Source organism: Enterobacter cloacae complex sp. P15RS (assembly GCF_014895905.1).
Lineage (GTDB): Bacteria > Pseudomonadota > Gammaproteobacteria > Enterobacterales > Enterobacteriaceae > Enterobacter > Enterobacter quasihormaechei.
On sequence record NZ_JADBQL010000029.1, the window covers coordinates 1 to 56768 of the forward strand.

General features: G+C 55.1%; 53 protein-coding genes and 2 pseudogenes (1 of these 55 running past the window's edge). 31 read left to right on the plus strand and 24 right to left on the minus strand.

Annotation, left to right across the window (positions count from 1 at the left end):
• Positions 1 to 253: 253 nt before the first annotated feature.
• The gene (gene nifJ, locus IM267_RS17515) at positions 254 to 3778 is read right to left on the minus strand and encodes a pyruvate:ferredoxin (flavodoxin) oxidoreductase (protein WP_193033918.1); all 3525 of its coding nucleotides are present in this window, start codon (positions 3776 to 3778) and stop codon (positions 254 to 256) included.
• Positions 3779 to 4048: 270 nt separating this feature from the next.
• Between nifJ and IM267_RS17520 the strand changes: the two genes are divergently transcribed.
• Positions 4049 to 4315, plus strand: coding sequence for a DUF333 domain-containing protein (locus IM267_RS17520; RefSeq protein ID WP_003856935.1), 267 nt, complete (start codon positions 4049 to 4051; stop codon positions 4313 to 4315).
• Between the two features lies 1 nt (position 4316).
• Here the strand turns inward: IM267_RS17520 and hslJ are convergent, their stop codons facing one another.
• The 4 genes from hslJ to IM267_RS17540 all read right to left on the minus strand — a co-directional run bounded on the left by hslJ (position 4317) and on the right by IM267_RS17540 (position 7416).
• A complete protein-coding gene (hslJ, locus tag IM267_RS17525; RefSeq protein ID WP_193033919.1) occupies positions 4317 to 4754 on the minus strand; it encodes a heat shock protein HslJ in 438 nt (145 codons plus the stop codon).
• Positions 4755 to 4877: 123 nt separating this feature from the next.
• A complete protein-coding gene (locus IM267_RS17530; protein WP_017693358.1) occupies positions 4878 to 5006 on the minus strand; it encodes a DUF2474 domain-containing protein in 129 nt (42 codons plus the stop codon).
• Entirely contained in the window at positions 5006 to 6016 is a 1011-nt protein-coding gene (gene cydB / locus IM267_RS17535) for a cytochrome d ubiquinol oxidase subunit II (protein WP_193033920.1), read from the minus strand. Before cydB ends, IM267_RS17530 begins: the two co-directional genes overlap by 1 nt.
• Before the next feature lie 5 nt (positions 6017 to 6021).
• Positions 6022 to 7416 carry a cytochrome ubiquinol oxidase subunit I gene (locus tag IM267_RS17540; protein WP_193033921.1) on the minus strand — a complete coding sequence of 465 codons (1395 nt, stop codon included), beginning with the start codon at positions 7414 to 7416 and terminating at the stop codon, positions 6022 to 6024.
• A 392-nt stretch (positions 7417 to 7808) separates the two neighbouring features.
• On the opposite strand from IM267_RS17540, the gene IM267_RS17545 reads away from it, so the two are divergent.
• From IM267_RS17545 to patD, 3 genes are all read left to right on the plus strand, one after another.
• Positions 7809 to 7997 carry a hypothetical protein gene (locus IM267_RS17545; RefSeq protein WP_063866623.1) on the plus strand — a complete coding sequence of 63 codons (189 nt, stop codon included), beginning with the start codon at positions 7809 to 7811 and terminating at the stop codon, positions 7995 to 7997.
• An 82-nt stretch (positions 7998 to 8079) separates the two neighbouring features.
• On the plus strand, positions 8080 to 9504 hold the full coding sequence (locus IM267_RS17550) for a PLP-dependent aminotransferase family protein (RefSeq protein WP_107535438.1): 1425 nt from the start codon (positions 8080 to 8082) through the stop codon (positions 9502 to 9504).
• Positions 9505 to 9643: 139 nt separating this feature from the next.
• A complete protein-coding gene (gene patD, locus IM267_RS17555; protein WP_193033922.1) occupies positions 9644 to 11068 on the plus strand; it encodes an aminobutyraldehyde dehydrogenase in 1425 nt (474 codons plus the stop codon).
• 35 nt (positions 11069 to 11103) lie between these two features.
• On the opposite strand, the gene IM267_RS17560 is transcribed toward patD, so the two are convergent.
• From IM267_RS17560 to IM267_RS17570, 3 genes are read right to left on the minus strand one after another with little or no spacing between them, the layout of a single operon-like run.
• Positions 11104 to 11286: a DUF1869 domain-containing protein gene (locus tag IM267_RS17560; protein ID WP_063449914.1), complete on the minus strand. Its 183-nt coding sequence runs from the start codon at positions 11284 to 11286 to the stop codon at positions 11104 to 11106.
• 3 nt (positions 11287 to 11289) lie between these two features.
• Positions 11290 to 11643, minus strand: coding sequence for a DUF1971 domain-containing protein (locus IM267_RS17565; RefSeq protein WP_193033923.1), 354 nt, complete (start codon positions 11641 to 11643; stop codon positions 11290 to 11292).
• 27 nt (positions 11644 to 11670) lie between these two features.
• A complete protein-coding gene (locus IM267_RS17570; protein WP_193033924.1) occupies positions 11671 to 11997 on the minus strand; it encodes a DUF1971 domain-containing protein in 327 nt (108 codons plus the stop codon).
• A gap of 243 nt (positions 11998 to 12240) precedes the next feature.
• Here IM267_RS17570 and IM267_RS17575 point away from each other — a divergent pair, with 243 nt between their 5' ends.
• Both IM267_RS17575 and IM267_RS17580 read left to right on the plus strand, forming a co-directional pair.
• Positions 12241 to 12414, plus strand: a complete 174-nt coding sequence (locus IM267_RS17575) for a GhoT/OrtT family toxin (RefSeq protein ID WP_032670341.1) — start codon at positions 12241 to 12243, stop codon at positions 12412 to 12414.
• Positions 12415 to 12499: 85 nt separating this feature from the next.
• On the plus strand, positions 12500 to 13258 hold the full coding sequence (locus IM267_RS17580; RefSeq protein ID WP_102751085.1) for an alpha/beta fold hydrolase: 759 nt from the start codon (positions 12500 to 12502) through the stop codon (positions 13256 to 13258).
• A gap of 33 nt (positions 13259 to 13291) precedes the next feature.
• On the opposite strand, the gene IM267_RS17585 is transcribed toward IM267_RS17580, so the two are convergent.
• The 3 genes from IM267_RS17585 to IM267_RS17595 are packed head-to-tail and all read right to left on the minus strand — an operon-like array spanning position 13292 to position 19780.
• Positions 13292 to 15466 (minus strand): virulence factor SrfC family protein, encoded by a 2175-nt coding sequence (locus IM267_RS17585; protein ID WP_193033925.1) that lies wholly within the window; start codon positions 15464 to 15466, stop codon positions 13292 to 13294.
• Positions 15463 to 18444 carry a virulence factor SrfB gene (locus IM267_RS17590; RefSeq protein WP_193033926.1) on the minus strand — a complete coding sequence of 994 codons (2982 nt, stop codon included), beginning with the start codon at positions 18442 to 18444 and terminating at the stop codon, positions 15463 to 15465. The genes IM267_RS17585 and IM267_RS17590 overlap by 4 nt, the downstream gene beginning before the upstream one ends.
• A 4-nt stretch (positions 18445 to 18448) precedes the next feature.
• A complete protein-coding gene (locus IM267_RS17595; RefSeq protein ID WP_193033927.1) occupies positions 18449 to 19780 on the minus strand; it encodes an SrfA family protein in 1332 nt (443 codons plus the stop codon).
• 282 nt (positions 19781 to 20062) lie between these two features.
• On the opposite strand from IM267_RS17595, the gene IM267_RS17600 reads away from it, so the two are divergent.
• Positions 20063 to 21661, plus strand: a complete 1599-nt coding sequence (locus tag IM267_RS17600; RefSeq protein ID WP_193033928.1) for an ABC transporter substrate-binding protein — start codon at positions 20063 to 20065, stop codon at positions 21659 to 21661.
• 99 nt (positions 21662 to 21760) lie between these two features.
• Positions 21761 to 21994 carry a YdcY family protein gene (locus IM267_RS17605; protein WP_193033929.1) on the plus strand — a complete coding sequence of 78 codons (234 nt, stop codon included), beginning with the start codon at positions 21761 to 21763 and terminating at the stop codon, positions 21992 to 21994.
• Between the two features lie 2 nt (positions 21995 to 21996).
• On the opposite strand, the gene IM267_RS17610 is transcribed toward IM267_RS17605, so the two are convergent.
• Positions 21997 to 22446, minus strand: coding sequence for a DMT family transporter (locus tag IM267_RS17610; RefSeq protein WP_131636921.1), 450 nt, complete (start codon positions 22444 to 22446; stop codon positions 21997 to 21999).
• Entirely contained in the window at positions 22443 to 22961 is a 519-nt protein-coding gene (locus tag IM267_RS17615) for a GNAT family N-acetyltransferase (protein WP_193033930.1), read from the minus strand. The genes IM267_RS17610 and IM267_RS17615 overlap by 4 nt, the downstream gene beginning before the upstream one ends.
• A 148-nt stretch (positions 22962 to 23109) precedes the next feature.
• Here IM267_RS17615 and IM267_RS17620 point away from each other — a divergent pair, with 148 nt between their 5' ends.
• The 3 genes from IM267_RS17620 (at position 23110) to IM267_RS17630 (ending at position 25716) form a co-directional block, all read left to right on the plus strand.
• On the plus strand, positions 23110 to 23685 hold the full coding sequence (locus IM267_RS17620) for a helix-turn-helix domain-containing protein (RefSeq protein WP_193033931.1): 576 nt from the start codon (positions 23110 to 23112) through the stop codon (positions 23683 to 23685).
• Positions 23686 to 23751: 66 nt separating this feature from the next.
• A complete protein-coding gene (locus tag IM267_RS17625; protein WP_193033932.1) occupies positions 23752 to 24786 on the plus strand; it encodes an NADP-dependent oxidoreductase in 1035 nt (344 codons plus the stop codon).
• 261 nt (positions 24787 to 25047) lie between these two features.
• Positions 25048 to 25716 carry a GntR family transcriptional regulator gene (locus IM267_RS17630; protein WP_063449925.1) on the plus strand — a complete coding sequence of 223 codons (669 nt, stop codon included), beginning with the start codon at positions 25048 to 25050 and terminating at the stop codon, positions 25714 to 25716.
• Positions 25717 to 25847: 131 nt separating this feature from the next.
• Here the strand turns inward: IM267_RS17630 and pqqU are convergent, their stop codons facing one another.
• Positions 25848 to 27965, minus strand: coding sequence for a TonB-dependent receptor PqqU (pqqU, locus tag IM267_RS17635; protein WP_193033933.1), 2118 nt, complete (start codon positions 27963 to 27965; stop codon positions 25848 to 25850).
• 246 nt (positions 27966 to 28211) lie between these two features.
• On the opposite strand from pqqU, the gene IM267_RS17640 reads away from it, so the two are divergent.
• Entirely contained in the window at positions 28212 to 29273 is a 1062-nt protein-coding gene (locus tag IM267_RS17640) for a YncE family protein (protein ID WP_193033934.1), read from the plus strand.
• 92 nt (positions 29274 to 29365) lie between these two features.
• Here the strand turns inward: IM267_RS17640 and ansP are convergent, their stop codons facing one another.
• Together ansP and IM267_RS17650 are read right to left on the minus strand one after the other, a co-directional pair.
• On the minus strand, positions 29366 to 30862 hold the full coding sequence (gene ansP, locus IM267_RS17645; protein ID WP_063866638.1) for an L-asparagine permease: 1497 nt from the start codon (positions 30860 to 30862) through the stop codon (positions 29366 to 29368).
• Positions 30863 to 31189: 327 nt separating this feature from the next.
• On the minus strand, positions 31190 to 32080 hold the full coding sequence (locus IM267_RS17650) for a LysR family transcriptional regulator (protein WP_193033935.1): 891 nt from the start codon (positions 32078 to 32080) through the stop codon (positions 31190 to 31192).
• Between the two features lie 110 nt (positions 32081 to 32190).
• On the opposite strand from IM267_RS17650, the gene IM267_RS17655 reads away from it, so the two are divergent.
• The 11 genes and pseudogenes from IM267_RS17655 (at position 32191) to IM267_RS17710 (ending at position 42177) form a co-directional block, all read left to right on the plus strand.
• The gene (locus IM267_RS17655) at positions 32191 to 32589 is read left to right on the plus strand and encodes a cupin domain-containing protein (RefSeq protein WP_063449931.1); all 399 of its coding nucleotides are present in this window, start codon (positions 32191 to 32193) and stop codon (positions 32587 to 32589) included.
• A gap of 108 nt (positions 32590 to 32697) precedes the next feature.
• Positions 32698 to 33699, plus strand: a complete 1002-nt coding sequence (locus IM267_RS17660; RefSeq protein WP_193033936.1) for an LLM class flavin-dependent oxidoreductase — start codon at positions 32698 to 32700, stop codon at positions 33697 to 33699.
• The gene (locus IM267_RS17665) at positions 33696 to 34817 is read left to right on the plus strand and encodes an amidohydrolase (RefSeq protein WP_112791826.1); all 1122 of its coding nucleotides are present in this window, start codon (positions 33696 to 33698) and stop codon (positions 34815 to 34817) included. Before IM267_RS17660 ends, IM267_RS17665 begins: the two co-directional genes overlap by 4 nt.
• Before the next feature lie 16 nt (positions 34818 to 34833).
• Positions 34834 to 37097 (plus strand): annotated as a pseudogene (locus tag IM267_RS21355) (NtaA/DmoA family FMN-dependent monooxygenase).
• 9 nt (positions 37098 to 37106) lie between these two features.
• Positions 37107 to 37616, plus strand: a complete 510-nt coding sequence (locus tag IM267_RS17680) for a GNAT family N-acetyltransferase (RefSeq protein ID WP_193033939.1) — start codon at positions 37107 to 37109, stop codon at positions 37614 to 37616.
• Between the two features lie 9 nt (positions 37617 to 37625).
• The gene (locus tag IM267_RS17685) at positions 37626 to 38552 is read left to right on the plus strand and encodes an amino acid ABC transporter permease (RefSeq protein WP_193033959.1); all 927 of its coding nucleotides are present in this window, start codon (positions 37626 to 37628) and stop codon (positions 38550 to 38552) included.
• Positions 38536 to 39309 (plus strand): amino acid ABC transporter ATP-binding protein, encoded by a 774-nt coding sequence (locus IM267_RS17690; protein WP_193033940.1) that lies wholly within the window; start codon positions 38536 to 38538, stop codon positions 39307 to 39309. Before IM267_RS17685 ends, IM267_RS17690 begins: the two co-directional genes overlap by 17 nt.
• 67 nt (positions 39310 to 39376) lie before the next feature.
• Positions 39377 to 39994, plus strand: coding sequence for a glutathione S-transferase family protein (locus IM267_RS17695; protein WP_063866647.1), 618 nt, complete (start codon positions 39377 to 39379; stop codon positions 39992 to 39994).
• 37 nt (positions 39995 to 40031) lie between these two features.
• Positions 40032 to 40262 (plus strand): tautomerase PptA, encoded by a 231-nt coding sequence (gene pptA / locus IM267_RS17700; RefSeq protein ID WP_063866648.1) that lies wholly within the window; start codon positions 40032 to 40034, stop codon positions 40260 to 40262.
• A 186-nt stretch (positions 40263 to 40448) separates the two neighbouring features.
• The gene (locus tag IM267_RS17705) at positions 40449 to 41450 is read left to right on the plus strand and encodes a Kdo(2)-lipid IV(A) acyltransferase (protein ID WP_193033941.1); all 1002 of its coding nucleotides are present in this window, start codon (positions 40449 to 40451) and stop codon (positions 41448 to 41450) included.
• 91 nt (positions 41451 to 41541) lie between these two features.
• Positions 41542 to 42177: a helix-turn-helix domain-containing protein gene (locus tag IM267_RS17710; RefSeq protein ID WP_193033942.1), complete on the plus strand. Its 636-nt coding sequence runs from the start codon at positions 41542 to 41544 to the stop codon at positions 42175 to 42177.
• A 141-nt stretch (positions 42178 to 42318) separates the two neighbouring features.
• Here the strand turns inward: IM267_RS17710 and IM267_RS17715 are convergent, their stop codons facing one another.
• Entirely contained in the window at positions 42319 to 42795 is a 477-nt protein-coding gene (locus IM267_RS17715) for a GNAT family N-acetyltransferase (protein ID WP_193033943.1), read from the minus strand.
• 85 nt (positions 42796 to 42880) lie between these two features.
• Between IM267_RS17715 and IM267_RS17720 the strand changes: the two are divergent.
• Positions 42881 to 43812 (plus strand): annotated as a pseudogene (locus IM267_RS17720) (LysR family transcriptional regulator).
• On the opposite strand, the gene IM267_RS17725 reads toward IM267_RS17720, so the two are convergent.
• Positions 43801 to 44112, minus strand: coding sequence for a helix-turn-helix transcriptional regulator (locus tag IM267_RS17725; RefSeq protein ID WP_131637153.1), 312 nt, complete (start codon positions 44110 to 44112; stop codon positions 43801 to 43803). The pseudogene IM267_RS17720 and the gene IM267_RS17725 sit on opposite strands and share 12 nt — an antisense overlap.
• 161 nt (positions 44113 to 44273) lie before the next feature.
• On the opposite strand from IM267_RS17725, the gene fusA reads away from it, so the two are divergent.
• Positions 44274 to 46376: an elongation factor G gene (gene fusA, locus IM267_RS17730; protein ID WP_193033944.1), complete on the plus strand. Its 2103-nt coding sequence runs from the start codon at positions 44274 to 44276 to the stop codon at positions 46374 to 46376.
• A 296-nt stretch (positions 46377 to 46672) separates the two neighbouring features.
• On the opposite strand, the gene IM267_RS17735 is transcribed toward fusA, so the two are convergent.
• From IM267_RS17735 to IM267_RS17755, 5 genes are read right to left on the minus strand one after another with little or no spacing between them, the layout of a single operon-like run.
• The gene (locus IM267_RS17735) at positions 46673 to 47626 is read right to left on the minus strand and encodes an HpcH/HpaI aldolase/citrate lyase family protein (RefSeq protein WP_193033945.1); all 954 of its coding nucleotides are present in this window, start codon (positions 47624 to 47626) and stop codon (positions 46673 to 46675) included.
• Positions 47626 to 48705, minus strand: coding sequence for a cysteine protease StiP family protein (locus IM267_RS17740; RefSeq protein ID WP_193033960.1), 1080 nt, complete (start codon positions 48703 to 48705; stop codon positions 47626 to 47628). The genes IM267_RS17735 and IM267_RS17740 overlap by 1 nt, the downstream gene beginning before the upstream one ends.
• A 1-nt stretch (position 48706) precedes the next feature.
• A complete protein-coding gene (locus IM267_RS17745; protein ID WP_193033946.1) occupies positions 48707 to 49480 on the minus strand; it encodes a hypothetical protein in 774 nt (257 codons plus the stop codon).
• Positions 49473 to 50615, minus strand: coding sequence for a phosphoribosyltransferase domain-containing protein (locus IM267_RS17750; RefSeq protein ID WP_193033947.1), 1143 nt, complete (start codon positions 50613 to 50615; stop codon positions 49473 to 49475). Before IM267_RS17750 ends, IM267_RS17745 begins: the two co-directional genes overlap by 8 nt.
• Positions 50616 to 50624: 9 nt before the next feature.
• Complete coding sequence (locus IM267_RS17755) at positions 50625 to 51683, minus strand: ATP-grasp domain-containing protein (protein WP_193033948.1); 1059 nt, start codon at positions 51681 to 51683, stop codon at positions 50625 to 50627.
• A 317-nt stretch (positions 51684 to 52000) separates the two neighbouring features.
• Between IM267_RS17755 and IM267_RS17760 the strand changes: the two genes are divergently transcribed.
• From IM267_RS17760 to IM267_RS17785, 6 genes are all read left to right on the plus strand, one after another.
• The gene (locus IM267_RS17760) at positions 52001 to 52582 is read left to right on the plus strand and encodes a TerD family protein (RefSeq protein WP_193033949.1); all 582 of its coding nucleotides are present in this window, start codon (positions 52001 to 52003) and stop codon (positions 52580 to 52582) included.
• The gene (locus IM267_RS17765; protein ID WP_193033950.1) at positions 52582 to 53739 is read left to right on the plus strand and encodes a TerD family protein; all 1158 of its coding nucleotides are present in this window, start codon (positions 52582 to 52584) and stop codon (positions 53737 to 53739) included. Before IM267_RS17760 ends, IM267_RS17765 begins: the two co-directional genes overlap by 1 nt.
• Before the next feature lie 22 nt (positions 53740 to 53761).
• Complete coding sequence (locus IM267_RS17770) at positions 53762 to 54217, plus strand: tellurite resistance TerB family protein (RefSeq protein WP_193033951.1); 456 nt, start codon at positions 53762 to 53764, stop codon at positions 54215 to 54217.
• 22 nt (positions 54218 to 54239) lie between these two features.
• Entirely contained in the window at positions 54240 to 55280 is a 1041-nt protein-coding gene (terC, locus tag IM267_RS17775; protein WP_193033952.1) for a tellurium resistance membrane protein TerC, read from the plus strand.
• 48 nt (positions 55281 to 55328) lie between these two features.
• A complete protein-coding gene (terD, locus tag IM267_RS17780; RefSeq protein ID WP_193033953.1) occupies positions 55329 to 55907 on the plus strand; it encodes a tellurium resistance membrane protein TerD in 579 nt (192 codons plus the stop codon).
• Positions 55908 to 55974: 67 nt separating this feature from the next.
• The gene (locus IM267_RS17785) at positions 55975 to 56550 is read left to right on the plus strand and encodes a TerD family protein (RefSeq protein ID WP_193033954.1); all 576 of its coding nucleotides are present in this window, start codon (positions 55975 to 55977) and stop codon (positions 56548 to 56550) included.
• 150 nt (positions 56551 to 56700) lie between these two features.
• Here IM267_RS17785 and IM267_RS17790 read toward each other — a convergent pair whose 3' ends face one another.
• Positions 56701 to 56768, minus strand: the 3' end of a protein-coding gene (locus IM267_RS17790; protein WP_112793119.1) for a flavin reductase family protein. Its footprint extends 505 nt past the window's final position; only the last 68 of its 573 coding nucleotides appear in the window; the start codon falls outside the window, past its right edge — the gene reads right to left on this strand; its stop codon occupies positions 56701 to 56703.

Below are 56768 nucleotides of genomic sequence, written 5' to 3' on the forward strand. Positions count from 1 at the left end.
ATATTGCGGCTGAAATGATGATTGATGCCGTGAATAAATTACAGTGACAGATACAAAATAAAAATTATTATTTGCGGAGTAAACAAGGTAATCTTCCCGGCGTTATATGCCTTTAAGATTTTTTCATCCATAATTACCGTGAATATTGTTCAGAAGATTGAGGCAATTTTCACCGATCTTTGGATTCGCCTGGTGCGCATGCATCGGGCTTTTTTTATGGCAAAAAAATGCCCGGACAAGCCGGGCATAAAGGTTATTCGCTGGTGGATTTTTCCGCTTTCCCCGCCAGTTGTGCCAGGAAGTCATACCGCTTCTGAAGATCCGCTGCCGCATCCTTCCAGAGCTGCTCTGCTACTTCTGGCTGCTGAGCGTTCAGCCTGCGGAAACGTTGCTCCTGAAGCAGGGTTTCGGCAAGGGCGTCTGACGGTGGACGCGAATCCAGCGCCAGCGGCAATTTCCCTTCATCGGCACGGCGCGGATCGAAGCGGTACAGCGGCCAGAATCCGGTTGCGGTAAGCTGACGCATCTGGTCGTGGCTAAGCGCCAGATCGTAGCCATGTTCCTCGCACGGGCTGTAGGCGATGATCAGCGACGGGCCAGGATAAGCTTCCGCTTCCTGAATGGCTTTCACCGTCTGGTTGAGCTGTGCACCCAGCGAAATCTGCGCGACGTAGACATGGCCATACATCATCATGCTGACGCCGAGATCCTTACGCGCCTTGCGTTTGCCATGCTCACCAAATTTCGTGACCGCCCCTAACGGCGTCGCTTTCGAGGCCTGTCCACCGGTGTTGGAATAGCACTGGGTATCAAGAACCAGAATGTTGACGTTTTCGGTCAGGCTCAGCACGTGATCGAGTCCACCGAATCCAATATCGTAGGCCCATCCGTCACCGCCGATGAGCCAGATCGATTTTTCTACCAGCGCGTCGGCATCGGTCAGCAGTTGTTCAGCCCCTTTAATACCCCGAAGCGCATTGCGCAGTTCAGCAACCTGCGCGCGACGAACGTCAGGCGTGGCCTCCGCATGCAGCGCGTCATTCAGCTCTGCCGGGATTTTATCGGCAAACTCTTCCAGCAGACGCATTACGCGGGCACGGTGCTGGTCGACCGTCAGACGGAAGCCCAGTCCAAATTCTGCGTTATCCTCGAAAAGCGAGTTTGCCCACGCCGGACCGCGGCCGTTCGCGTCGGTGGTATACGGCGTGGACGGCAGGTTACCGCCATAGATTGACGAGCAGCCAGTCGCGTTGGCAATCAGCATTCGGTCACCGTAAAGCTGGGTAAGCAGTTTAATGTATGGCGTTTCACCGCAGCCAGAACACGCCCCGGAGTACTCGAAAAGCGGCGTAATGAGCTGTGAGGTACGAATGTCAATGCGTTCCAGCTTGTTGCGGTCGATTTCAGGCAGGTCGAGGAAGAAATCATAATTCACTTTCTCTTCTTCAACATGGTCCAGACGCGACATCATATTGATGGCTTTGATTGTCGGATCCTGACGATCTTTCGCCGGGCACACCTCAACGCACAGGTTACAGCCGGTGCAGTCTTCTGGCGCCACCTGAAGAACATATTTCTGGCCACGCATATCGCGGGATTTTACATCCAGCGAGTGCAGGCTCTCCGGCGCGTCAGCCATCGCTTCCGGCGATACCACCTTGGCGCGAATGGCCGAGTGCGGACAGGCCGCCACGCAGTGGTTGCACTGGGTGCACAGCTCTTCTTTCCAGATGGGGATCGCTTCGGCAATATTGCGTTTTTCCCAGCGGGTCGTGCCCATCGGCCAGGTGCCGTCAGGCGGAAGCGCAGAGACGGGCAGGGTGTCGCCCAGTCCGGCAAGCATCGCCGCCGTTACGGTTTTGACGAAATCCGGTGCGGCGTCAGACACCACTGGCGGTCGGTTCGGGCTGCCGGCATTGACCGGCTGCAACGGCACTTCGAACAGCGACTCGCGGGCCAGCGCCAGCGCCTGCCAGTTGCGTTCAACCAGCTCCTGACCTTTGCTGCTGTAGCTTTTGGCAATCGCCCCCTGAAGTTCCATCAGTGCGCTGTCGCCCGGCAGAATGTTGGTCAGGTGGAAGAACGCCATCTGCATGACCGTATTGATACGCGCTGCCAGGCCGCACTCGCGGGCAATCTTCGCGGCGTTAATGACATACAGGCGCGCCTGTTTCTGGTTCAGCACCGCCTGGACTTCCTGGGGCAGGCGCGCCCAGACCTCATCGGCGCTGTACGGGGTGTTGATCAGGAAAATACCGCCGGGCTTCAGGCGCTCGGCCATCTGGTATTTATCAATGAACTGGAGCTGGTGACAGCCAACAAAATCTGCCTGCGAAATAAGGTACGCCGAGCGGATTGGGTGTTCGCTAACGCGCAGGTGGGAGACGGTCAATCCGCCCGCTTTTTTGGAGTCATAGACGAAATACCCTTGCGCATACCACGGCGTGGAGTTACCGATAATTTTGATGTTGTTTTTGGTCGCCGAGACGCTGCCGTCGCTGCCCAGGCCGTAGAACAGCGCTTCCAGTTTCGCATTCGAGGGCAGGGTGTTTTCCGGCAGCGGGAGAGAAAGGTTAGTCACGTCATCATAAATGCCGACCGTAAAGCGCGGTTTCGGTTTTGCCTCCCGCAATTCAGTGAATACGGCCAGGACGCATTCTGGCCCGAACTCTTTGGAGGATAAACCATAACGCCCGCCAATGACGCGCGGCAGCGTTTCGCGTTCGCCAGCATTGAACGCCTCAGCCAGCGCCGTCATCACATCAAGATAGAGCGGTTCAGCCTGTGCGCCAGGCTCTTTGGTGCGGTCAAGTACCGCCACGGCACGCGCGCTTTCCGGCAGGGCTGCGAGCAGGTGTTTCGCGGAGAATGGACGATAGAGGCGCACTTTGAGGACGCCCACTTTTTCCCCACGCGTCAGCAATTCATCGACCACTTCTTCACAGGTGCCGATGGCTGAACCCATCAGGACGATCACGCGCTCGGCCTGCGGATGGCCGTAATATTCAAACGGCTTATACGCGCGACCCGTCGCAGCGGCAAAATCGTCCATCGCCTGTTCGACATGATCGTATACCGCGTTGTACCACGGGTTTGTCGCCTCGCGGGACTGGAAATAGGTGTCCGGGTTTGCCGACGTTCCCCTAATCACCGGGTGTTCCGGATTGAGGGCACGCGCGCGATGAGCATCAATGTCAGCCTGCGGCAGCAGGTTCAGAATAGTATCGTCCGGCAGCGGAACGATTTTATTGATCTCGTGTGACGTGCGGAAACCATCGAAGAAATGAATAAACGGCACGCGGCTTTTCAGCGTGGCAATATGCGATATCAGCGCGAAGTCCTGTGCCTCCTGCACGCTACCGGCGCAGAGCATGGCGCAGCCGGTCTGACGCACGGCCATCACGTCCGAGTGATCGCCAAAAATAGAGAGCGCGTGAGTGGCCACGGTGCGCGCGGCAACGTGCAGGACAAACGGCGTTAACTGTCCTGCCAGCTTGTAAAGCGTGGGGATCATCAGCAGAAGACCCTGTGACGACGTAAACGAAGTCGACAGGGCACCGGTCTGCAACGCACCGTGCACGGTGGCAATGGCGCCGGCTTCGGACTGCATCTCAACGACGCGCGGGACGTCGCCCCAGACGTTTTTTAGGCCATTCCCGGCCCAGGCGTCTGCCTGTTCAGCCATTGTTGAGCTTGGAGTAATTGGGTAGATGGCGATAACTTCGCTGGTACGAAACGCAACCGACGCGACTGCACCATTGCCGTCAATAGTTTGCATAGGACAACACCCTTACATTGCGCAAAAAGAGGGGCCTGTAAAACGACGACAGACCCTGAATATTATCTGTGTATTTTAGCAAAGCTCAGGGTTTGCGATTTTCGCTTTTGTGTCCTCGGTATGCGCTGTATCAATGACTCGATGGCTAGTTGCGTTAAAAAATTGCGAGAAATTGTTACCAGGGCGCATAAATACGCACATCCGCTCTCGACGATGCGGCGCGTGATGCCTATTATGCTTAGGTTTCGCTTTAATTATGGGGAGAAAGGTATGCGTTCAGCATTTTGGGTAGGATGTGCCGCGTTACTGTTATCGGCATGCAGCAATGAACCTGTACAGCAGGCGACAGCAGCACACGTTACGCCAGGTATGAGAGCGGCTATGTCCAGCTCTGGACAAGCTAACTGCGCAATGATCGGAGGGTCACTTTCCGTTGCCCGCCAGCTCGACGGCTCCGCCATCGGCATGTGCGCATTGCCTAACGGCAAACGCTGTAGTGAGCAGTCGCTTGCCGTAGGGTCGTGCGGAAGCTACTGAGTTATTCTACTCGCTTAAACATCAATGACTTATCGGCTGTCGCCAGCGTTAACTGGTCTTCGGTCAGGTCCACCTGTGCGCCTTTGCTTAGCATATCGGCGATGGTCTGATCAAGTGCATTAAGCTGCGGCTCGGTGCAGAGTTTCCGCGTCAAAGCCAGCGTTTTGACGGTCAATTCTCCTTCGGACAACTTCCCCTGTCCGTTGAAGCCGTTGCACATCGTGCCGGAGACGACAATGTTGTTAATCAGGCTGATATTAGGCTGCGCACTGAAGCGAATTTCAGGCTGGGTTTTACCGACTTTCACCGCTTTGCCATCAACGTTTTCCAGCACGAAGCGGTGATTCTCTAGCTGTTCGGTCTGAACGGAGGCTTTGCCAGGGTTAACGCATCCAGCCAGTGCGAGGCTGATTAAACTTACTGCCGCGAGCTTTTTCATTTTTCTTCTCAAACTATCAATGCTGTAAATATTTTTTCAGTGTAACGATACCCTCCTGGGTGTTAATGGGGTTTATCTGAAAGTGCGAGAAAGGACCGGGCGGCGGCGCACCCGGTGAGATACTTAATGAGATTTAAATCCAGCCGCTGCCATCAGCATTTTGAAGAGCATACTGACGCAGGCCAGCGCCAGTACGCTGCCGCCCCAGATGATGGCAAGCCACATCAAACGTTTCCATACAGGTTGTTGCATCAGTGATAACCCTCCCCATGCTGTACTTTTCCGCGAAAAACGTAATAACTCCAGAAGGTGTAGACCAGAATGACGGGAATGATCAACAGTGCACCCACCAACATAAAGCCCTGGCTTTGGGGTGGGGCGGCGGCCTCCCAGAGGGTAATGTCCGGTGGGATGATGTGTGGCCAGATGCTGATCCCAAGCCCGCTAAAACCAAGGAATACCAGTCCTAAGGTCATGATAAACGGCAGGGTATGGCTCGCCGGATTATTCAGGCAGCGCCACTGACACAGGCTCAGGATCACAACCAGCGCAGGGACGGGCAGCAGGTAAAACAGGTTCGGCAGCGTAAACCAGCGTGCGGCAATGGCCGGTTGCGCCAGAGGCGTCCAGATACTGATTGCTGCAATGCACCCCAGAAGGAGGAGCAGGAGCATCTTCGATATCTGACGCATCCGCCGTTGCAGGGCATTTTCGCTTTTCATGACCAGCCACGTTGATCCTAACAGCGCGTAAGCCACCACCAGGGCCGCACCGCAAAAAAGAGTAAATGCGGTAAACCAGTCAAATAGAGCGCCGCTGTAAGCGCGACCGGTGACGCTGAATCCATGGATCACCGCGCCGACGGTAATGCCCTGGCTGAACGTCGCCACAATCGACCCGCCAATAAAGGCCTTATCCCAGAACGGGCGGTGCGTCGGAGTCGCCTTGAAGCGAAATTCAAAGGCAACTCCGCGAAATATAAGCCCGATCAGCATTATGGTTAGGGGGATGGTGAGCGCGTCGATGATGACCGCATAGGCAAGAGGAAAGGCACCAAACAGAGCCGCACCGCCAAGCACCAGCCAGGTTTCGTTTCCGTCCCAGACCGGGGCAACGCTGTTGACCATCACATCGCGATCGTCTGCATCCGGCGTTGCCGGAAACAGGATACCTATCCCCAGGTCAAAACCATCCATTACGATATACATCAGGGTGGCGAAAACGATAATAACGAACCAGATAATGGAAAGATCGATACCCATTACGGTTACTCCTTACATTCAGTGGTGACGGCAGAAAGCGGACGAGCAGGGCGGCCGTTGGATTCGGTCGCGAAGGATCCATGGGGCTGCGGCCCTTTTTTAATCAGACGCACCATATAGCTGTAGCCCACGCCAAACACCGCGGTATAAACCACGAAGAAAGCCAGCAAGCTGATGCTCATGTGCAGATCGCCATGCGCGGAAACCGCATCTTTTGTGCGCTGTAGCCCATAGACGACCCAGGGCTGGCGGCCAACCTCCGTAGTTACCCATCCGGCGAGGATGGCGATCAGCCCGGACGGCCCCATCAGCAGGGCAAACCACAGGAAGGGACGCGAGGTATAGAGGCGGTGTTTGTAACGCAGCCACAGTGCCGCCACGCCCAAAAGTAGCATCAACATTCCTAAACCGGCCATAATGCGGAAAGACCAGAAAACAATCGTGGCGTTCGGACGATCTTCTTTCGGGAACGCCTTCAATGCCGGAACCTGTTTATCAAGGCTGTGGGTCAAGATCAGGCTGCCCAACGCGGGTATCGCCAGTCCAAAACGGGTCCGTTCCTGCTCCATATCCGGCCAGCCAAACAGCAGCAGCGGCGTAGGCTCACCCGGCGGGTTCTCCCAGTGGCCTTCTATAGCGGCTATTTTCGCGGGCTGGTGTTTTAAGGTGTTCAGCCCGTGCATATCGCCCACCAGCGCCTGGACAGGGGCGACGATCAACGTCATCCACAACGCCATGGAGAACATGGTGCGAATGGCGGGCGTGTTGTTGCCGCGCAGCAAATGCCACGCCGCAGAGGCACCGACAAACAGCGCGCTGCTGAGGAAAGCCGCTATCGACATGTGCAGAAGGCGATAAGGAAAGGAGGGGTTAAACACCACGGCAAACCAGTCCACAGGAACCACCTGACCGTTTACGATTTCATACCCTTGCGGTGTCTGCATCCAGCTGTTTGACGAGAGGATCCAGAACGTAGAAATGATGGTTCCCAACGCGACCATGCAGGTTGAAAAGAAGTGCAGCCCCGGCCCGACCTTATTCCAGCCAAATAACATCACCCCGAGGAAACCTGCCTCCAGGAAGAACGCGGTGAGCACTTCATAGGTCAGCAGGGGGCCGGTAATACTGCCCGCGAACTGCGAAAACCCGCTCCAGTTGGTGCCAAACTGATAAGCCATCACCAGGCCGGAGACCACGCCCATACCAAAGTTGACGGCGAAGATCTTCGACCAGAAATGGTACAGCGAACGCCAGACGGGATTTTTGGTTTTTAGCCACAGCCCTTCCAGCACGGCGAGATAGCTCGCCAGGCCGATGGTGATTGCTGGAAATATAATATGAAAGGATACGGTAAAGGCGAACTGTATTCGCGCAAGATGAAACGCATCTAGACCAAACATGCATTGCCTCAATGTTAAACGGTGTGCTGTTATGATAAAGAGCGGCCAGATGTGATATCAGAAGCAGAAAGCTATATTTTATCTATAACAGTTGAGGAAAATGGCTAACTTTATCTGGCTGATATACTTAACCAGGAAGAATAAAAAAATTCTTTTTATGATTTTTACGCATTAAACAGCTTGCTTTGTCACCAGCAACATGCGTTAATGGATTTCTGGTTTTGAATCCAAATAAATATCTGACGTAGTTTTATAAAGCAGTTCTCATCACGTTGTGCCTCTCCGCAGCCTCTCTTGGGTCTTTATCTACATTCCGATTCGTTTTGTATCGAACCATTTATGCCTGATCGGCTCATGAGTAATTTACGTTTTTACGTTTACAGGAGAATCCTATGACTTCTTATATCCATTTCCGCTGCCCATGCTGTCATGGCTCGCAGTACCGCACCTCAGCTTTTGACGTGTCTGATAAAAACCCGTTCGGCGCGAAATGCATTTTCTGCAAATCGCCGATGATCACGCTCGACCACCTGGCCGCTGCGCATTCTGCTCAGAATCACGTTACCGAATACCGCAAGTAAGCCACCGCATTTCCCATAACAGTTAGCAAAATCTTCTCTTTTTCTCCTGCTGATATACACTGTCAGCAATAAGGAGAATCTGATGAAAAAATACCAGCGTCTGGCGCAACAAATAATCTCGCAGATTGAGCTTGGCGTATGGTTGCCGGGCGATAAGCTGCCTTCCCTGCGTGAGCAAGTGGCAAGCAGCGGCATGAGCTTCATGACCGTGGGCCACGCGTATCAGATGCTGGAAAGTCAGGGGCGCATTGTTGCCAGACCGCAGTCGGGCTACTACGTTGCCGCGCGCCCGACCACGCACCAGCCTGCACCACCCGCGCAGGTGATGCGCGACGAAGTGGTAGACATCAACACCTATATCTTCGACGTGTTACAGGCCAGCCGCGACCCCTCCGTTGTCCCTTTTGCCTCAGCATTTCCCGATCCACGCCTCTTTCCGCTTCAGCAACTCAACCGCTCGCTGGCTAACGTCAGTAAAACGGCCACGGCCATGAGCGTGATTGAAAACCTGCCGCCGGGTAACGTCGACTTACGTCATGCCATTGCCCGCCGCTACGCCCAGCAGGGGATGAATATCTCCCCGGATGAAATTGTGATCACCGCGGGCGCGCTTGAGGCGCTCAACCTCAGCTTACAGGCAGTCACGGAACCTGGTGACTGGGTTATTGTTGAAAACCCCTGTTTTTATGGCGCACTCCAGGCGCTGGAACGTCTGAAGCTGAAAGCGCTGTCGATTGCCACTGACGTCCGGGAAGGTATCGATCTTAATGCCCTTGAGCAGGCGTTAAACGACTACCCGGTGAAAGCCTGCTGGCTGATGACCAACAGTCAGAACCCGCTCGGCTTTACGCTGAGCGCAGAGAAGAAAGCCCAGCTGGTGGCCTTGTTAACCCGGCACAACGTCACGCTGATCGAAGACGATGTTTACAGCGAACTCTATTTTGGCCGCGAAAAGCCGCTTCCGGCAAAAGCCTGGGATAAGCAGGACATGACGTTGCACTGCTCCTCATTTTCCAAGTGTCTGGTGGCCGGTTTTCGCATTGGCTGGGTGGCGGCGGGAAAGCATGCGCGCCGTATTCAGCAGTTGCAGCTAATGAGTACGTTATCGACCAGCTCTCCCATGCAGCTGGCGCTGGTGGATTATCTGGCGACCAAACGTTACGACGCCCACCTCCGTCGCCTGCGGCGTACGCTTGCTGAACGTAAACAGCAGGCCTGGCAATCGCTTCTGCGCCATATGCCTGCCGGCGTCAAAATCCATCATAACGACAGCGGCTACTTTTTATGGCTGGAGCTGCCTGAACAGCTGGATGCGGGGCAGTTGAGTGAAAAGGCATTAACCCATCAAATCAGCATTGCCCCCGGCAAGATGTTTTCCACCTCCGATATCTGGACGCCGTTTTTCCGTTTCAATACCTCCTGGGGCTGGAGCGAGCGGGAGGAACAGGCGGTCGTCCAGCTGGCGGCGCTAATTCGCGAGATGATGCTGCCGCCAGTCACACCTTGATGAAAATTCCTGAAGCGGCAGGGCGCGCGGTCTACCTTTAATAAGGGAGCACGGCTTACAAGCGTGACGTTGTCACGTGTTGATCCGACAAAACGTGTGCTGACAGCGAAAATAATGTCGACTTTAACAGGACGGTGCTATGCAAAATCAATTGCTGATTAATGGTGAACTGGTGGCTGGCGAAGGTGCGAAGCAGGCGGTTTATAATCCTGCCACGGGTGAGGTGCTGCTTGAGATTGCTGAAGCATCGGCTGCACAGGTGGACGCCGCCGTCCAGGCTGCCGATCGCGCGTTCACAGAGTGGGGGCAAACGACGCCGAAAACGCGCGCCGACTGTCTGTTAAAGCTGGCTGACGTGATTGAAGCCAACGCCGATGCGTTCGCGCAGCTGGAATCCCTTAACTGCGGAAAGCCGCTCCATTGTGCTCTGGGAGATGAAATTCCTGCCGTGGTTGATGTGTTTCGCTTCTTTGCCGGGGCCGCCCGCTGCCTGAATGGGCTGGCTGCCGGAGAATATCTGGAAGGACATACCTCGATGATTCGCCGCGATCCGGTTGGCGTTGTCGCCTCTATCGCGCCCTGGAACTATCCTCTGATGATGGCGGCGTGGAAGCTAGCCCCCGCGCTGGCAGCGGGAAACTGTGTCGTCATCAAACCATCAGAAATCACCCCGTTGACGGCGCTGAAGCTGGCAGAACTGGCGAAAGATATCTTCCCGGCAGGCGTGCTGAACGTGCTGTTTGGTCGCGGCAAGACCGTAGGGGATCCGCTGACCGGTCACGAAAAAGTGCGCATGGTTTCCCTCACCGGCTCTATCGCCACCGGGGAGCATATCATTGGTCATACCGCATCCTCTATCAAACGTACCCATATGGAGTTGGGTGGAAAAGCGCCGGTCATTGTCTTTGACGATGCAGATTTGGATGCCGTGGTTGAGGGGGTGCGTACGTTTGGCTTCTACAATGCCGGTCAGGATTGTACCGCAGCCTGTCGAATCTATGCCCAGCAGGGAATTTATCCCGCCCTGGTTGAAAAGCTGGGCGCAGCCGTTGCCAGCCTGAAAATGGGCGCACCGGACGATGCATCAACGGAGCTTGGTCCGCTCAGCTCCGCAGCGCATCTTTCCCGCGTTTGTGCTGCCGTGGATGAAGCCAAAGCCCTCGGACATATCCGCGTCGTCACCGGCGGCAGTAAAGCAGAGGGGGGCGGATATTACTTCCAGCCAACGCTGCTGGCCGGGGCAAAGCAGGAAGATGCGATCGTCCAGCGAGAAGTGTTTGGTCCGGTAGTTAGCGTGACGGCGTTTGAGGATGAAGCGCAGGTGCTGGCCTGGGCCAACGAATCGCAATACGGCCTGGCCTCGTCCGTCTGGACAAAAGACGTCGGGCGCGCACATCGGCTCAGCGCACGGTTGCAGTATGGCTGCACCTGGGTGAATACCCATTTTATGCTGGTGAGTGAAATGCCTCACGGCGGGATGAAGTTATCCGGTTACGGCAAAGATATGTCGGTTTACGGCCTTGAAGATTACACGGTTGTGCGACATGTCATGATCAAACACTAAACCCTTATGCCCGGCGCAGTGCCGGGCGTTTGTGCTTACCAGCCACACACGTCGTGTTCATTTTCCGTATCGTAGGCGCGAACGGTATTCACCAGATCCTTCACGACATCTGCCGCGACATCCGGGATCAACAGCTCCATAGGCGCCTCTGTCTCATAATCTACCGACACGCCGTTGCTGTTGTTGGTGACGGTCACGGTATAGGTTGCCTTACCCATAACTTACTCCTTATGCGTGTTGACCACTTTACCGATACCCGCCCCGCTGAGCGTGACGGCAGGATCCGCGAAAAAGTCGATATTAAAGTAAGTATCGTCGGTCAATAGCTCAATGCGGTGCCATTTTTGCGGAGGGGAGATACCAAAGGAACCGGCCTCAATCACCACTTCCAGATCGGGTTCGTTGGCATCGCCATCGGCAAAGCCAAAGTAACGCACCGCACCCTGCATAACGGACAAACGCCCGTACACGCCAGCTTTGGTGTTGTGATGGGTAAAAAGCGCTTTTGGGGCGGTCTCTTTATTCCAGAACGGGGTAGAGCGGGTGTGAACAAAGTTTTCAGGAATACGTAACATAATAGTTTCCTTCATGATATCGGGCGCTTAAAGGGACTTAAGCACCTCAGGTTCAACAAAGAATTCAATATTGAACAGGGTGTCGTCGGACATCAGCTCAATGTGATGCCATCTCTCTGGCGGGAAAACGCCGAAATGACCCGCCTCAATGACGAGTTCGCTGTCAGGCTCGGGCGTAAATTCATCAGCATAGCCCAGATAACGCACTGCGCCGCGCATCACCGACAGGCGCGGGTAAACGCCCGGACGCGTACCCGTATCAAGGTGGCGTTTAAAAATGCCGGCGGGGGCCGTTTCTTTGTTCCAGAAAGGCGTGGAACGGGTGTGAATGCAACTCTGTGGAATGCGTAGCATGTTTCCTCCCTTGAAAGCCTGCTCTTATTAGACTGCTTTCTGAGGAAATGAATTTATCAAAAAGTGCATTATATATGCATCTTATCAATAATAACCGTTTTGTTTTACCCGGCGTTGTTACACAAGATACTCAGTTGTTATTATCCTTAGTATTTAAGTGGTTATGATGTAATGAAAAAACTTGATCTGTGTCAACATATGACGCATATTGCGTGCGGTTATTTTTTGGCTCAGGTAAACAGAATGACGTTGTATCAAAAGATGTTGGTGTTTTACGCAATCATGGCCTCTGTCTGTGCCTTAATCACCTGGTTCCTGTCTAAAGATCGAAAACGTATTCGCCTGTTGAGCGCATTCCTGGTGGGCTCCACCTGGCCGATGAGCTTTCCTGTTGCCCTGTTGATCTCCCTTTTCTGAAGCACGCTTCCAGAATTGTCATCCAGACATAGCATTCCATAGATTGAGCCTGTATAAATATACAGTCATCATACATGGAGTGCTTATGAACAGTTTCTATTCACAGCAAGCAGGCTGTACCGTTCGCTGGCAAGATCTTCCCGGATTCGGTGACCCGGTTGTGTTTATCCACGGGTTGGGCTGTGCATCGTCGTATGAATATCCTCGTATTGTCTGTGATACCCGTTTCGGCGGGCGCAGAGCCATTCTGATCGATCTTCCCGGTAGCGGTTACAGTGACAAACCTGGCAACTACCGTTATCGCACAAGCGAACAGGCGCAGGTGGTGGTTGAACTGTTAAACCATCTCGGTCTGGATAGGCTCTGGCTCTATGGTCATAGCATGGGCGGGAGTATCGCGATCGAAACGGCAACGCTATTGAAGTCGCGCGTGAAGGGCCTGATCGTGTCTGAACCCAATTTTCGTGCAGGTGGCGGGATGTTCAGCCGATCTATTGCGGCCCAAACCGAACAAGATTTTCTGGAGCAGGGATATGATGACTTGCTGCGGGCGGAAACGTCGGCGTGGGCGGGAAGCCTTCAAAGCAATGCCCCCTGGGCCGTCTGGCGCGGCGCAACGAGCCTCGTCGAGGGCATTAAACCTGACTGGGAACACCTGTTCTTGTCATTGAACTGCCCGATAAGGTTAATTTTTGGTGAGAGGTCTCTGCCTGATGAAGATTTTAATCGCCTGCAACAAAAAGGCGTTCCGGTAAAAATTATCCCCGATGCGGGCCATTCAATGTCCTGGGAAAATCCCTCCGCGTTGGCTCAGGCTTTGTCTGACTTTCTGAGCGGAGCATGAATGTGCAGCCCGCACTTAAGCGGGCTGCAATGATTAAGACAAAAGGGCAGACAGTGCTTTGCGCGCGGCAGGCTGAACGTCATATGGACACTGATAATCCACGTTTTCAATGGCGCGGGTGTAGAGCGCAACCAGCCAGTCATAAACGTAAGCTGTCGCCGCATGAACAGGCTGCTCACCCAACCGGGTGAGGCGGGGTGAGGCGCTGCTCACCACCGGCGTCACAAAAATGGCCTGACCTTTGCGGATCCGGCTTGCAGGCCGTTCAGCGACGGGAGTCAGTTCATATCCAAGCCAGCCAATGAAATTGCCTATCGCGGCATGCAGCTGTGCGCCACTGCTTTTATCTGTTTCTACAATGCGTTGCAGTTGCAGCGGCAGGTTCAGCCGGTAGCTGGTGACGATCAGCACATCGGCAATCTGCTGTAATACGCCTGCGTCCAGGCCCAGCCGGGCAGCCGCCGCGTCGTTGCGACTCCACTGACGAAGATGGTTAACCCATACGCTATGGGCCATTCGCGCCTTGTCCTTGGTCTGCAACACGCCAGGATTTTCCTGCGCCTCTTCCGCAAACAGATCGATAGCGTCGTTAAACAGGCCGTTGACCTGTTCCTCACGAGGCTGGTGAACCGTCAGCAGCGTCTCAAACGCTTTTAACGGCGGCAGAAGCCCTTCAAGCAGTTCACCGTGACGAGCGGCGCTGCCTTGCAGCGTTCGAACCATTTTTTCGGCCTGAGCCCGTTCAGCTATTGGGTCGCGGGTAAGAGGGCCGATATACGGGCGCATCAGTGCCGACAGCGACTGTTGCAACACGCTTTTCAGGGTATGAAGACGCTTCTGGCGCTGGGCCGGCAGGGTAGCCTGCGACAGCCATTCGATCACCCGCTGCATGCTGTGGGAATCAAGCGCCTGGAGCGTGCCCCAGCGCAGACCCGGCTGGCCCAGCAACTGCTGCACCGCTTCGTCAAGGTTCTGTTTCGTGGTGAACCGCGCATCATGAGGGGTAATGGCCCAGACCAGCCCCGGCAATGCGGACTCTTCTACCGGCTGCGTCTCTTTGACCCAGTTTTGCAGGAGCGTGGCCGTTTTTGCCGCCTGCTGGTGGTGCGCTGTTGCGTTGCAGATAACGAGCACATCCGGCTGAATTTGCTGACGATAATGCTCAAGCAGCCACTGGCATTTTGCCTGCGTCATCAGCGGCGTGTTTTCCTCAGTAATGGCCGGAATATCAATAATATCGACGTTATCGAGGGCGCAACTCTCAACGGGCAGTGACAGTTCGCGTGTCAGACATGCCAGTACATCGACGGGCAGGCTAATGGCATTAAGCAGCTCGCCGTTATTGATCGGGTGAAGCAGGGTTTCCTGCGCTTCTGGTACGGTAAATGCCCCATGAGTCAGGAAACCTTCACACGGCAGTCCAAAGCTGTCCACCAGAAGACTTAACGGCGCGGCAAGCGCGCTGGCATGGCCGGTTTGATGCAGCACATGGGCGAGTTTAAGCCACTGCTGGGTTAACTCCTGTTGCTCACCCCATAGCAGGGACCAGACGCTGGCGCGCGTGCTGAGATCCAGCGACGGTATCAGCAGGGCAAACTGATGCCACAGGGCATCGTCAATCTGCTGCTTAGCAGCCGGGACCCTGCTCTGCCAGAAACGGGCAATAGTCGCCACTTCCTGTTTGGTCATTCCCGGCACGCTCTGCGGTTGACGCAGCGCACGCCATTTTTCAAGTCGGGCTTCAATCACGGACTTATCCACCGCGCGGATCTGCGGATCCAACGTGGTGCGCGCGATAAACAGCTGCACCAGCTCGGCCTCCGTTACCAGGCGCAGGCGCAGCGGAAACGCCTCATCGGCAATCTCGCCGGACGACCTGCTGAAACGAACGGCCATGTTGGTTGGCGCATGTCCCGGATTGATATGCGAGAAATAATCGAACGTGCGTTGACCCGGCGTGACGTTCAGCCGTTCGTCGCCGCTGCCGCACAGAGAGGCCAGCAGGTGTGCTTTCGCCGTCTGCGAGTGGCCGTATAAGCCAATGCTGCTCCGGCTGACAAGGGCGCGATCGAGCGCCTCTTCGCGCGCGCGGGCTGCGTTAAGGCGGGCAAGCAGGGCGTCGGCGTCGTTATCCAGCATCGGGGCGTGCTGTCGCGTCTCGTTGATCCACCCGATTAAGGCCTGGGTGGTGGCAGTCGTCCCGGTCATTTGAGGTATACGCTCCCGCTGTCGATCCAGTAATGGCTGCCGCTGTGTCGGCGATCGGCCAGAGTATTCAGTTTAAACGTCAGGGCATCCGGCGGCACGGGCGTGCCGTCCTGGAGCCAGGCGTCGCTCAGCTCGAACGATTCCGGGCCTTCCTGCCTGTTGCCGCCACGCAGCTTCAGGCGCACGTTCAGCACGCCGTCGCCCGCGATGGCTTTCGCCAGCTCGGCAGAGTTGATGCTTAGGGTGTAAAGCGGCGTGGCGGGCCAGCGGGCATTGGCCAGCTGCCGGAAGCCGAGCGTGACGTTACCGCGCAGCGGGAAGTGCAGCCGGGCGTCCAGTTTCGCGCCGGGTTTATCGAGGTCGATGTCGTGATACCAGACGTTCTCGTCCCGCAGGGTATTGATCGTGTTATCCAGCACCCCCAGATAACGCACCGTAGAGTAAGCTCCAATATCGGCCGCTTTGAAGTTGAAGCGCGGCAGACGAAGATCCAGCGCCAGGCTACAGAGCATCGCACCCACGGCGGCGGTGGATTTCGGGTTGCCGATCCGTCCCTGCTGGCTGAACGGATACCATTCATGAACCTGGTATTTATCCAGCCAGACGATACGATTGACGGGCACCGGTTGCAGGTGGCGAATCAGGGCCTGAACGCCCGGCAGGCAGCCCGGTCGCCCCGTGATCAGCAGAATATCGCAGCTGTAATGAGAGATTGCTTCGCATACCGCATGAAGCGGGGCGGCGAGCGTGAACTGCCCCGCCAGCATGGCGTCCTGCATCTCCCGGAAATTGACGTGCAGCGGCACGCTGAACAGATCAAAGTGCTCTGAGCCAGCAGGCAACGCATGGTCGATCGCCTGCTGGAGATAATTCATCACGTTACGCGTTGGTTTTTGGGTCAGCAGGTCGCCAAAGGTGGCGTGCAGCCCGGCCAGCGGATCGTCAATATCGCTCGATTCCCACGCCGCCAGGATCGCGTGACCGATCGGCATAAACAGCTGAAGCGCCGTTTGCTGGCGCAATACTGCCTGGGTATCAATCCGCCCGGAGTCGCCGAACAGGGATGCCATCAGCAGGGAGGCATCGGCTATGCCGGATTTCTGAAGCTGGGTTTGCAGCGCGGGCAGTACGTAGCGCTGGATCACATCCAGCAGCGTATCATCGCCGGCTACCTTGAACCCTTCGCGGAACAGCAGCTGCGGGGTAATTTTGACGTTATTACCGGAGCCATCATCGAGCTGATAGTGCGTGATGGCCATATCCGTCGTGCCGCCGCCGATATCGATAGAGGCAACGCGCAGCGCACGCCCCGGCTCGACGCCCGGCTCAGGCGCGCGATCCGGACGGGCGAGGGAGGCGAAAAACGCTTCGGTCTGGCCGCCGAAGTGGGAAATGGCTTCGTTATACAGCCACACCAGCTGGCCGCAGCTGGCTTCGTCCCACTCCATCTGGATCTCAGGAACCGGAACCACGCTTTTTTCCTGCTGCTTCCGGCTGGCAAAATCTTCATCCTGCGGATGCCAGCCCATCGCTTTCCAGACGATGGCAATGGCTTCGAACATGCGGCGACGGAAGATCTCGCGCTCCTGTTTCGGCATCGCCGAGGGCAGGGTGAGGATCAGCGTACGCAGCTGGCGTGGAGAGGCCGGGAAGCCGAGCCGCAGGCGGGTGGCAACGCTATTAATCTGGCCAAGCGCCTGCGCCAGCAGCTCACAGAGCATGTGCGTCATCAGGGTGCTGCGGCTGTACTGCGGAGAGAAGACCGGCAGGCGCTCATCCTGCGGCAGCGTGAAGAGCGGTTCCCCATCGTCGTTCATGAGGTTCATCAGCGGAAACGCGGTCGCCAGCGGTTCGCGTTGCGTCTTGCCGTTCATCTGGCTGAAGCGCCAGTCCTGCACGACCGGCGTTTCGTCCCACAGGTAGCGACGCGGGCTGGAGATCCCGCTGTTGCCTTCAGTGCCCAGACGCTGCATCGCCAGCTTACGCGCTTCATCACCTACGCGGACAATAGATGGCCAGACGAACGCATCCTCACGGCCGCTTTCCACCGAGAAGTGTTGCTTGCCAAAGCGCGCTTCGGAAAATTCGAGACGGCTGGTAAACAGCGGCTCATTCAGGAACTGCGGCTCGCTCAGAGAGCGCACCTGGAGTTCAGCCGTCTGGCGCAGGCCGTCATTGGCATCACCATGATCTTCAATAATCACGCCACAGGTGTGGGTGTTGCCTACGTCAAGGATCAAATCGACAGGAATAGCAGGGGTGCTCAGGGTGTGGGTAACAAACTTCACTTCCGGCACGGTCAGTTGTTCACCGAGCATAGAGAGCAGGTTGAGCCAGTGCGCCTGATACTCAAAGCTGCGCATGGCCTGATGCAGCTCGCGTTCAGATCGTTTTTCAACCCCGTCGGCAAACTGCGTGAAGGCTTCGCGCAGCCAGCCGTCAATCCAGGTCTGGTCGAGAAAACTCTCAACTTCATTGTCGCGCCAGGCGAGTGCGAAACGCGTCCCGTTCAGGATATCGTTTTCAATCGGCGACAGCGCGGACGTTGCATGCTCCGCAATCTGGCTGTCGAGGGCGATGGTGACGCGGTGCGTGTTGCCAGCCGCGTCGGGTGTGGAAAGCTTTCGCACCTGGACGCGGGCCCAGTTGTCCGGGCCATCAACAAACGTCCGCGGCGGATTAAAGCGCAGGAAAGGAAGCGGCAGCCAGACGCCGTCCAGCACGGTCAATGAGTCGTGCAGTGGAATTGTGCTTTCAGGCTTTACCACTTCCGGCTGCCCGCCATCGGCGGCAGGCAGCGTGTACCGGCCGTTAACCAGATCAAAATCCAGACGCAGCAGCGGGCCATTTGCCGTTTTACGCACGAAACGCCCGTTGCTCGCGTTGTCCTGCGGCGTCAGGCCAAAATCGAGGAACTGTACGCCGCTGTTAGCAATCAGCGTAACGCTCTGTTTATAGTCGCAAAGATTAACCAGCATAGGATCAGACACCTGCTTTCTTGAACGTCAAAGGAACGACGGTGTTGGCATCGTAACGTGCGGTGCATTCCGCCACATCGCTGGCACCCGCCTTACAGGTCACTTCCGGCATCGGATACCGTGAGCCGTCGGTGCAACGTGCGTTGCCGCGCGTTTTGATCAAAAGCTCGCCGTTGCTGTGTAATCCGGAGAAGACGTCCACGCGGCAGACAATATTGTCGCCATGCACGACCCTGGCGAAACCTTTGTTGTTCTGGATCTGATAGCGCAGCGATGGCGGTTTGCCGGTGAGCGGGTCCTGCACATCGAGAAACGCGCGCCAGGTACCGTTCAGGAAGCGCGTTAACCCGGCCTTGACCTGGTTTGCCTCCATTACCATTGCATCTTTCGGTATCGCGGTAATGACCACAGGCTCGGCCGCCGGAGCAGGCGCTTTTATCTTCGGCTCTACCACTTCGGCCTGGTGCAGCGGGAGTTTTAACTCAAGCGGCTCCACCGTCTTAACCGGGACCGGCGCAATCGCCACGGGGGCGGGGGCAGGCGTGGCGGCCGGCGCTGCGGTGGCAGCCTGTTTTGGCCACAGCAGCGGGGTGGCAATGGCCGCAACGATGACCGCGGCAACCGGCAGTAGCCACAGAGGGGAGCGACGCTTTTTCTGCACGACCGTCGGTGCGGGCTCTGGCGGCTCGACGTTCATGCGCACCGGCTCTGGCGTATAGAGTTCATCTTCGGTGATACGGACGGTAGCCGCAGGCGTGATAAGCGGCGCATCGGCCTGCTCAAAAGTCACCGCCGGGGCGGGTTCTGGCTCCGGTTCAGGTTCGACAATCACCTCTGGCTCAGGCTCAGGGATCAACGATTCGCGCAGGCAGTCCAGCACGTCATCGCGCGCATTCTCGTTAAGATTGACGAAACCCCAGAAGCAGATTACCGGCTTGCCATCGACGAGATAGACAAAGTTTTCCCCGGGAAACTGGAAGGCTTTTGAAAGCAGAGAGCCAAACAGCTGTTGCGCCGTTTTCGGTGACTGGAGGCATTTTTTACTCAGCGACTCCACGCTGGCGAGCGTGTTTTCCAGATAGCGCAGGGCACGAAAGCGATCGTCTTCGTCCGCCGCCTTCCAGCTGGAGACCGTGCCCTCAACCGGGGAGTACCAGTCAACGCGGTCGGCGCCGTCATTGACCTGAGGAATGGCCAGACAATCGACGATAGCCTGCTGTTTGCGCAACCGAAGCGCTTCCCGAATTTGCAGGGCTGATTCAAAAACGGCCTGTCCGCCGCCGCCAACGGCCTGAAAATCATCCAGATTGCCGCTGCGTAAAAGTGTTTTTGCCACGATTTGGTCCTGTAGACTTTTTCACGCCGTTACTTTAGCTAAACGCGATTGCAAACAAACGGCTGAGGAGACGGCAAAAGGGACGATTTCTTGCGGCATTGATCGGGACGGTTGTGCTTGACGACTAACGCACCTTAAGGCAAATCGTTTTTCGTGGGCTGGTGCTTAAACCAGCGAAAAGTGCGGCTTTAGAATAACCTGATAGTGATTCGTTATTTGTCAGGTTATATCGCCTGTGCTGTTATTACTGTCCACTATAATAAAACCGAAAGGGTAATAACCATGACTACAGGGAAAACCGTGCTCGCCATCGCGCTGAGCGCGCTGCTACCGGCAAGTGCCGCATGGGCGGTAAATAAAGACACCATTATCTACTGCTCCGAAGCGTCACCGGAGTCGTTTAACCCGCAAATCGCCAGTTCTGGACCCTCGTTTGTCGCCAGTTCGCAAACGCTGTATAACCGTCTGATTAACTTCGATCCGGTGAAGAATACCCCCGTGCCTTCGCTCGCCGAGTCGTGGACCATTTCACCCGATGGCAAAACCTATACTTTTACCCTGCGAAAAGGGGTGAAGTTCAACAGCAACAAATTCTTTAAACCGACGCGCGAATTCAATGCCGATGACGTTATTTTCTCGGTCATGCGTCAGAAAGACCCTAAGCATCCGTATCACAACGTTTCCCAGGGTAATTACGAATACTTTAATGACGTGGGCCTCGACAAGCTCATTCAGGATGTGAAAAAGATCGACGATCACCACGTTCAGTTCACGCTGAGTGAACCCAACGCGGCATTTCTGGCCGACTGGGGAATGGACTTTGCCTCAATCCTCTCCGCCGAATACGCGGATGCGATGCTGAAAAAAGGCACGCCTGAAAATGTGGACACCTGGCCAATCGGCACCGGGCCCTATGTGCTTCAGCAGTACAAGGTGGACTCGCTGATCCGCTACGTCGCCAACCCAAACTACTGGGACGGTGAAGTCCCGACCAAACACCTGATCTTCTCCATCACGCCAAACGTGGAAACCCGTCTGGCGAAGCTGCAAACCAACGAGTGCCAGATTGTTCCTGCGCCGTCGCCGGTGCAGTTTGAAGTGATTAAGAAAAACAAAGACCTGACGCTGCACGCGGTGGACGCGCTGAACGTGGGGTATCTGGCGTTTAACACAGAGAAAAAACCGTTTGATAACGTGCTGGTACGCCAGGCCCTGAACTATGCGACGGACAAAAAGGCCATCGTGAACGCGGTCTTCATGGGATCTGGCACGGTAGCCAAATCGCCGATCCCGCCGAACATGCTCGGCTTTAATAAAGACCTGAAGGATTACGACTACGATCCGGAAAAAGCAAAAGCCCTGCTGAAGCAGGCGGGTCTGGAGAAGGGCGCGAAGGTCACGCTCTGGTCGATGCCGGTTCAGCGTCCGTACAACCCGAACTCACGGCGTATAGCGGAGATGATCCAGGCCGACTGGGCGAAAGTGGGCGTGAAGGCAAAAATTGTGTCTTACGAGTGGGGCGAGTACCTCTCCGGCATGCGTAAAGGCGAGCATGATTCCGCGCTGTTCGGCTGGATGTCCGACAACGGCGATCCGGATAATTTCGCCGACGTACTGCTGGGTTGTAACAGCATTAAAACCGGATCCAACGCCGCGCGCTGGTGTGATAAGGGGTATGATGAGCTTGTGCAAAAGGCTAAGCTGACCAGCACCCCGGAAGAACGCGCGAAGCTGTACGGCCAGGCGCAGGAGATTTTCTACCAGCAGGCGCCGTGGATTGCGTTAGCTAACGGCAAAACGTTCTACGCGACCCGCAGCAACGTGACGGGTTACAGCGTGAGTCTGATGGGCAGTGATTTTTCGAAAGCGAAGCTGAACTGATCGTATTATTGCCGGGTGGCGCCAGGCTTACCCGGTCTACACTCAGCACCCGTAGGCCCGGTACGCCTGGCGCCACCGGGTACGTTAAAAGGAGTGACAATGTCACATTTAAACGATGTTATCGCCCGCGTTGATGCCGCCATCGAAGAGAGCGTTATTACCCACATGAATGAACTGCTGATCGCATTAAGCGATGATGCAGAGCTGAGCCGTGAAGATCGCTATACCCAGCAGCAGCGCCTGCGCACCGCGATTTCACATCATTGTAAGCAACATAAAGAAGAAGCGGAGGCGCGCCATGCCCACCTTACGCAGGGCGGGACTATTCTGTAGGGTTAAAACTGGCGCCGCGCCACCAGCCAGGCGCCGACCACCAGCAACACTGCGCCGCAGACCGGGCCAACCAGCGCGCGCAGCGGGACGCCGTGGCTTTTGAGGATGTCCATCACCAGGCCGCCAATCAGCTGGCTTGCCACCAGTACGGCAATCGTCGTCGCCGCGCCCACGTTCTGATACCCGCTAATACTGGCAAAGACAAAAAACGAGCCCAGCAGCCCGGGGATCAACGTCCACCAGCGCACCGTTGACGCCAGTTCGCTAACCCCCGCCAGGCCATTTTTCACCAGCAGGATGCTGACAAACAGCACGATCCCCACCAGCGAATTGAGCAGCATGGCGATAAGAATGGTGGAGGAGGATTGCGTAATGCGCACCATCAGGGTGTTCTGCACCACCAGCCCAATCCCGGCGGCTACCAGAAACGCTAACGTCAACGATTGATTCATGGCAGAGCATCCGGATCGCTGCGCTGATCAAGCTGGAGCTGCATAAAGGTTAAATCCAGCCAGCGGCCAAATTTGGTTCCCACCTGCGGCATATTTCCGGTAGTAATAAAGCCCAGAGTTGTGTGCAGATGAATGGACGCCTGGTTCTGGGCCTCAATCCCGGCAACCATCACATGCTTACCGATCAGGCGGGCTTCATTAATTAATTCCTTCATCAGCAGCCGACCAATGCCTTTGCCCTGATGATCCGGGTGAACGTACACCGAGTGCTCCACCGTATGGCGAAAACCGTCGAATGCCCGCCAGTCGCCGAATGAGGCGTATCCCGTCACTACACCATTTTCTTCACTGACCAGTACCGGATAACCCACCATCGTACGCGCCTCAAACCATGCGATACGGTTATCGGTGTCGACGGTTTTATCGTTCCAGATGGCGGCGGTGTGCAGAACCGCATGGTTATAAATTTCAGCGATAGCGGCACAATCTTCTTTGCAGGCATGACGAACGATCATGGTTAACCTCTGGCTGTGTTGTTCGCTATAGTAGTACGATCTACTCACAATATTACACAGTTCTTGTATTGCACCGCTACGACAAAATCCCTATTTTTTTACCGCCAGACCGCCCAGAGAGAGCATCCATACACTATAGTATGACGTCATGAACACAATAACAGACAATATGAATCAACGGATTAGCGCCCGTATCCGCCTGGAACGCGAGTCTCGGGGCTGGTCTATAAGCGAACTGGCCGAACGGGCGGGGATTTCGCGCGCCATGATCCACAAGATTGAGCGGGGCGACAGTAGCCCAACGGCGACGCTGCTTGCCCGTCTTTCCGGTGCCTTTGGTATCAGCATGTCAACGCTCATCGCGCGCGCGGAAATGCAAGAGGGCAAGCTGTTACGTCTGGCGAACCAGCCCGTGTGGCGCGATCCGCAAACCCACTATGTGCGTCGCCACGTGTCGCCGCGCACCGATCTGCCTATCGATCTCGTCCAGGTCGAACTGCCCGCGGGCAGCGATGTGCCAATGCCTGCCTCCTCCTATGCGCTGGCGCGACAGCTGATCTGGTTGCAGTCCGGTGAACTGGTCTTTCTGGAGGGGGACTCCCGCCATGAAATGAAGGCCGGAGATTGTCTGGAACTCGGGCCGCCGAACGACTGCCGGTTTATCAACGAAACGGATGAACCGTGCCTTTATCTGGTCGTGCGGCTTAATCAGTCCGGCTCATAATGCAAAAGCGATCCGCAGCATAACGTGCCAGGCTTGAATGACATTTTCAGCAGTAAGGAGAGATGAATGAGTCAATCTACTACGAAAAACCGACGCTGGGTACTGGCCTCCCGTCCGCACGGCGCGCCGGTCGCCGATAACTTCCGCTTAGAAGAACAGCCTATCCCCACGCCCGCAGAGGGCCAGGTATTGTTACGCACCGTATGGCTCTCGCTGGATCCGTATATGCGAGGCCGCATGAGCGATGCGCCATCCTATTCACCTCCGGTCGAGATTGGTGCCGTGATGGTGGGCGGTACGGTAAGCCGCGTCGAGACGTCCCGCCATCCTGATTATAAAGAAGGTGAATGGGTTCTGGGTTACAGCGGCTGGCAGGACTATGAACTGTCGGACGGGAAGGGGCTGGTGAAACTGGGCGAAAACCCGTCGCGCCCTTCTTGGTCACTCGGCGTGCTGGGGATGCCGGGCTTCACCGCGTATATGGGGCTGCTTGATATCGGCCAGCCTCAGGCGGGGGAAACGCTTGTCGTGGCCGCAGCCACGGGGCCGGTAGGCGCAACGGTGGGGCAGATCGGTAAAATCAAAGGGTGCCGGGTCATCGGCGTGGCCGGCGGTGAGGAAAAATGCCGTCATGCGGTTGATGTGCTCGGTTTCGACGCCTGTCTGGATCACCGTGCGGACGATTTTGCTGAACAACTGGCGAAAGCCTGCCCGCAGGGCATTGACGTTTATTACGAAAACGTCGGCGGTAAAGTCTTCGACGCCGTGCTTCCGCTACTGAATACCTCCGCGCGCGTACCGGTTTGTGGACTGGTCAGCGGCTACAACGCGACCAACCTGCCGGAGGGTCCGGACCGGTTACCGCTGCTGATGGGAACCATCCTGAAAAAACGCATCCGCATGCAGGGCTTTATTATCGCTCAGGACTATGGTCATCGTATTGACGAGTTCCAGCAAGAAATGGGCCGCTGGGTGCAGGAAGGCAAAATTCACTATCGCGAGCAGGTTACGGAAGGGCTGGAAGCGGCCCCTGACGCGCTGATTGGGCTGCTTGAAGGGAAAAACTTCGGCAAAGTCGTGATCCGCGTGGCGGCAGACTAATCAGGGCATCGGTTATGGCGGACGGGGTCCGCCATAATTATTTGTGCAGATACGATATATTGTCTTTAATTAACCCATAAGCTTTGCGCGCCTTCGGCCCAGCTGAGCCATAAGTGGTAAACGCACTATTATTTGAACGATTTTTTATTTTAACGCGCGCCCAACTTACCAGGCATGACGATACAGGATTATATCGAACCGGCGATGTTTTTTTAAACAGTCGCCGAAAATGGCATTTTGTTTTGGCTACGGGAATTTGACATGCTTGATTTGGATAATTTGGAAAAAGCACAAAGAATCAGTCTGACTATGCAAGTTGAGAACAGTTTAAAGGGAGCGTTAATTACGGGCTCATTAAAACCTGGGGCTCGACTCATCACCAAAGAGATTGCGGATAAATTAGGCACCAGCATCACGCCGGTGCGCGAGGCCCTGCTGCGCCTGGTGTCGGCGGGCGCCTTACAGGCCACGCCTGCGCAGGCGTTTTTGGTCCCGGAAGTCACGCTGGAACGGTATAACGAAATTAACGCCATCAGAAAGCAGCTTGAGCCGATGGCCGTTGCGGCGGCGTGCCAGAATATGACCGACACCAAACTGGATGCACTACGTGCGCTGGCTGATAATTTCAGCACCGCCATGCATCAGGGCGATGTGCAGAAAGCGATTCAGGCCAACCGCGTGTTCCGGTTTACCCTCTATCAATATGCCGAGATGCCGACCCTGAACTCGCTGATTGAGCAGCTGTGGGTACGGATAGGGCCGTGTATCAACTACCTGCATGAAGAGCTGAGTGACGTGCCCGCAGAGACCTATCATTATGACGATCTGCTTTCTGCGCTTGAGAAAAGGGATGTGGCGGCCAGCCGGGAAGCGATCGATAAAGCCATCGACGAAGCCAATATTCTTCTGCAACGACAGTACTACAGTTAAGGCGCTTTCTGGCAGACTTATCTGTTTATACCTGTTTAACATTTCCTGAATGAATTCCCGGCGCATCAGGCAACCGGGAATAATGTTATTTTTTTAATTTTTACCGGCAACGCGCGCTGCCGGAGACTGTTTTATTCAAAACGATATGAGACCGACAGGCCCACGCCATAGTTACGACCAGGGGCAGGTTCGTAATACCGGTTGTAGCCAGCGTTAACAATCTCTGAACCGGCGTACTCTTTATCGAACAGGTTATCGACGCGACCAAAGATGTCCATTCCCCATTTGCCGTAATTGAGCTTATACCCGGTATTCAGACCGACCACGGTATAAGAGGGCGCTTTGGCGGTATTAGTATCGTTTGCCATAACGTCGCTCATGTAGCGTGCATCTGCACCCGCGTACCAGCCTTCCTCCGGCTCCCAGCCAAACGATGCATACCCCATGTTACGGGCAATACCCGGCATTCGGTTGCCGCTACAGTCTGCATTGTTACAGACGTTAGTACGGTAGGTGGCATCAAGATAGGTCCACGCCATTTTCAGCTTCCAGTTCTCAGCAAACTGCTGATCGAGCGCAATTTCCACACCCTGTCGGCGCGTTTTTCCCGCATTTTTGTAGGTGGTGCGGCCATCTTTGCTTTCGTCGACTACGATTTCATTGTCGGTGTCCGTACGGAACAGCGCTGCCGTCAGGATGCCATTGCCGATGCGGGTTTTGCTGCCGATCTCATAGGTATTGTTGGTTGACGGTTGCAGGTTGATATTGAGGCCACCTTTCCCATCAGAGCGATAGGAGAGTTCGTTGATGGTTGGGGTCTCAAATCCGCGTCCCGCTGCGGCATACAGGTTCCATGCGTCGGTCACGGCGTATTTCACTGCACCTGCCGGAAGCCATTTATGGTAGCTGGCGTCGCCGCTGTCATCGCCGTTTTGCGGCGTAATGTAACGATCGTTGGAGTCAAACCAGACGGAGCTGTACCGCACGCCCGCCTCAACGGACAGTTTTTGCGTTAGCTGCCACTGGGTTTGCAGGTAAGGATCCAGGTTCCACATCAGGTTACGTTCGGCCCGGCGTTTGTTACCCTTCACGCCAAGCTCCGGCACGCCGTTGTTCATCACGAAGTTTTCATACCCGCGACGATTTTCACTCATGTTTTCGTAGTTCAGGCCGGTAGTAAAGGTCACCGGCACCAGCAGCTCGCCCCTGTGTGTCCAGCGCGTATCAATACCCTGATAGTGACGCTGCATATCAATCACGCCGCCCGCATGCGCAGGGTTTGCTGTCTGCGTGGTAGCAGGAATGGACTGGTACTGGGTCATTTCACGTTCACCGGCATACATCATCACGCTGAGGTCGTCCTGCTCGCTCAGCTGACGGTCGTAGCGGAGCCCGGCCTGGGTCTGCTTAATGGTCTTCCGCGTGTTGTACTGATCGCCGCGGGGTGACTGACGCGGGTTGTTCTGCCACTCCTGATAGCTCAGTCCACCCGGATCGTTGGCTTTCATGTCCACGCTGTTAAAAATCAGCGTCAGCTTGCTGACGTCATCAATGCGGACACCCAGTTTCGCGTTGGCGAGGTTTTTTCGTGCACCGCTGTGATCGCGATAGCCATGGGTGGTGAAACGGGTGGTGGATACGGCGTAGTCCACGTCTCCCGCCTGCGTACCGTCGCCCACCGCGCCGGTGGCCTTCAAGCCGTAACGCCAGGTGCCGTAGCTGCCGTAATAGCTGCTGGCCTCAACGGTGGCCGGCTGCTGTCCGGTCTGGGTATTAATGTTGATCACGCCGCCGGAGGCATTGCCGTACAGGGCGGAGAAGGGGCCGCGCAGCACGTCGATGCTCTCTACGCTGCTGAGATCGATGTTTGACGTTTGCCCCTGGCCGTCGGGCATGGTCGCCGGAATGCCGTCCACGTACATGCGGATCCCACGTACGCCAAAGGTTGAGCGCGCGCCAAATCCGCGGACTGAAAGTTGCAGATCCTGGGCATAGTTCTGGCGATTCTGGATTTGCAGGCCAGGGACGCTCCCCAGAGATTCAGAGAGATTGATGCGCGGGGCGGCATGGCGCATGTCTTCACCCTGTACCACGCTGACTGCGGCTGGCGTATCCAGCTCGGAGACGGTTTGCGGCGTAGCGCTCACAATCAGGGTTTGTTCTTCTGCGGCCAACGCACTCAGCGGGCCAAAAGCGACGGGGACGAACAGCAGTGGTAGCGATGCCCTGCGGGCAGAAATGATTTTCATGGAATAAACCGTTTAAAAAAAATTCGAACCAAATCAACTGGAACCTGTGTATATATGTTAAATCCTTTGTAAATCTTATGAAAACTATAACCGCACATTTCGTGAATGTAATGGAATGAGGGAAAGAAATACTCCACATTCAACTCATTAATGATTACTATTCTCATTAAAATAGCGGCAAAGCGATGACTTTGCCCCCCGGAAGCGATGTCAGCGGTATATCTCCTCATTTAAAAAGGAATTGTTATGTCTTTACGTCATCTGTGCTCGCCGCGCCTGCGTGGATCTCTGCTGTTGGGTTCTTTACTGATCGCCGGCACGTTCCAGGCTCATGCTGCTGAAGAGATGCTGCGCAAAGCGGTAGGCAAGGGCGCGTATGAAATGGCCGTCAGCCAACAGGAAAACGCGCTGTGGGTTGCGACGACTCAAAGCCGCAAAACCGATAAAGGCGGCGTGGTTTATCGCCTGGATCCGGTCACGCTGGAAGTGACGCAGGCGATTCATAACGATCTCAAGCCGTTTGGCGCCACGATCGATAAAGCCACCCAGACCCTGTGGTTCGGAAACACCGTCAACAGCGCCGTGACGGCCATTGACGCCAAAACGGGCGAGGTGAAAGGGCGCCTGGTGCTGGACGATCGCAAGCGTAGCGACACGGTGAAGCCTCTTCAGCCGCGCCAGCTGGTGGCCGATGACGCGACCAATACGGTGTACATTACCGGTATCGGTAAAGAAAGCGTGATTTGGGTGGTGGACGGCGCAACGCTGAAGCTGAAAGACACCATCATGAACACCGGCACGTTCAGCACCGGCCTGGCGCTGGATGCACAGGCAAAACGTCTGTACACCACCAATGCGGACGGCGAGCTGGTCACCATTGATACCGCGACCAACAAAATCCTCAGCCGTAAGAAGGTGCAGGACGACGGAAAAGAGCACTTCTACCTGAACCTGAGCCTGGACACTGCCGGTCAGCGCGCGTTCCTGACGGATTCTAAACAGCCAGAAGTGCTGGTGGTGAGCCTGAAAGATGGCAGCGTGATGCAGAAAATCGCTGCGCCAGAATCGCTGGCCATACTGTTTAACCCGGCACGCAATGAAGCCTACGTGACGCATCGCGAGGCAGGTAAGGTGAGCGTGATTGACGCTAAGACGTACAAAGTGACCAAAACCTACGATACGCCGGTTTACCCGAACAGCCTGGCGCTGTCAGCGGATGGCAAGACGCTGTACGTGACGGTGAAACAGAAGTCTACCCGTCAGCAGGAAGCAACCCAGCCTGACGATGTGATTCGTATTGCACTCTGATGTGGGAATTGCCCGGTGGCGCTGCGCTTACCGGGCCTGAAAAACCAGGAAATGTAGGCCGGGTATGGCGAAGCCGCCACCCGGCTTTTTTATTAACGCGACGTCTCTTCCACCAGCGGACCGTCCTGTTTGCCCTCTTCGGGATGAACCGGTGCGGTACTGTGAATTTCGTTCACGCGTTTACGCACGCCAAACCAGCCGGCAATCAGCAACACCGCCAGCAGCGGGATCGTCGCGATGGTGTAAGTACCGTTCGGGTAGTCGAACGCCATCAGCACCAGCACGCTCAGCAGGAACAGCAGGGTAAGCCAGGAGGTCACCGGCGCGCCCGGCAGCTTGAAGCTGACGTCAGCCGCTTTCCCTTCTTTGATCGCCTTACGCAGGCGCATCTGACACACCACGATAAAGGCCCATGAGGCGATGATGCCCAGCGCGGCGACGTTCAGTACAATCTCAAACACCTGAGACGGAACCAGATAGTTGAGGAACACGCCGAAGACGTACACCACCAGCGTGGCCAGAATACCCGCGTAAGGCACCTGCTGCTTGCTCATCTTCGACATAAACTTCGGCGCAGATCCGCCCATCGACATAGAGCGCAGAATACGGCCTGTTGAATAGAGGCCGGAGTTCAGGCTGGAGAGCGCAGCGGTCAATACCACGATGTTCATGATGCTGCCCACATACGGCACGCCCAGCTTAGAGAAGAAGGTCACAAACGGACTTTGACCCGCCTGGTACGCGTTCCACGGCAGCAGCAGTACAAGCAGCACCACGGAGCCAACGTAGAACAGGCCGATACGCCAGATTACGCTGTTGATCGCTTTTGGCACCATCGTCTGCGGATCTTTGCATTCACCTGCCGCCGTACCGACCAGCTCAATGGAGGCAAAGGCGAACACCACACCCTGCACCAGAACCAGGGCTGGCAGCAGGCCGTGCGGGAAGAAACCGCCGTTATCAGTTATCAGGTGGAAGCCGGTCGCGTTGCCGTCCAGCGGTTTACCGGTGCCGAGGAATACGGTACCGACCACCAGGAAGATCACGATGGCCAACACCTTCACCAGCGCGAACCAGAACTCCATCTCGGCGAACCACTTCACGCCGATCATGTTCATGGTCCCGACAATCGCCAGCGCGCCCAGAGCGAACACCCACTGTGGTACATCGCCAAACGCGCCCCAGTAGTGCATGTACAGCGCGACGGCGGTGATATCGACGATGCCTGTCATGGCCCAGTTTACGAAGTACATCCAGCCTGCGACATACGCGGCTTTTTCACCGAGAAACTCACGAGCGTAAGAGACAAAGCTGCCGCTGGAAGGGCGGTGAAGCACCAGCTCGCCGAGGGCACGAAGAATGAAGAAAGAGAAGATCCCGCACACCAGATAGACCAGGGCGAGAGCGGGGCCGGCCATTTGCAGACGTGCGCCTGCACCTAAAAACAGACCCGTACCGATAGCGCCGCCGATGGCGATCATCTGCACCTGACGGTTGCCCATCGCCTTGTGATAGCCCTCTTCGTGAGAGTTCAACCAGCGACGTTTCGCAGCATGATGATCGGCTGCGCTTTTATTGCTTGTTTTCATTGAGTTACCTGTTTGCCTGTCTGAACCATTAACGTGATAGTCCTGCCTGGCAGAGGCCGAAACAAACGATTGCTTCTGCGCAGACACATGCTGCCTTTCCAGTCATTCTGTGTATGGATAAGGCAAAACATGGCGAGGCATCCTACCCGCAATTGATAAGCGACGCAAAATATAACCGTGTCGAAAGTGATGCATGTCGAAGGAAATCGTGTGGTCAGAGCAGACGGGGATCGCAATGCGCTGAATCGTGGCGCTTTTTTAGGCAAAAAGGCCGGTAAACGCTGATTAATCCATCAGGTTTACTTGATAATTACTGCCAGGTAGAGATTATGAATGCCGCAGGGCTTCAATGAGCAATGCAAAGGCAGTTGTGTGCTGGCGGCGGCTCGGATAATACAGATGGTAACCCGTAAATACCGGGCACCAGTCCTCAAGGACACGCACTAACCGTCCTTCAGCAAGCGCGTCGAGTATCGCATCTTCTGGTACATACGCCAGCCCCAGCCCGTTTACGGCGGCATCGATGCGTTGCGGCACGCTGTTAAGGATCAGCTGACCGTCAACCCGCACGCATATCTCACGACCGTCTTGCTCAAATTCCCAGGCGTATAATCCCCCGTGAGTAGGCAAACGCATATTCATGCAGCGGTGCTGTTCAAGCTGCTCTGGCGTTTCCGGTACGCCGAAACGGTGCAGATAATCTGCCGATCCAACGACCGCCATCCGCATGTCCGGCGCAATACGTACCGCAATCATATCTTTCGCCACCTGCTCACCCAGACGCACGCCCGCGTCAAAGCGGCCATCGACAATATCTGTCAGGCCATTGTCCACCGTGACTTCAACGTTGATGTCAGGATACTGCGCCATAAAGGATTTGAGTACCGGCCACAGCACGGCAGACATGGCGTGCTCTCCGGCGGTAAGGCGGATATTCCCGGCGGGTTTGTTCCGCGTATCTCGCAGTGCGGTGAGTTCCTGTTCGATCTCCAGCAGATGTGGGCTTAAGCGCATGAACAGTTGCTCGCCGGCCTCGGTTGGGGCCACGCTGCGGGTAGTGCGTGTCAACAGACGCACCTCCAGCCTCGCCTCCAGATTGCGCATCGCGTGGCTGAGTGCCGACTGTGACACGCCCAGCTGCGCAGCGGCGCGGGTAAAGCTGCGCTCACGGGCGACGACCATAAAGGAGAGCAGATCGTTGAAATTGTCTTTGAGCATGGCGTGCATCCGATTTATGAATTGAATTCATGGTTCCTTTTTGATTATGCACTCTAATGCTCATGGCGGCTTTACGCTACTGTTAACGCAACATCTAATAGGAGCAAATCATGAAAATTATCCGTAGCGGTTCTTTACCTTCCGTCCAGGGGCCAGACGCCTGGTTCACCGGCAGCGTGCGCATCGATGCGCCTTTTCAGGCAACTGAACCGGCAAAAGTTGGCGGCGCAACCGTCACCTTCGAACCCGGCGCGCGTACCGCCTGGCATACGCATCCCCTTGGACAAACGCTTATCGTGACGCAGGGACGCGGCTGGTTACAGGAGTGGGGCAAAGAGGCGGAACCGCTGAATCAGGGGGATATCGCCTGGATCCCACCCGGCGTGAAGCACTGGCACGGTGCCAGCGCGCAGACGGCGATGACCCATATCGCCATCGCCGAAGCGGTCGACGGGAGTCCGGTGGCGTGGCTGGAAAAGGTCACCGATGAACAGTATCCAAACGCGTAGCGGTAAGCTATAGCTGATTTCCGGCAATCCAAATGTAAATTAATTGTTTCTCAGAGGTGAAATCCGCCCTTAATAATGACGACATGTTAAGTCAAACGAGAACGCAACATGTCATGGCGAATCAGCATTCTGGATAAAAGCCCCGTCGCAGAACACGAAACCGCCGCCGATGCGCTGGCGCGTACCTTAACGCTGGCGCAGCAGGCGGAAACATTGGGTTATCACCGCTTCTGGATTGCCGAACACCATAATACCCCGCAGCTTGCCAGCCCCTCGCCGGAACTGCTGATTGCCTGGATCCTCGGGCAAACAAAGCGTATTCGCGTGGGCTCAGGCGGCGTCATGCTGCAACATTACAGCCCCTATAAAGTCGCCGAAAACTTTAACGTACTGGCCGCCATCGCGCCGGGCCGGGTTGATCTGGGCGTCGGTAAAGCGCCCGGCGGTCTGCCGCTCTCTACCCGCGCGTTGCAGCACGGCCTTAATCCGCAGGAAAAAGGCAGCTTTGCGGAACAACTGACGCAGCTCGATCGCTGGATCCGCCCTGAAAATCAGTCAGCGGAGGAGACGGTTCGCGCCACGCCTCTGTCCCCGGTACCTGCCCAGGGGTTTCTGCTGGGCGCCAGCACCGAAAGCGCGCTGCTGGCGGCCTCCCTCGATTGGCATTTTGTCTTTGCCGCACACCTGAACGGTGACCCTGAGCTGCTGCGCGAGGTGGTCACAGCCTGGCGTCAACACAGCGTCCGGGAGGTGATGATGGCCGTGCAGGTGATTGTTGCCCCAACCCAGGCCGAGGCCGACGCGCTGGCGCAAAATGTTGAAGTGTGGGGCGTGGCGCTGGCAAACGGGCAGCGCGTTACCGTGGCCAGCGAAGAACAGGCCTACGCCTTTGCGCGGCAGGCGGGGAGTGAACCGGTGCGCATCGCGCGTCGGGCGCAGTCTCTGCTGGCCGGAACGGCGGAGTCGGTGCTTGAACAGCTCAACGCGCTGCATCAGCAGTGGGGCATTGAGGAATTTATCATCGACACGCCGGTCGCTGACGGCGCAACGCGCGTGCAGTCCCTGCGACTGCTGGCCGAGGTGCGTCTTAACAGGGAGGTTACGGTATGAACTTCAGCGAACAACTGATTGCCTGGCGCCGGGAACTGCACCAGAACCCTGAGCTGTCCGGCCAGGAGGTTGAAACAACGGCCCGCCTGCGCGAGTGGCTGACGGCGGCCGGGATTGCCCCGCTGGATTACGATCTTCAGACCGGGCTGGTTGCAGAGATAGGTCAAGGCAAGGCACTGATTGCGCTGCGCGCCGATATCGACGCGTTACCTATCGACGAGCGCAGCGGAGTGCCGTTCAGCTCCCGGCGTGCAGGAGTGATGCACGCCTGCGGTCACGACGTTCACACCAGCGTGATCCTCGGTGCCGCGTTAAAGCTGAAGGAGCGGGAAGCCTCGCTCAACGGTCGCGTGCGGATCTTGTTCCAGCCTGCGGAAGAAAATTTCGGCGGAGCGAAAAGCATGGTGCGGGCCGGGGCGTTACGCGACGTACGCGCGATTTTCGGGATGCATAACGAGCCGTCACTGCCGGTTGGTGAATTTGCCACGCGCGGCGGCCCGTTCTATGCCAACGTCGATCGCTTCGTTATTCACATCACCGGTAAAGGCGCGCATGCCGCACGCCCCCATGAAGGTAACGACGCCATCGTGCTGGCAAGCCAGCTGGTGACCGCGCTGCAAAGCGTCGCCAGCCGTAACGTTAACACGCTGGATTCAGTCGTGCTGAGCGTGACGCGCATCGCCGGCGGGAATACCTGGAACGTGCTGCCGGAAAGCGTTGAGCTGGAGGGCACGCTGCGCACGCACCGCACGGAAGTACAGCAGAACGTAAAGGCGCGCGTCGGTGAAATCGCCGCCGGATTTGCCAGCGCCTTTAGCGCGCAGATCAACATCACCTGGTACGCCGGACCCACCGCGCTGGTGAACGACGAGCATTGGGCCGGGTTTGCCACCTCGGTCGCGCGCGAGGCGGGGTATGAAACCCGTCATGCTGAACTGCACATGGGCGGAGAAGATTTTGCGGTCTATCTGCAAAACGTTCCCGGCGCGTTTGTCAGCATTGGCAGCAACAGCCCGTTTGGTTTACATCACCCGGCATTTAACCCTGACGAAGCGTTAATTGAACCCGCTGCCCGCTATTTTGCACAGCTTGCGGAAAAAGCCCTGCAACACGTTTAATTTATTTGAGGTGAATATGTCTGCACATCGTCAATTGCGGCTGGGGACCATTTTGCATGGTGCATCCGGAAATATGTCCGCCTGGCGTCATCCGGCGGCCGTCGCGGATGCCAGTATAAATTTTAATTTCGTCAAAGAAACGGCATTAAAAGCGGAAAAGGGCAAGCTCGACTTTATCTTCGTTGCTGACGGTCTTTATATTAACGAGAAATCCATTCCGCATTTTTTAAACCGTTTTGAGCCGCTGACGGTGTTGTCCGCGCTGGCAAGCGTCACCTCGCGCCTGGGGCTGGTCGGCACGTTGTCCACCTCCTACAGCGAGCCTTTCACCGTTGCGCGTCAGTTTGCCAGCCTCGATCACCTGAGCAACGGTCGCGCGGGCTGGAACGTAGTGACCTCACCGCTGGAAGGATCGGCGAAGAATTTCTCCCGCGAAAAACACCCTGAGCATGCGCTGCGCTACCGCATTGCCGATGAGTATCTCGACGTGGTGAAAGGGCTGTGGGACTCCTGGGAAGGGGATGCCTTTATCCGCAATAAAGAGAGCGGACAGTTTTTTGACGCGTCGAAACTGCATACCCTGGATCACCACGGTGATTTCTTCCAGGTTTCCGGCCCGCTGAATATTGGCCGCACGCCGCAGGGACGTCCGATTGTCTTTCAGGCCGGCGCGTCCGACGACGGTAAAAAGCTGGCGGCAAAACACGCCGACGCCATCTTTACCCACCATGACACGCTGGAAGAAGCGCAGGCCTTTTACCGCGACGTCAAACGGCAGCTGGAAAGTCACGGTCGCCGCGCGGGTGATTTACATATATTCCAGGGCGTCAGCGTGATTGTCGGAAATGACGCCGATGACGTTGAAAACCAGTATCAAACCACGGCGGCACTGGTCTCCATTCATGATGCGCTGAACTATCTCGGGCGTTATTTCGAGCATCACGACTTCAGCCAGTATCCCCTCGACGCGCCGTTCCCGGATATTGGCGATTTAGGCAAAAACAGCTTTCGCAGCACCACCGATGACATCAAGCGTAACGCCCGTGAGCGCAACTTAACTCTGCGTCAGGTCGCGCTGGAGGCCGCATCGCCGCGCCCGCGTTTTGCCGGCACGCCGGAGCAGGTAGCCGATGGTTTACAGGCCTGGTTCGAGGAGAAGGCGGCAGACGGCTTCATCATTCAGGGCGGTACGCCGGATACCTTCCCGCGCTTTGTCGACCAGGTGGTGCCCGTTTTACAGGCGCGCGGCCTGTTCCGCACTGACTATCCCGGCACCACGCTGCGCGAAAGTCTGGGCTTAGACGAACCCAAAAATCAGTTCACACAACAATAAAAGAGAAAAACGCTATGCAGAAATCATCGCTTATTCTGGCGCTTGCGCTGGCCTTTACCCCTGCCGTCTGGGCAGAGAACGTCAATATTAACGGCACCGGCGTGAGCATTGAGGCTAATAAAACGCCGATCGACACCGCCAAAAACAGCGATGCGATCGCCCAGCTGCCGAAAGACTATCGCTTTGCCGTGCCGGGGAAATTTACCGTGGCGGTGGCGGGGCTGAATCAGCCGCCGCTGACGGTCTTTTCCGACGACAACAAAACCCTGCTGGGAAGTGAGGTCGACATTGCGCGCCTGGTGGCGGACAGCCTCGGGCTGGAGCTGAACGTGGTTCCCACCTCCTGGGAGGACTGGCCGCTGGGGGTGGCATCCGGGAAATACGACGCGGCGATCAGCAACATCACCGTCACCAAAGCGCGCAAAGAGAAGTTCGACTTCGCCACCTATCGCAAGGATTCCCTTGGCTTTTACGTGAAATCCACCAGCCCGATCGTGTCGCTCCAGAAGGCGGAGGATATCGCCGGGCTGCGCATCATCGTTGGCTCCGGCACTAACCAGGAGGCGATCCTGCTGGCGTGGAACGAAGAGAACCTTAAAAAAGGGCTTAAGCCGTTTATCCCGGTCTACACCAAAGACGATGCGGCGCAAACCCTCGCGCTACAGTCAGGTCGTGCAGAAGCCTATTTTGGCCCGAACGTGATCGGCGCATGGAAAGCGGCGCTGACCGGTAAAACCAAACTGGTTGGCAGCGTCGACGGCGGCTGGCCGAAGGCGGCGCATATTGCGGTGACGCTGAAAAAAGGGAGCGGCCTGGTCGAACCGGTTCAAACCGCGCTTAACGGCGTAATTAAGAACGGAGATTACGACAAAGTGCTGAACCGCTGGGGAGAAGGCGTTGAGCGTATCCCCCGTTCCGAGGTTAACCCGGCTGGTCTGGGCGATTGAGGAGGCACTATGCGGGAACAATTTCGTGACGTTTCGCCGGAAGATAGCGATCTTCAGCCCATTATTAACGGTCTGTTCGGTGAATACGCCGCTCGTTACGGCGACTACTTTTCAAAGGATGCGGAAGTCGAGCTGACGGAGTGGTACCTGGCGCCGCAGGGGCTGTTTATCGTGCTGGAGCGCGATGGCGAAATCATCGCTACCGGCGCTTACAAGCCCTTCGACGAACGCACGGCAGAAATCAAACGTATCTGGACGAATAAAACGCTGCGCCAGCAGGGGCTGGCCGCGCGCGTGGTACAGGAGCTGGAGCGCAGGGCGATACTGGCGGGCTACAGCCACATGTACCTGACTACCGGGTTTCGTCAGCCGGAGGCGGTACGGCTCTATCTCAGTCAGGGGTATCAGCCGCAGTTCGATCTCAACCGCGATCCGGAAGAGTACAGCCAGCCGCCGTTCGATGGTCGGCTGCGTTTCACCAAAACGCTGATCCGCGAAGCGCTCAGCAAAACCGCATAAGGAGCGATGATGAACAACGTTGAAACCATAAAAGTGGTCCCCGCACTTTATCCGCTGCGCACAGTCGGCGCTGCGGTGGCGCTGTTTGTGCTGGCGGTCGTGATTCAGTCCGTGGCCTTTAATCCCCGCTGGGAGTGGGCGGTATTTGCTCGCTGGTTCTTTGATCCGGTGATCCTCGAAGGCGTCGGTCAGACGCTGCTGCTCACGTTGATAGGCACCGTGCTGAGCGTGGTGATTGGCGGCATGCTGGCGCTGGCGCGGCTCTCGTCATCCTGGCTGTTGGGCAGCCTGGCGTGGGGATATATCTGGCTTTTCCGCTCGCTGCCGCTGATCGTGGTGCTGATCGTTCTTTATAACTTCTCCTATCTCTACGACACGCTCTCTCTTGGCGTGCCTTTTACCGGCATTACCTGGGGCAGCGTTGAAACCATCAACGTGCTCGGGCAGTTTTCTACCGCCGTCGTGGGGCTGACGCTGGTGCAGAGCGCCTATACGGCGGAAATTATTCGCGGGGGTTTCCTTGGGGTCGATCACGGCCAGTATGAGGCGGCTGCCGCGCTTGGGCTGCCGGCGTGGCGTCGCACCGTGCGCATTATTCTTCCGCAGGCGCTGCGCACCATTTTGCCGTCCGGATTCAATGAAATCATCAGCCTCGCCAAAGGTACGGCGATGGTTTACGTGCTGGCGATGCCGGAGCTGTTCTACACGATCCAGATGATCTACAACCGCACGCAGGAGGTGATCCCGTTGCTGATGGTGGGGGCCGTCTGGTACCTGGTGATTACCACCGTCCTGTCTGCCATCCAGCATATCGTTGAGCGTGGGCTCGCCCGCAGCGAGCGCCGCTCCGCCGTAAACCAGAATCGGGCAGCCAGCCGGACGCGTTCCGTTACTACCTCACCAGCACAGGAGCCTGTCCATGCAAGCCTCTCGTGAAGGACACATTTCTATTACCGGCGTCAGCAAGTTTTTTGGCCGACATAAAGCGCTCGATAACGTCACGCTTGAGATCCCGCCGGGTTCCGTCACGGTGATCCTCGGCCCATCCGGATCGGGGAAATCGACGCTGCTGCGTACCATTAATCATCTGGAGCGCGTAGACGAAGGCTTTATTCAGATTGACGGAGAGTACATTGGCTACCGCCGCCAGGGTGACAAACTGTACGAGCTGAAAGAGAAAGAGATCCTCAAACAGCGCGTTAACGTGGGCTACGTGTTTCAGAACTTCAACCTGTTTCCGCATCTTACGGTGCTGGAAAACCTGATTGAGGCGCCGATCGCGCATAAGAAACTCACCCGAAAGGCGGCCATCGAGAACGCTTACAGCCTGCTGGATGTGGTGGGCCTGCGTGAAAAAGCCGATGCCTGGTCGCGTCACCTTTCCGGCGGCCAGCAGCAGCGCATTGCCATTGCCCGCGCGCTGGCGCTGCATCCCCGCGTAATGCTGTTTGATGAGCCCACCTCGGCGCTTGACCCGGAACTGGTTGGCGAAGTGCTGGACGTGATTAAAAAGCTGGCCCGTTCCGGCACCACGCTGGTGGTGGTTACCCATGAGATCGGCTTTGCCCGGGAAGTGGCGGACCAGGTGGTGTTTATGGTTGACGGAAAAATTGTGGAGCAGGGCAGCAGCGAGGACGTGTTAAACCGACCTTCGCATCCGCGAACGCGCCAGTTTTTGTCGAAAGTATTGTAGTTTTCCCGCCTGGGATAACCTGGTCATGCTGCTCTACACTTAGGGTTTTCATCCCTGAGGGGGCAACATGATCAAACTCTATGGCGTACCCGGCTGGGGATCGGCAATCGGTGAAGTGATGCTGACTCTGGCAGACATCCCGTATCAGTTCGTCAACGTGGACGGGTTTGACCAGCCCGGCCCGCAGCGCGAACTGCTGTTAAAACTGAACCCGCTGTGCCAGGTGCCGACGCTGGAACTGGAAAACGGGACGATCGTGACGGAAACTGCGGCGATTGCCCTGATGGTGCTCGACAGATGTCCCGATCTCGCGCCGCCCGTAGGGCAGGCCGAGCGGCAGCAGTTTCAGCGCCTGCTCATCTGGTTTGTGGCCAACGTCTATCCCACCTTTACGTATGCAGACTATCCGGAACGCTGGGTGCCTGATGCTCCCGAACAGCTGAAGAAAAACTGCATTGAGTACCGAAAATCGCTCTATCTGTGGTTCGACACGCAACTCAGCGCCTCGCCTTTCGCTTTTGGCACACAGCTGACGCTGCTTGACGTCTATATTGCCGTCGCGCGTACCTGGGGGCCACGTCATGAGTGGTTTGCCACCAATACGCCCCATATCACCGCCATCGCGGATGCGGTTTGCGCGCTGCCGGAACTGCACAAGGTGCTAAAAGCTAACGACATAATCTGATAACGTGGAACGCTCACCTATAAAAGGAGCCCTGCCCATGCCACATGTTGATATCAAATGTTTTCCACGCGATCTGAATGACGAACAAAAAACGGCGCTGGCGGCGGATATCGCCGAAGCGATCGCCCGTCATCTGAACAGCAAAGATCGCTCAATCTCCGTGGCGCTTCAGGAAGTTCAGGAAGCTGACTGGAAGGCGCAGGTCTGGGATACCGAGATCGGCCCGAAACTCGATAAGCTGATTAAGAAACCCGGCTATTCAATGTAATCCGCTTGCCGGGTGGTGCACTGTCACCCGGCGATCCCCCGCCTTTATTTGCTATCGCAAAAATCGATAATAAAAACCATAACGATTCCGCTACAATTCTTCCTTCCGAACAATATTCGTTAAATCAGCAGGTAAGCACTGCAACTGCACCAGATTAAGTACAGATAGTAAAAGGATAATTTTTTCATGACAAAATTACCTCGGTTTTCACTCGCCTTTATTCATCCTCGTTACTGGCTCAGCTGGGCAGGCATCGCCGCACTCTGGTGTACGGTCCAGCTCCCCTATTCGCTTCTGTTAAAAGCAGGGCACGGGCTCGGGCGTCTGGCCATGCGCCTGCTTCCACGCCGCGTGGAGATCGCCAGACGAAATCTTGAGCTTTGTTTTCCGGAGATGAAAGAGGATGCGCGCGAGCGTTTACTCGAGCGCAATTTTGAATCGGTTGGAATGGGCGTCATCGAAACGGGGATAGCGTGGTTCTGGCCTGACTGGCGCGTGCGCAAACACTTTAGCGTGACCGGCTACGAACATATGGAACAGGCTCGGGCGCAAGGAAAGGGCGTGGTGCTTATCGGCATGCATTTTCTCACGCTTGAGCTGGGCGCGCGCATCTTCGGCATGCTCAACGCGGGTATTGGAGTGTATCGACCCAACAATAATGCACTGCTCGACTGGCTACAGACGCGCGGGCGCCTGCGTTCCAATAAAACCATGCTTGACCGCCATGACCTGAAGGGCATGATCCGTGCGCTGAAGCAAAATGAGATCCTGTGGTATGCCCCGGATCACGACTATGGCAAAGCGAATAGCGTGTTTGTGCCGTTTTTTGCCGTCCCGGACGCTGCCACTACGGCCGGGAGCTACATGCTGGTGAAAAGTGCCAGACCGGCCGTGGTCCCGTTTGTACCGCGCCGTAAAGCAGACGGTACAGGGTATGAGCTGATTATCCTGGAAGATATCAGCGATACGTTGCAGGGGGGCGATAAAGCTTCGGTGGCCACGCAGATGAACAGAGCGATTGAGCGCGCCGTGCTGATGGCACCCGAGCAATATATGTGGCTGCATCGCCGCTTCAAAACCCGCCCGGAAGGCCAGCCGGACCGCTATGCATGCAAAAAACAGGCCCGTTCTCCAGCAAGAACCTTCTCTGCCAGCGACATGTCGGACGAGTCGCGTATTCAGCAGTAGAAAAGGGGGGCGGATGCCGGTGCGCTTCGCCCTTTATAAAACCTGCGGCGCTGGATAGAATGACCGCATCCACATTGTCGGGATGCAAAACATGACCGGAAGAGTCGATTATCACCTCGAAAAATACCTCCTCACCGAAGCCGCCGAGCCGGAACGCCTGACGCGTCAGTGGGCGGAAGTGATGCGCGAATGCCATGACCAGAAATCAGGGTCCGAAGAGCGCCTGCGTCTCGCGCTGCTGAATGTGGATTATGTCACAAGCTTTGAGCTTCCCTTCCGGTTACTCCTCACCCGCGCCCCGCAGTTGATTGATGGGATCAGAAATGAGTTTCAGCTCAGTCAAAAAAATGTCCTTTTCAACGGTAAACGCTTTGGCTGCGTCTACAGCCTCAAGCAGGATTTGAACGGCATTCCCGATGAGTTTACCTATCATCTTAAGACTCGTATTCAGCGAATCGATGCGGCAGGCGGTTCGGAAGTACCTTACCGGCACATTGCTCAGCAGGTGAAAGCCCCTCGCGAGCGCCTCAGGCTGGCGCTGGAAAATGGGCTTGCGGTCACGGCGCTTGACGGACTGTTCTGGTTTGGTATTCAGCGCATAGCCGCCGACGTGCAGCGGTTAAGAAAAACGGGTACGAGGATAGTGACGTCAGAGACTGAGGTGTTCGATACGCTGACGATGACAACCCGGCAGATCCCCGTCTACAGCCTGACTCAGCCGGGATGAACCTCGGACACCGATCTTTCGAGTGCCTCAGAGAAGACGGAAAATGGCGGTAATTTCTTTCTCAGATATTCCGTGCTTCAGTAACGCTTTCAATGTCATTATGCCCCTGAGAAAGAGGGGCGTTTTCACGCGATGACAGCGTTAGCCAGCAAATGCCCGCAACGCATCCCCATCAAGACGATAGCGTACCCATTCGGACTGCGGTAACGCGCCGATGCTTAAATAAAAATCAATGGCAGACTGGTTCCAGTCAAGCACGCTCCATTCCAGCCGGCCGCAGTCACGTTCCACTGCGCATTGCGCGATATTTTTTAGCAGGGCTTTTCCCGCTCCCTTGTTGCGGTATTCGGGGGAGACATATAAATCTTCCATATAGAGACCGTTGCGGCCAAGCCAGGTGGAGTAGCTGGTGAAAAAAACGGCATAGCCCACCACGCGGCCAGCATATTCGGCGATCAGCGCTTCGGTTTTACTGTCTGCACCAAACAGCGTTTTGCGGATCTCGTCCGGAGTGGTGACCACTTCTTCTGGCGCTTTTTCATAGACCGCGAGTTCGTAAATCATATCGTAAATTGCCGCTGCATCTTCAGGTCGCGCCTGACGAATTGTAATGCTCATTGGTTTCCCTTTATTTGTGTTCGTTGTTGATGGAGGTAAGCATAAAGGCTAATGTCAGAAGAATTAAGTGCAATGAAATCAACCAATGATGAATATTATGCATCCGGCCTTAAGGCGCCTTGATTTAAACCTCCTGCCGATTTTGACGCGATTTATCGCCACAGTTCCGTTCGACTGGCGGCGGATGAGCTGGCGATGAGCACCTCGGCGCTCAGCCATGCTTTGTCACGGCTGCGTGTTTCGCTCAATGACCCGCTGTTCTACCGGGAGGGGCATAGAATGTGTCCCAGCGTCTATGCCACGCAGCTTGCGCCTGTTATTGCATCGGCCCTGAAGGCTCTCGATCGGGAGCTCTCGCCGCAGCCGGAGTTTGATCCTGCTGTGAGTACAGCGTGTTTGCAGATCGCGATAACGGATTTTACTGCGTTCTGCATATTTCCTGCGCTCATGAATGTACTTCAACATGAGGCGCCTGGCCTGCGTCTGGAATTACGTTATTTGCCGCACAGCCCAGCGTTGACGGAGTTACTGGCTGGGGAGGTGGATCTGGCCCTGGGATTCAGCACCGTCGAGGATCCCCGGTACCCGGAGCTGGAAGAGATTAGTTGGTTCGAAGATGAGTATGTGGTGATTAGCAATGCGAGCCGGATGGCACTGACGCTGGAGGATTATCTCGCCGCCCGGCATCTTGTGGTTACGCCGTGGAACGAGAAGCAGGGGGTGCTGGATTTGCAGCTTGAACGCATGGGCTATACCCGACACATTGCGATTAAAACCCCGTCCATGCTCAGCGCCCCGTTTGTTATTGCAGAAAGCGATCTGCTGATGGCATTACCCCGATTCGCCGCTGAGAAGCTACTGCCGGCTACCAATATCAAAATTTTTGACTTGCCGTTCAACATCAGTCCGTTTGAAGTAAAAATTTATTCGCATAAACGCAGCGGTAAACGAGGCGTCACCAACTGGCTAAAAGCGACGCTGGGCGCGCTGGCTGAAGGCCTACAGTCAGAACGCTGATGATTTCGACTGTAACAGGATCGCCATCAGTCCCGGAAAGCGGGCGTCCAGATCCTCTCTTCTCAGTGAAATCATATTCTCGCGCCCCTGCGGGCGCTGCCAGATCACGCCGCTGTCGCGCAGCACGCGCCAGTGGTGAGTCATGGTGGACTTCACCACGTCGTCCGGGCGCAGCGCGTTACAGCTCAGTTCGCTGCCGTCGGCCAGCTTTCGGACGATCGCTAATCGCAGCGGATTGCCGAGGGCGAACAGCACATTTTCCAGCAGTATTTGTTCAGGTTCCGGGTGGTTTGGGATCATCGTGTTCCTGCGTCTCGGGTCAGATTGAGCTATATCAACAATAGGTCAACCGTTAAAAAATAGTTCGATAATACTCGTACAATAGGACTATTATAACAAACGAACTCACACGCGACCATCCCGGTCGTCACAAACCAGTCTCAAAGACTTAAGGAAATATCATGCCCCGACCCATTCCACTCGAACGTTATCGCAACATCGGTATCTCCGCGCATATCGATGCCGGCAAAACCACCACTACCGAGCGCATCCTGTTTTACACCGGGATGAGCCACAAGCTGGGTGAAGTACACGATGGCGCGGCAACCACTGACTGGATGGCGCAGGAGCAGGAGCGCGGGATCACCATTACTTCGGCAGCGGTAAGCTGTTTCTGGCCCGGCATGGACAGAGGTTTTGAACCGCACCGCATCAATATTATTGATACCCCCGGGCACGTCGATTTTACCATTGAGGTGGAACGCTCCATGCGGGTACTCGACGGCGCGGTGATGGTGTACGACTCCGTCGGTGGCGTGCAGCCGCAGTCGGAAACCGTCTGGCGTCAGGCGAATAAATACCACGTCCCGCGGCTGGCATTCGTCAACAAAATGGACCGCCCGGGCGCAGATTTCTTCCGTGTGGTGCGGATGATGCAGGAGCGCCTGAAAGCCAATCCGGTGCCGATCGTGATTCCGGTGGGTGCGGAAGAACACTTCACCGGCGTGGTGGATCTCATCAAGATGCGCACCATCCTCTGGGACGATGCCACGCAGGGCATGGCGTTTAGCTACGCGCCGGTGCCGGACGATCTGCTGAGTACCGCTCAGGAGTGGCGAGAAAAAATGGTCTCAGCTGCGGCAGAAGCCAGCGATGCGCTGATGGACAAGTATCTGGAAACGGGCGATCTGGATGAAGCGGAAATCATCCAGGGGCTGCGCGTCCTGACCATCTCTGGCGAAATCCAGCCGATGCTGTGCGGTAGCGCATTCAAGAACAAGGGCGTGCAGCGCATGCTTGACGCGGTGATTGAGCTGATGCCGTCTCCACTGGACGTACCCGCTATTGATGGGGTAGACGAAGACGGGCAGCACGCTGAGCGTCATCCAAGCGATGATGAACCATTTTCGGCGCTGGCCTTCAAGCTGATGAGCGATCCGTACGTCGGCCAGCTGACCTTTATCCGCGTCTATTCCGGCATACTGCGTAAAGGCGACGCGGTGTACAACCCTGTGAAGGGTAAGAAAGAGCGTATTGGGCGCATTGTGCTGATGCATGCCAACGATCGCCATGAGGTGGACGAGTTGCGTGCAGGGGATATTGCAGCCTGTGTCGGGCTGAAAGACGTCACTACCGGCGACACGCTGACCGACCCGAACGCGGTGATCACCCTTGAGCGGATGGAGTTCCCGGATCCGGTCATTTCGCTTGCGATCGAGCCGAAAACCAAAGCCGATCAGGAGAAAATGGGGATCGCATTACAGCGCCTGGCGGCGGAGGACCCGTCGTTCCGCCTGCACACGGATGAGGAATCCGGCCAGACGATTATCTCCGGGATGGGCGAGCTGCATCTGGAAATCATCGTCGACCGCATGAAGCGCGAGTTTGGCGTCGAGGCGAACATTGGTCGTCCTCAGGTCACCTACCGTGAAACCCTGCGCAAAGCGGTCAAGGATATTGAAGGGAAATTTGTCCGACAGTCCGGCGGGAAAGGGCAGTACGGCCATGTGGTCCTGAGCCTCGAGCCGCTAGCGGCCGGGAGTGGTTTTGTGTTTGAAGATGCCACTAAAGGCGGCGTGGTGCCGCGCGAGTACATCCCGTCGGTGGAGAAAGGCTTGCGTGAAGCCATGAATACGGGTGTGCTGGCGGGCTATCCGGTTGTGGATGTGAAAGCGACCCTGACCTTTGGTTCGTACCACGATGTCGACTCCTCGGAGATGGCCTTCCGCATGGCGGCGATCCTCGGTTTTAAAGAGGGCGCGCGGCGGGCAGACCCGGTAATTCTTGAGCCGGTGATGCACGTTGAGGTGGAAACGCCGGAGGAATATGCCGGGAACATTATGGGCGATCTCTCCTCACGTCGTGGCATGGTGCAGGGAATGGCAGAGCAGTATGGCAGCCAGATTATTCGCGCTGACGTCCCGCTGGCCGAGATGTTTGGCTATGCCACCACGCTGCGATCGATGTCCCAGGGGCGCGCAACGTATACGATGGAGTTCCACCATTTTGCGGAGGCTCCGCGAAATGTGGCGGATGAGATTATTGCGAAGCGCGTGAAGAGCTAATTAATTACACATGGTAGTCGGTTGGCTACCATGTGTTTTTTAGTTACTCTTAAAGCTTCTTCTGGCGAGTTGGTGATGAGTCCTGTGCGGTGAAATTTTTAACAATGTTCATGCGAGGATATTTATCCCTGATAACCACAAAGAGAAAAAACAGACCGAAGGGATTATTAGAGTTCATCCAACGTTTTGATGTATTCACTCGATCAATGATGATGGGCAAGTATTTAGGCGATAGTTTATTAATTCGCTAAAACGGAATATTTTAATGGTGCAATTGGTAATAATCAGAAGCCGTTTCAGGGTAATCTGTTAACAGCCATTTTGATTCCATCAGCGCCTTGTTCATTCTTTAATCCGTAAAAACGCGCTCTCTCTAAAATTCCTGCTGCCCAGCGGCGATGTGTGGCGGGTTCGCACATTGCCCCCTGTGACTTAAATACCGCCAGGGAAGAATTTAGGATCCGCAGAGCGTCAGAGTGCTCACCGTGCGAGATCATTAGGGAATTATGAATAATCTCTATTTGACGTGGGTGAATGGCTGTTTTACCAACAAGTCCATGCGCCATATCAAGAGCCAGTTCTCTGGCCATGACTGTATGATCGTCAATATGCTCACATACGGGCGCGGTCAGGGCAAAATCACGCGGCCCGAAGATCGAAACAAGCATTTTGATGACGTAGCCCATTGGGCTGTCGTAAAGCGTCAGATTGCGGGGACGTCGTAGCGACACTACGTTCATGAGATCGTTGCCGCCGATTCGCAGCGCAATAATGCGTTCGTGGCAGGGATGTTCAACCAGGCGGGTGGCCAGCTCGCGCATCTGAACCACGTCAAAGACGTCTTCTGTTTCCAGCGTTGGCATCATGCACAGGTGAGTCTCCCCCATGATATCCCACCATTCAGCTAACGAACTGAGGGTAAATTTCGGCAACACGAACCCGTCGACAGCGGAAAGATCATAATGCGCTTTTAACCATCTGCCCATTTCGGCATGCCGGGGACGAATGAACACCAAAGGCCAGTCATTTTTACCCAGGCTACGCATGCTATTACAAAGCTCGTGCAGCAGGTGCTCCAGATTTTTGAGGGCGATGGGGATGTCTGCTTCACTGACAGCATCCTCCAGGCAAATCACCAGAGAGCGCAACCCCGGGATTTTTCCGTACAGAATGGCATCAGCAATATCTTCCCGTGTTGCAGGCATGTATAGCGTGGCTCCCAGATTCCAGGGAGAAAGACGATTTTTCATCAGAGCACCTTCTTGATAATGGTTACAGCCCGATACTGGCCGAGGCTTTTCCCCATTTCTGTAACAATAATTCCCTTTTCACGTGCAAGCCCCATAAGTAGTGAAACGTCCGGATCGTCAATCGAACGCACAAATATATGGTCCGGTACCCGACGTAATACAGCCCGGGTTGCCTCAGCAATACCGGGTTTAATACGATTGACGCTGTCCACTTTGAATTCATCGGCCAGGAACGCGATAACGTCGCGACTTGTTTGCCGTAAGACACGGGCTGATTCCGTATTCCAGCTCAGAGGTGCGAGTGATGACGGTGTTAACTTTTCACGGAAATGGGCAACGGTATCGACAAGCATTCTGCTGCATTCGTATCTGCTTAGATGCTCGCAAATCATGCATCCATGTAACCCTTCAGATGACCACACTGACCGGGATATCAGGCCTGACACCGGCGCACCCATGATGCCAAAAGGGATGAGCCAGTCGTCATCACTGGCCGCAAGCCAGGAACAGCCACAGGGATCGGCCAGGACAACCAGTCGCGGCTGCTCAGGATAGCCCGGGCGATCTTTCAGTGCGCGTACAAGCTCTCCGGTAATTGCGCCTTTTCCTGTCCATCCGTCTACAAACACAATACCTTGGGTACCATGTCGCTTTTCAATGAGGGCGAGTGCTGTATTGTCTATTCCGCGATCCCGGATAATACTGACACCGTAATGCCATGAGGTTTTACCCATATCCCGCAGAGTCTGATGCAGCATAACCCCGAGCGGAACGCCAGCTCTGACAAGACTGACCAGAACGATGGGCTCGTCACCGAAGCGTTTGGCCAGAGCAAAAGCGAGCTGCGTGACTTCTTTTGCAAGTCTCTCTGCGCCCCGATCCAGTGCCCGGTGAAACAAATCAAGATGCCATTGTGTAGGCGCTGGCTCCTGGCTGAGCATGTCCGAATAGTGTTTCTTTCCTGACTGAATCAGCTCTTCTTTATGCTCAACCGGCGTCATCTCAATGACAATCGGCTTTAGCAGGAATTCCACGTCACCGGGTTGGTATGATCCTGAGAAAGTTACATGTGGCTGCATTTCATTTTTCTCCAAAAATTCGCTGTGAAATGGCATCTGCAAACTGACTCTGACGCGGTATACCAAACCAGCTGCACAGTTTCATAAAACGATGATCGCTCAGGCTGTCGCCCAGACCAATTACGGGGAAAACGCCGCGTTCAGCCCGAAGTTTTTCAAGCAGCCAGCTGACAGCCAGCCCTTTCTCAACCGGTGTGGGAAGCCAGGCCACGTTATTACTGTTGCGGTGGATGTAGAAGCCCTCGGTCGGAAACACCGTTTCTATCTCATCTGCAATGGCATTGAGCTCGTCAAGGCGGGTGCTGTCGCGGTGTTTCATTACCATATAAACCGCCGTTTCACCGTATTCGGAGTTCAGTCTTGCCCAGGCATTGATCCCTTTGGCGTCCATCATTTCAGTGATCAGACGCTGCATCGATGTCAGCTTTTCCTGGTAGGGGGCCAGCTGGCCAAGCATATGGGCCTTCCACTCCTCATCGGGCTTGCCTTCAGGTGTAAGAATAACGGCTCCGTGCGTGGTGATTGCCCATGAGTGGAAAGGGATCCGGACGCGGCTGATTTCTTCAGTACCCCGTGCGGTAACAGGAATGAGTTCAGCCTGCTCCAGGAGCCAGTCCACTAACATGGACTGTTCTTCCGTCATAAAGCTTCGTGGATTCAGGGTGCGATCAACGGCACCGGTACGGAATGGCTCCAGGGCCAGCTCGTCCACCATTTTACGACGGGTCTGAAAGAGTGTGTCGTCAAGGTCGCTCAGAACAATGGGTTTATTCATAGGTAACAATCTCCACGACGGGCGCAACTTCAGCCAGCGCCTTAAGAAGCTGCGAGTCAATACTTTCTGCGGGTGTCTCAGTACACAGAAGAATGCGGTCAAACTGCTGGTGGGCGACGTTATAGACAAAATTAGGGATGCCCAGCCCGTAGTTATCCGTAAAGGAGATCGCGGACTTAATGGCATAACCAACGGCGATAGGGGAGCGGGTGGTCGAACCATAAAATGCCTGTGCCCCGGCAGCTTCGAGCCGTTCAGCAAGCAGGAACGGCTCCCAGACGAATTCCCCTGTCCCGAGAACCAGAACACGCTCCCCCTTCCGGACTGAGACCTCATGCCCGAGATCGGCCGCAGGTGTGAGCATCCCAAGTCGACCCCATGACTGTTTTCCCTGGATGTCCCATTCTCCGCGTGAAGTGACGTTGACCTTCGGCATGTCCGGGACAGGTGCATCAGGGAATGGGGTCCATCCCCACTGACCGCTTACAAGAGAAACCGAAGTGACGGGTAAGGGGCTGCGCTCGGACAGGGCATTGCCACTCCAGTCGGTAAGCGTAACGGCGATAACCTGTTCAATATGTTGAAGCTGGTCAGTATTACGCAGGGCAGAAAGCAGGTTAATAAAGGTATTACCTGTGGTTGCCTCGTCATCAATTAAAACCAGCGTTCGTGCGTTAGTGACACGACGTCTTTTCTCTTCATCATCTGGCAGATAGATCAGATGATCGGTGGCGTGGCTGTGTTCTTCCTTGAACTCGCAAAGTAACGTGCCATCAACCGGATGCCGGGTAGAAGTCAGATAAACAGATTCCCAATGCAGGTGGCGCACTTCATCAAATACACCGGCCCCAAGCCCAACGGCCGTTTCAGCCATACCGATAAACAGCACAGGCCTTGTCAGCGTTGAGGGGAACTGGCAGGCAAGCTGCCTGTAAGCCTGTCGCATGACTGAGGGTGGTACGGGTATGTGCCTGCCGAGAACTTTGCTGACAAACAGGAAGGCCCGTTTTGGGTTGCGTCTTTCAGCGATATCAAAGAGATAGTTGAGCGGAACTTCACCCCGGTCCCGGGTAACCTGTATCGTACCGCATGAGAGTGTGCGGCGATAAATCATATCTTCGAGGGTGACAGACATAAATACGCCTTAATTCAGCCGGTTAGAAAGTCTTTCTGGGTAGGCGATTACATCCGTGATGGACCTCACCGCAACCGGAGAAAAGGTTTTTTTAGCGCTCTGCATCACCGCATCTTCAGACATCAGACCGAGCTTAAAGGCAGCAAACAACCCGGGAAGATTCACACCGCTGTGAAGGGTATAACCAACTCCGCCTGACGGACGCATGTTTGTTTCAAGAAGCACCGGATTGCCATTCACATCGTTTCGCGTCTGAACGTTCACCAGCCCGTCTGCATTCATTGTTCGCGCACAAGTACACGCTAGCTCCAGGGCGCTTCCTTCGTTGACCAGATACTGGATAGCCCCTTCTTTACGGCGTCCTACGGCTGCGAGTATTTCGCCCTTATCCGCGAGGATATCGACGGAATATTCCGGGCCTGGCAGATAAGGCATTAAAACAAGGGGGGTGAATGATCCAGAAGCCGATGCTGCTGCAATATACTGTTGCGGACTGACCAGACGATATTCTGGATGATTAAAGACGTCCATGGGCGAAGCACTGTCATCAAAGCGCCAGAACCCCATGCCATAGATACCCGTCACCGGCTTCACGCATACCGAGCTGTCCGAAAAAGGCGGAGCCAGAAGATGCGCCTTTAACTCAGCGAGGGTATTCACGCGCCAGGATGGCACGACGGCGAGCCCGTTTTGCTCCATGAAACGGGCAAAATTAACTTTCTCGTCAGCCAGAGTGAGCCAGTCGACGCCCCTTGCACCGGTAGTAAGTGTGGCTCCGGTCGATTCAATAGCTTTGCGGTGTTCTTCAAACCACTGGCTGTTACGGCCCGTATGAATATGATGGATGCCGTGGTTTTGGATAGTTTCCTGAATAAACAGAAGGCGTTTTTGAGGCTCTTCAGGTTCAGTTAAAGAATAATCCGCAACAGAGAGAATTTCATTTCTTTCGTAACGGTGGGAGGCAACAACTATAATGTCAAGATTATATTTCTTGGAAAATAATTTGATCCTATGAATAATATCTCGCTGGGAGGAAAGGCCTTCCATAAGCCAAATTTTTTTATTCATTCCTTTTGGATGTCCAGCATGTCGAGTTATTTAGATAAGTGAGCTGAGTCTATGGGTGTCGTTTTAACATGTCAATCAAAGTATGACTGATTGCTATTTGCTGATTCGCGCGGAGCGATATTCAAGACGACATAAGTAATTCATTGATGACTGTTATGTGAATTTTCAATGTGCTAATTTTTTATTATATAAGAATCGAAGTGTAAACTTAAAATGCGCAAATCGTACTTGAACGGAAATTTCATCGTGATATTCTCTTTCGCGATTTTCGAATATACATTTTGTTGTCTTGGTTATTGCCTTTCAAGGAATTAAGCATGGTTTCATTAAGTAAAAACCAGACGGTTTCACTCAGTAAAGAATCTTCTTCATTAAGCAGACTTCAATTCGGTCTCGGTTGGGATCCGATTAAGAAAAAAGGTTTTCTTAGCGGATTAATAGGTAGCAACGACTCAATCGATCTCGATGCTGGTTGCGTATTAATGGACAGCACCGGAAATAGAGTGGACACCATCTGGTTCCGCAAACTGAAATCCACCTGCGGCGCTGTTGTTCACAGTGGCGATAATCTGACCGGTGAAGGAGACGGCGACGATGAAGTGATCAAAGTCGATCTCACCCGTCTGCCAGCAATCGTTGAATATTTAGCATTTACGGTTAACAGCTTCAGAGGTCAATCATTCAATGACGTCGATAATGCGTTCTGCCGCGTGGTCGATCAAACCGGCAAAGAGCTGGCTCGCTATAAGCTGACAGAGCAGGGAGCACATACCGGGATCGTTATTTCTTCCCTGCGCCGTAATAACGGCAACTGGGACTTTACCGCCCTTGGTCATGCCTGTCGCGGACGTACAATCGACGATATGCACTCAGATATCGTTTCAGCAGTTATCCGCTAATGAACCTGACGCCGGGGGGCAATGCCCCCGTTCCATCCCAGGAATTGCGCGTCCGGATCACCTCGGGCGGTCAGGTAGATGCGTCGGCGTTTCGCCTGTATGCAGACGGAAAGGTGCAGGGTGATGCAGACATGGTTTTCTATGGTCAGACACGTAACGAAGACGGCACCGTCAGCCTGATCAGTGATGGCCATTACTCAACATTTGCTGTCGCGCTCAATCGACTGAAACCTGATGTCCAGAAAATGGCGTTCACCGTGACCTGTGACGGCGGGCAGACAATATCTGGTCTTCGTAATCTTTCCATTGACGTTGAGCAGGGGGCTACCGGCCTGGTTAGCGGCACTGTTGAACTGAGCGGGCGTCAGGAAGCAGCCTTAATTCTTGGTGAATTTTACCGTCGTAACCAGGACTGGAAATTCCGTTTTGTTGCTCAAGGTTTTAATGGTGGACTTAAACCACTGGCAGAACATTTCGGCGTAAATATTGCCGACGAGCAATCTCCCGCTGCACCAACTCCTCCTGTAGTAACACCTCCACCAGCTGAGAGAAAAATTTGCCTGAGCAAGGTATCGCTGACAAAAGAGAAGCCTGCAATCAGCCTGACCAAACGGGATAACTTCGGCGAAATCCGGATAAACCTGAACTGGCACCGTGGGAGCAGCAAATCAGGCTTTGCAGGCATGTTCGGCTCCAGAAGTATTGACCTGGATCTAGGGGCTTTTGTTGCGCTTCAGAACGGTTATAAGTCGGTTATTCAGGCGCTGGGGAATGCTTTCGGTGACTTCCGGGATGAGCCTTACGTTCAGCTTAAGGGGGATGACCGGACGGGTGATATGTCAGACGGCGAGTGGCTGCATATCAATGGCCGTGAATGGAAGCATATCCGTGAAGTGCTGATATATGCCTTTATTTATGAAGGTGTTCCTGGCTGGGACAAAACTGATGGTGTGGTCACCATTCACGTTCCGGATCAACCTCCCATTGAGACCCGCCTCACAGAAGGTGAAAACCGTCGCACATTGTGCGCTATTGCCAGACTCGTCAACGAAAACGGCGCGATTAAAGTCGAGCGCATCAACCAGTACTTTAAAGGCCAGAACGAAATGGACCGTGCTTTTGGTTGGGGATTTCGCTGGCGCGCGGGTTCTAAATAATACAGCAACAAAGGAAACAGGTATGAGCTTTTTTGACAAAGTTAAAGGTGCCATTAATACCGGTCGGGACGAACTGACGCGCCAGGTTGGCCGTTTCAAAAACAAAAAATTTATGCACGGCACCGTTGCTGTCTGCGCACGTATTGCCGTATCGAGTGACGGCGTGAGCGCAGAAGAAAAGCAGAAAATGATGGGCTTTTTGCGATCTTCGGGAGAGCTAAAGGTCTTCGATACCAACGAGGTGATTGAGTTCTTCAATAAACTGGTTTCAAGCTTCGATTTCGATATGGAAATCGGCAAGGGCGAAACCATGAAATACATCCTGGCGTTGAAAGATCAGCCCGAGGCCGCTCAGCTGGCCTTACGCGTTGGTATTGCCGTTGCTAAGAGTGACGGTAACTTCGATCAGGATGAAAAGCTGGCCTCCCGAGAGATCGCTATCGCGTTAGGTTTCGACCCGGCTGAATTTGGTCTCTGATCTACATCCCTAAGGGTAAATTATGGTTTCAACACACATCGGCTTCCCGGCTGAAACAGTCATTGTTTTCATTGCGCTTTCAGTCGGTGCCATCTTTATTGATCTGTTTATGCACCGTAATGATAAGCCAATCTCCCTGATGAGTGCGGCGTTATGGTCCGTATTCTGGGTCGTGGTTGCGATGGCATTTGCCGGTTTCCTTTACATCCACCACGGTGCTGAAGTTGCCAGTCTGTTTGTGACAGGTTATGCGCTGGAGAAAGTGCTGTCCGTTGACAACCTGTTTGTCATGATGGCCATTTTCTCCTGGTTCGCCGTTCCGGATCGTTACCGCCACCGCGTCCTCTACTGGGGAGTCATTGGTGCCATTGTCTTCAGGGGCATCTTTGTCGCGATCGGTACAGGTCTGCTGAGTCTGGGGCCGTATGTTGAAGTCGTCTTCGCTATCATCGTTGCCTGGACAGCAGTCATGATGCTTAAAAGCGCTGATGATGACGATGAAATTGAGGATTACTCCCAGCATCTTGCTTACCGCATGGTTACACGCTTCTTTCCTGTCTGGCCGAAGCTCAAAGGTCATGCTTTCCTGCTTAATCAGAAGGAAGTGGATGTCGAACTGACAAAGCCGGAAAACAGCGATGTGAGCATTGGGCGTGGTAAAAAGGCCGCGCTGTATGCCACTCCGCTATTCCTGTGTGTGGCCGTTGTCGAGCTCTCGGATGTTATGTTCGCGTTTGACTCGGTACCGGCAATTATTGCTGTCAGCCGTGAACCGCTTATCGTCTATAGCGCCATGATGTTTGCCATCCTGGGTCTGCGCACTCTGTACTTTGTCCTTGAAGCACTGAAACAGTATTTGGTTCATCTGGAGAAGGCCGTTATCGTACTGCTCTTTTTCATTGCGGCAAAACTGGGTCTGAATGCGACCGATCACATTTGGCATCATGGTTACAGCATCACGGCGACAACCAGCCTCTATGTTGTACTGGGCGTCCTGGCACTGGGTATCGTTGCAAGCGTCACATTCCCGGTCAAACCTGAATCTGAGGAAAAGGGGAGCTAATTCCCTGAATTCTTAACCAGAACAATGACTAATCGAAGAGGTAATTTTATGAGTGTTTCTCTTTCTAAAGGCGGAAACGTCTCCCTCAGTAAAGCAGCACAGTCAATGAAGAATGTCCTTGTTGGCCTTGGCTGGGATGCGCGTTCAACTGACGGTCAGGACTTTGACCTGGATGCTTCAGCATTCCTTCTGGCCGCTAACGGTAAAGTGCGCGGCGATACAGATTTCATCTTCTATAACAACCTGACGTCATCAAATGGTTCCGTAACACATACCGGCGATAACCGTACCGGTGAAGGCGATGGTGATGATGAATCGCTGAAAATCAAACTGGACGCCGTCCCGTCTGACGTTGACAAGATCATCTTCGTTGTGACGATCCATGATGCCCAGGCTCGTCGCCAGAGCTTTGGTCAGGTATCCGGTGCGTTTATCCGCCTGGTTAATGACGATAATCAGACTGAAGTTGCTCGCTACGATCTGACCGAAGACGCGTCGACGGAAACCGCCATGCTGTTCGGCGAGCTGTATCGCCACAATGGCGAGTGGAAATTCCGCGCAGTGGGACAGGGCTATGCTGGTGGTTTGGCAACTGTATGTGCTCAGTACGGTATTAACGCGTCTTGATCGAAACGTAATTTTCATATCCGGGGCTGTTAATTCAGCCTCATTCAACTGTTTGCAGGAGCTAAAAATGGCAGTTTCTCTCGTAAAAGGCGGCAACGTTTCTCTGACCAAAGAAGCACCAACCATGAACGTCGCTATGGTTGGCCTGGGCTGGGACGCCCGTGTAACTGATGGTCAAGCTTTTGATCTGGACGCTTCCGTGTTCGCAGTTGGCGAAGACGGCAAAGTACTGTCAGATGCCCATTTCATATTCTTCAATAACAAAACCAGCCCTGATGGCGCGGTAGAACACCAGGGCGACAACCTTACTGGTGAAGGCGACGGTGACGATGAAAAGGTCAAAATCGATCTGACTAAAGTTTCACCAGACATTAAAAAACTGGTGTTTGCCGTTACCATCTATGATGCAGAAGCGCGTAAACAAAACTTTGGCATGGTGTGCAATAGCTTCATGCGCGTTTACAACAACGACAACGGAGCTGAAATTGCCCGTTTCGATCTGTCTGAAGACGCCTCAACCGAAACCGCTATGGTCTTCGGTGAACTGTATCGCCATAGCGCTGAGTGGAAGTTTAAAGCTGTCGGTCAGGGTTTTGCCGGTGGCCTGTCTGCGCTTGCCTCTCAACACGGTGTTAATGTTTAAAAGACGCTGAGTTTGACCCCGGTACAATGCCGGGGATTTTATGTACAGTCAGTATGAGAGGACAGGAACATCTGGTTGTCGTTATACGGTTCTAACATGATTTTTGTAGGAAAATGGTAGACCATGTAACGTTTGATATGATTATGTAAATCAATCCAGCGCCTTCACCATCTTCCCACTCGTCACAAACGTGCCCGCCCCCAGATGATGCAACGTAT

What these genes read in the sequence shown, in the direction of transcription:
- IM267_RS17660 (WP_193033936.1), top strand. Translation starts at nt 32,698, where the DNA reads ATGTCATGGCGAATCAGCATTCTGGATAAAAGCCCCGTCGCAGAACAC.
- pqqU (WP_193033933.1), bottom strand. Translation starts at nt 27,965, where the DNA reads ATGAAAATCATTTCTGCCCGCAGGGCATCGCTACCACTGCTGTTCGTC.
- patD (WP_193033922.1), top strand. Translation starts at nt 9,644, where the DNA reads ATGCAAAATCAATTGCTGATTAATGGTGAACTGGTGGCTGGCGAAGGT.
- hslJ (WP_193033919.1), bottom strand. Translation starts at nt 4,754, where the DNA reads ATGAAAAAGCTCGCGGCAGTAAGTTTAATCAGCCTCGCACTGGCTGGA.
- cydB (WP_193033920.1), bottom strand. Translation starts at nt 6,016, where the DNA reads ATGGGTATCGATCTTTCCATTATCTGGTTCGTTATTATCGTTTTCGCC.
- IM267_RS17585 (WP_193033925.1), bottom strand. Translation starts at nt 15,466, where the DNA reads ATGACCGGGACGACTGCCACCACCCAGGCCTTAATCGGGTGGATCAAC.
- IM267_RS17580 (WP_102751085.1), top strand. Translation starts at nt 12,500, where the DNA reads ATGAACAGTTTCTATTCACAGCAAGCAGGCTGTACCGTTCGCTGGCAA.
- IM267_RS17750 (WP_193033947.1), bottom strand. Translation starts at nt 50,615, where the DNA reads ATGTCTGTCACCCTCGAAGATATGATTTATCGCCGCACACTCTCATGC.
- IM267_RS17745 (WP_193033946.1), bottom strand. Translation starts at nt 49,480, where the DNA reads ATGAATAAACCCATTGTTCTGAGCGACCTTGACGACACACTCTTTCAG.
- fusA (WP_193033944.1), top strand. Translation starts at nt 44,274, where the DNA reads ATGCCCCGACCCATTCCACTCGAACGTTATCGCAACATCGGTATCTCC.
- IM267_RS17640 (WP_193033934.1), top strand. Translation starts at nt 28,212, where the DNA reads ATGTCTTTACGTCATCTGTGCTCGCCGCGCCTGCGTGGATCTCTGCTG.
- IM267_RS17655 (WP_063449931.1), top strand. Translation starts at nt 32,191, where the DNA reads ATGAAAATTATCCGTAGCGGTTCTTTACCTTCCGTCCAGGGGCCAGAC.
- IM267_RS17625 (WP_193033932.1), top strand. Translation starts at nt 23,752, where the DNA reads ATGAGTCAATCTACTACGAAAAACCGACGCTGGGTACTGGCCTCCCGT.
- IM267_RS17590 (WP_193033926.1), bottom strand. Translation starts at nt 18,444, where the DNA reads ATGCTGGTTAATCTTTGCGACTATAAACAGAGCGTTACGCTGATTGCT.
- IM267_RS17710 (WP_193033942.1), top strand. Translation starts at nt 41,542, where the DNA reads ATGACCGGAAGAGTCGATTATCACCTCGAAAAATACCTCCTCACCGAA.
- IM267_RS17560 (WP_063449914.1), bottom strand. Translation starts at nt 11,286, where the DNA reads ATGGGTAAGGCAACCTATACCGTGACCGTCACCAACAACAGCAACGGC.
- IM267_RS17755 (WP_193033948.1), bottom strand. Translation starts at nt 51,683, where the DNA reads ATGAATAAAAAAATTTGGCTTATGGAAGGCCTTTCCTCCCAGCGAGAT.
- IM267_RS17610 (WP_131636921.1), bottom strand. Translation starts at nt 22,446, where the DNA reads ATGAATCAATCGTTGACGTTAGCGTTTCTGGTAGCCGCCGGGATTGGG.
- terC (WP_193033952.1), top strand. Translation starts at nt 54,240, where the DNA reads ATGGTTTCAACACACATCGGCTTCCCGGCTGAAACAGTCATTGTTTTC.
- IM267_RS17785 (WP_193033954.1), top strand. Translation starts at nt 55,975, where the DNA reads ATGGCAGTTTCTCTCGTAAAAGGCGGCAACGTTTCTCTGACCAAAGAA.
- IM267_RS17620 (WP_193033931.1), top strand. Translation starts at nt 23,110, where the DNA reads ATGAACACAATAACAGACAATATGAATCAACGGATTAGCGCCCGTATC.
- IM267_RS17545 (WP_063866623.1), top strand. Translation starts at nt 7,809, where the DNA reads ATGACTTCTTATATCCATTTCCGCTGCCCATGCTGTCATGGCTCGCAG.
- IM267_RS17665 (WP_112791826.1), top strand. Translation starts at nt 33,696, where the DNA reads ATGAACTTCAGCGAACAACTGATTGCCTGGCGCCGGGAACTGCACCAG.
- IM267_RS17740 (WP_193033960.1), bottom strand. Translation starts at nt 48,705, where the DNA reads ATGCAGCCACATGTAACTTTCTCAGGATCATACCAACCCGGTGACGTG.
- IM267_RS17615 (WP_193033930.1), bottom strand. Translation starts at nt 22,961, where the DNA reads ATGATCGTTCGTCATGCCTGCAAAGAAGATTGTGCCGCTATCGCTGAA.
- IM267_RS17540 (WP_193033921.1), bottom strand. Translation starts at nt 7,416, where the DNA reads ATGTTTGGTCTAGATGCGTTTCATCTTGCGCGAATACAGTTCGCCTTT.
- IM267_RS17575 (WP_032670341.1), top strand. Translation starts at nt 12,241, where the DNA reads ATGACGTTGTATCAAAAGATGTTGGTGTTTTACGCAATCATGGCCTCT.
- IM267_RS17765 (WP_193033950.1), top strand. Translation starts at nt 52,582, where the DNA reads ATGAACCTGACGCCGGGGGGCAATGCCCCCGTTCCATCCCAGGAATTG.
- IM267_RS17550 (WP_107535438.1), top strand. Translation starts at nt 8,080, where the DNA reads ATGAAAAAATACCAGCGTCTGGCGCAACAAATAATCTCGCAGATTGAG.
- IM267_RS17605 (WP_193033929.1), top strand. Translation starts at nt 21,761, where the DNA reads ATGTCACATTTAAACGATGTTATCGCCCGCGTTGATGCCGCCATCGAA.
- IM267_RS17630 (WP_063449925.1), top strand. Translation starts at nt 25,048, where the DNA reads ATGCTTGATTTGGATAATTTGGAAAAAGCACAAAGAATCAGTCTGACT.
- IM267_RS17715 (WP_193033943.1), bottom strand. Translation starts at nt 42,795, where the DNA reads ATGAGCATTACAATTCGTCAGGCGCGACCTGAAGATGCAGCGGCAATT.
- IM267_RS17565 (WP_193033923.1), bottom strand. Translation starts at nt 11,643, where the DNA reads ATGTTACGTATTCCTGAAAACTTTGTTCACACCCGCTCTACCCCGTTC.
- IM267_RS17600 (WP_193033928.1), top strand. Translation starts at nt 20,063, where the DNA reads ATGACTACAGGGAAAACCGTGCTCGCCATCGCGCTGAGCGCGCTGCTA.
- IM267_RS17650 (WP_193033935.1), bottom strand. Translation starts at nt 32,080, where the DNA reads ATGCTCAAAGACAATTTCAACGATCTGCTCTCCTTTATGGTCGTCGCC.
- nifJ (WP_193033918.1), bottom strand. Translation starts at nt 3,778, where the DNA reads ATGCAAACTATTGACGGCAATGGTGCAGTCGCGTCGGTTGCGTTTCGT.
- IM267_RS17695 (WP_063866647.1), top strand. Translation starts at nt 39,377, where the DNA reads ATGATCAAACTCTATGGCGTACCCGGCTGGGGATCGGCAATCGGTGAA.
- IM267_RS17725 (WP_131637153.1), bottom strand. Translation starts at nt 44,112, where the DNA reads ATGATCCCAAACCACCCGGAACCTGAACAAATACTGCTGGAAAATGTG.
- pptA (WP_063866648.1), top strand. Translation starts at nt 40,032, where the DNA reads ATGCCACATGTTGATATCAAATGTTTTCCACGCGATCTGAATGACGAA.
- IM267_RS17770 (WP_193033951.1), top strand. Translation starts at nt 53,762, where the DNA reads ATGAGCTTTTTTGACAAAGTTAAAGGTGCCATTAATACCGGTCGGGAC.
- IM267_RS17520 (WP_003856935.1), top strand. Translation starts at nt 4,049, where the DNA reads ATGCGTTCAGCATTTTGGGTAGGATGTGCCGCGTTACTGTTATCGGCA.
- IM267_RS17530 (WP_017693358.1), bottom strand. Translation starts at nt 5,006, where the DNA reads ATGCAACAACCTGTATGGAAACGTTTGATGTGGCTTGCCATCATCTGG.
- IM267_RS17705 (WP_193033941.1), top strand. Translation starts at nt 40,449, where the DNA reads ATGACAAAATTACCTCGGTTTTCACTCGCCTTTATTCATCCTCGTTAC.
- ansP (WP_063866638.1), bottom strand. Translation starts at nt 30,862, where the DNA reads ATGAAAACAAGCAATAAAAGCGCAGCCGATCATCATGCTGCGAAACGT.
- terD (WP_193033953.1), top strand. Translation starts at nt 55,329, where the DNA reads ATGAGTGTTTCTCTTTCTAAAGGCGGAAACGTCTCCCTCAGTAAAGCA.
- IM267_RS17680 (WP_193033939.1), top strand. Translation starts at nt 37,107, where the DNA reads ATGCGGGAACAATTTCGTGACGTTTCGCCGGAAGATAGCGATCTTCAG.
- IM267_RS17735 (WP_193033945.1), bottom strand. Translation starts at nt 47,626, where the DNA reads ATGAAAAATCGTCTTTCTCCCTGGAATCTGGGAGCCACGCTATACATG.
- IM267_RS17570 (WP_193033924.1), bottom strand. Translation starts at nt 11,997, where the DNA reads ATGCTACGCATTCCACAGAGTTGCATTCACACCCGTTCCACGCCTTTC.
- IM267_RS17685 (WP_193033959.1), top strand. Translation starts at nt 37,626, where the DNA reads ATGAACAACGTTGAAACCATAAAAGTGGTCCCCGCACTTTATCCGCTG.
- IM267_RS17760 (WP_193033949.1), top strand. Translation starts at nt 52,001, where the DNA reads ATGGTTTCATTAAGTAAAAACCAGACGGTTTCACTCAGTAAAGAATCT.
- IM267_RS17690 (WP_193033940.1), top strand. Translation starts at nt 38,536, where the DNA reads ATGCAAGCCTCTCGTGAAGGACACATTTCTATTACCGGCGTCAGCAAG.